Genomic DNA, 57671 nt, shown 5'->3' with positions numbered 1-57671 from the left:
TGGTCATCGTCGCGCTCGAGCGGGACTGGGGCGTGATCGACAAGCATGTCGACAGCATTCACGATCTCTTCGCCGAGGTGATCGGCGAGGGCATCGAGGCTGGCGAGTTCAGGAAGCAGGACCCGGTGACCGCATCGCGTTGCTTCGGTGCCGCCACCGTCATCCTGTGCCATCCGCAGATGGTGGCGCAGTGCCTCGCCAAGACCAATCGGGCAATGCCCGACGACCTCATCGATTACGCCATCAGAGCCTTGAAATAGCCGTCGCCAGCCGGTGCCGGTGTCGACAGTCCGTCTTCCAGTCGGGAGTACCGAAATGTTTTTGCCCAGTTCCATCCTTCGCAAGCTGCCAGCTGCCGGCCTGATCGTCGCATCGCTTGGGCTTGCCGGCTGCTCGCAGGAAAAAGCCGAGGTGAAGGACATCATCCGTCCGGTGAAGGTCGTCGAGATCGCCCAGGCGCATGACACCCGTACGCTGTCCTATTCCGGATCGGTGCGCGCCCGCACCGAGAGCACGCTGGGTTTCCGGGTCAATGGCAAGATCACCGAGCGTCTCGTCGACATCGGCCAGCACGTGGCGCCTGGCGACGTGCTCGCCCGCATCGATCCCTCCGACTATGACCTGTCGGTCAAGAGCGCGCAGGCGGCACTCGATGCCTCTGAACGGCAGGTCGAGACGGTCGAACTCGCCCGTAAGCGCGCCGAACAGCTTTTCGCCAAGAACTTCGCGCCGAAATCGCAGCTCGAACAGGCGACACTGACCTATGACCAGGCAATCGCCACGCGCGACTCCGCCCGCTCTACGCTTGCCCAGGCCAGGAACCAGGTCGGCTATACCGACCTCAAGGCCGACAGGGATGGCATCGTCACGGCGGTAAACGCCGATGTCGGCCAGGTGGTCGGCTCGGGCACGCCCGTGGTCACCGTCGCGGTCGACGGTGAAAAGGAAGTGCTGATCGCGGTTCCGGAAATGGAGATCGCCGAGTTCAAGCCGGGCAAGGACGTCAAGGCGGGCTTCTGGTCGGACGATGGGCTGAAGCTTGACGGCAAGGTCCGTGAGGTCGCCGGCAGCGCCGATCCGCAGTCGCGCACCTTTGCCGTCCGCGTCAGCCTGCCCAACGACCCGCGCGTGCTGCTCGGCATGACCGCCAATATCGAGGCGTCGGCGGCCAACGAAAAGCAGCTCGTGTCCATCCCGCTCAGTGCACTCGCCGAGAAAGACAGCCAGTCGATCGTCTGGACGGTCGATCGTGGCGCCGACACCGTGCATGCCCGTTCGGTCAAGGTCGCCGAGTTCGCCCCCGACGGCGTGCGTGTCGCGGAGGGATTGAAACCGGGCGACGTCGTGGTCGCCGCCGGTACGCAGTTCATGACCGAGAACCTGAAGGTGAAACTCCCCGGCGGCACCGCACAGCAGTCCGCCTCGGCCGAGGGCGACGAAGCCAGCCAGTTGCGCTGACGACAGACAGGTCGGCCGCGCGTTCCCGCGGCCGCAGGTTTCCGGGCGGCGTGCCCGAAGGTCGAGACGTCAAGGCCGATGTACCCCCGCATCGACCCTCGCGTCCCACCGCGATGAGTGTCTCTCCGCTTGAAGAGCAACGCCGCCCGGAAGCCGGTATCGAACGCAGATGATTTCGTTCCGCGCGCGCTTCCTCGAAGCCCCTTTTTCGAAGCACCAAGCGCCGGCAACCAAGCAAAGTGGACCACTTCCGATGACGACCCCCACTGAAGAAAAGCGTCCCTTCAACCTGTCCCGTTGGGCCATCGGCCATCCCTCCATTGCGCGCTTCCTGTTCGGGCTGATCATCATAGCCGGCGCGCTCGGCTTGATGCGCATGGGCCAGAAGGAGGATCCCGATTTCACCTTCCGCGTCATGGTCGTGCAGGCGATCTGGCCGGGCTCCTCAATCCAGGAGATGGAGGACCAGGTCGTCAACAAGATCGAGCGCAAATTGCAGGAGACGCCGCATCTCGATTTCGTGCGTTCCTTCACCCGCGCCGGCAGCGCCATCATCACCGTCCAGATCAAGGGTGACACCAACGCCGCCGAAGTGACGGATGCTTTCTATCAGGTGCGCAAGAAAGTCGGCGATATCCAGGGCGACCTGCCGCAAGGCCTGCTCGGCCCGTATTTCAACGACGAGTTCGGCGACACGTTTATCACCCTGCATTCGATCAGCGGCGACGGCTTCTCCTTTCCCGAATTGAAGAAGTTCGCCATCCAGGCGCGCGATATGCTTTTGACGACGCCCGGCGTCGAAAAGGCCGTCATCATCGGCGACCAGCCGGAAAAGCTCTATATCGACGTCTCGTCCAAGGCGCTGGCCGAACGCGGCCTGACGCTGACCGACCTGCAGAACGCGATCAAGGGCCAGAACAACGTCGACCCCGCGGGTTCCGTCGACACCGGCGTCAATTCGGTGCGCATCTCGGTCGAAGGCGACGTCGCCAAGGCGGCCGACATCCGCGAACTGCGCCTGCGCGCCGGCGGCCAGGTCACCCGGCTGGGCGACATCGCCACCGTCACTTCGGGCCTGGAGGACCCCTTCCAGCGCAAATACCGCTTCAATGGCCACGACAGCGTGCAGCTTGGCGTGGTCATGGCCAAGGGTTTTAAAGTCACCGATGTCGGCAAGGATGTCGAGGCGACCTACAAGCGCTTCGAGGAGGCGCTGCCCTATGGCGTTTCGGTCGACCAGATTTCCGACCAGCCGGGCGTCGTCACGGATGCCGTCAGCGAATTCATGCATGCGCTCGGCGAAGCGTTGCTGATCGTGCTCGTCGTCTCGTTCCTGTCGATCGGCTGGCGCTCGGGGCTGGTGATCGCCATCGCCATACCGCTGGTGCTCGCCGCCACCTTCGCCATCATGTACGAGATCGGCATCGACCTGCAGCGCATTTCGCTGGGCGCGCTGATCATCGCGCTCGGCCTGCTTGTCGACGATGCCATGATCGTCGTCGAGATGATGGAGCGCAAGCTCGAGGAGGGGCTGGTCAAGATCGAGGCGGCGAGCTTCGCCTATTCCTCGACCGCCTTCCCGATGTTGACCGGCACACTGATCACCACCGCCGGCTTCATACCGGTCGGGTTCGCTGCTTCGACGGCTGGCGAATATGTGCGCACCCTGTTCTATGTCGTCGGCATCGCGCTGATCGTGTCGTGGTTCGTGGCGGTCTATTTCACGCCGTGGCTCGGCTATATGATCCTTAAGCAGCGCAAGCATGCCGGCAGCCATCACGACGCCTTCGACACAGGCTTCTATCGTCGGCTGCGTGCCACGGTCAGCTGGGCCGTGCGCCATCGCATCATCGTTTTGGTGATGACGCTGGCGACTTTCGGCACCAGCCTTTGGGCGTTCCAGTTCATCCCGCAGAATTTCTTCCCGCAATCGTCGCGGCCCGAAATTCTCGTCGACCTCTGGCTGCCGGAAGGCACCAGCATCAAGGAGGTCGAGGCGCAGGCCAAGGCCCTGGAAGCCAAGATGATGGACGACAAGGACAAGCGTTTCATCGCCACTTATATCGGCGAGGGCGCCCCGCGCTTCTTCCTGCCGCTCGACCAGCAACTGCGCAACCCGAATTTCGCCCAGATGCTGGTCATGGCCAATGACGAGCCGGCGCGCGAGCGGCTGATCGTCAAGCTGCGCACGGTTCTGGCCGAAGACTTCCCGTCGATCCGTGCCAAGGTCGACCGCCTGTTCCTCGGACCGCCGACCGGGTGGCCCGTGCAGATGCGCGTCATGGGTCCGGACCGCCAGGAGGTGCGCCGCATCGCCGACCAGGTGAAGGCGAAGTTCCGGCAGGATCCCCTGCTCGGCGCCGTCCATGACGACTGGCTGGAGCCCGTTCCGGCGATGAAGCTGGTCATCGATCAGGATCGCGCCCGTGCGCTCGGCGTCACCTCGCAGCGCATCCGCCAGATGCTGCAGGCGACGATGTCCGGCGCGCCGCTCGACGATTTCCGCGACGGCGAGGAGACGGTGTCGATCGTCGCCCGCGAGCCGGATGCCAGCCGCAGCCTGCTGTCGTCGGTGGACTCGGTCTATATACCGACCGATTTCGGCGGCTTCGTGCCGCTGTCGCAGGTGGCCAAGGTGGTGCCTGTGCTGGAGCAAGGCATCGAGTGGCGGCGCGACCGCCTGCCGACGATCAGCGTGCGCGCCACCTTGCCAGACGGCGTGCAGTCCAACGACGTCGTCACCAAGATGTACAAGGACATGCAGGGCCTGCGTGACGGCCTGGCGCCCGGCTACAAGATCGAGATCCAGGGCGGTGCGGAGGATTCGGCCGAAAGCCAGGCTTCGATCGCCGCCAAGGCGCCGATCATGCTGGCCATCATCGTCGTGCTCCTGATGATCCAGCTGCAGAACTTCGGCAAGGCGATGCTGGTGCTGGCCACCGGCCCGCTCGGCATCATCGGCGCGGCCGCGGCTCTGCTGATCAGCGGTGCACCGTTCGGCTTCGTCGCCATCCTCGGTGTCATCGCCCTGCTCGGCATCATCATGCGCAACTCGATCATCCTGGTCGACCAGATCGACCAGGACATTGCCAAGGGCATGGAACGTTCCGAAGCGATCGTCGGCTCGGCCGTGCGCCGCTTCAGGCCGATCGTGCTGACGGCGATGACGGCGGTGCTGGCACTGATCCCGATCTCGCGCGGCGTGTTCTGGGGACCGCTCGCCTATGCCATGATGGGCGGCATTCTGGTCGCCACCGTGCTCACCATCCTGGTGCTGCCCGCGGGCTATGCGCTCTTCTTCGGCCGCGAGCCTAAGAAGGCGAAGACCGACGAGCAGGCGCCGGAGCCAGGGGAGATCGAAGGCATCGAACGGCCGCAACTGCCGTTGGCGGCGGAATGAAAAACCGGCCGGTCGATTTGCGACCGGCCGGTTTTCCTTGATGCAATGGTTTAGGCCGCGGTCAGACCATCAGATGACGAATACCCAATTGGCGATGAGCATGACCGCCACGCCTGCGACCAGCGTCAGATAGGGCAGCATGCCCGCCTTCTTGACCGAAAGGTCGGCTCCCGTCATGCCGAGATCGGCCAGCATGTGGTCGGGGAACTTTCCGCCATCCTGGATGTAGTGGCGGAAGCAGAACACCGGGATGATCAGCGCCGCCGTGATCAGTCCGGCCCACAGCGCCATCGGGTTCCACACCTTGGCGCCTGCGCCCATGAAGATGGCGTTGACGTAGGCGAAGATCGCCCCGATCCCCAAGAGCCAGCTCGGTGCTTTCCATGGCCGTGCGATATGGCCGTTGTCGATGCGGTGGATCCAGCCGGCATTGAGGTTGAGGAAGTTGAAGATGATGTAGCCGCAGTTCGACACGGCGAGGATGAAGAAGAAGCTCGTCGCGTCGGCCGAGGCGATCGCCAGCACGACCAGATTGAAGCAGAGATCGGTCCACATGGCCCGCGTCGGCGCGCCGTGCTCGTTGACGTGGCTGAGATAACGGGGCAGCCAGCCGTCGACCGAGCCCTGGTAGAGCGTGCGCGACGAGCCGGCCATCGCCGTCATGATGCACAGCACCAGCGCCAGGATCATCAGCATCACCAGCAGGCTGTGGATAAGCCTGCCGCCGCCGACCATGCCGGCCAGCGCATCGGCCACGCCGGAGCCGTCGACGATCGGTGTTGCCAGCATGCCGTTCAAGCCCAGCACGCCCTGGAAGGTGAAGGGCACCAGGATGAACAAAAGCATGCAGAGCAGGCCGGAATAGAAGATGGCCTTGAACGTATCGGTACCCGGGTTCTTGAACTCCGACGTGTAGCAGACGGCGGTTTCGAACCCGTAGGTCGACCATGCGGCGATGAACATGCCGCCGAGCGCCAATGTCCAGCCGGCGATGTTCCAGGAGCCGGGCTCAGGTGCATAGGCGGCGGCGAGCGGCACCAGCGGCGAAAAGTTCGACCAGTCGATCTGGCCGGTGAAGATCGGCACCACGCCGACGATCAGCATCGGGATAATGACCAGCAGTCCGATATATTTCTGCACGCTGGCAGTGCCCAGGATGCCGCGATGCTGGATCGAGAAGATGATCAGCATCAGCACGGCGCCGATGAAGAAGGTGGCATTGAGCGTGAAGGACACCGGGCCTAGCGTGTGGCTCCACAAAGTCCAGTTGCGGATCGCCGGCGTCGCGGCGGCGGTCACCGCGGTGATGGCGTCGGCAGGTGCCGTTCCGGCGTGCGCGGCGATGTAGGCGACGACATCGGGCGAGGCCTCGGTGAACAGCGGCACCGGCGCCAGTGCATTGAGGATATAGGCGGCGGCGATCGAGCAGCCGAGCGACAGCACCGGCGACCAGGCGAACCAGTTGCACCACACCGACAGCGGCGCGATGAACTTGGAGTAGCGCAGCCAGGCGGTGGCGCCGTAGATCGAGGCACCGCCGGACTTGTTCGGGAACAGGCCGGCGATCTCGGCATAGGTGAAGGATTGCAGAAAGCCCATGATCATGGAGACCGTCCAGATCAGGAACGCCAGCTTTCCCGTCGTGCCGGCAATGCCGCCGATCGAGAACAGGACCAGCGCCGGAACGCCACTCGCCACCCAGAAGGCGCCGCGCCAGTCGATATGCCTGAGCAGCTTGCTTTCGGCAGGCTGGTCCAGGACCGTACTTATTGTGCTCATGTGGATGAGTTCCCCTTTTTCGATGTTCCCCGCCAGTGATGCCTCGGCTACGCGAAACTTACTCCCCGGCAAATGATCGTTCCGGCCGTAGTGTTTCCACTCAGTCGTATTTTTTTCTTAGGAGTGAAGATTGATCCGGCGCGCCGTCACGTCAAGCGATTTGTGAAACCATGCACATCATGCTTGCGCGCGAACATCAAAGCAGCCGGCGGGTGCTTTGCGGGCCCAAAAAGGCAGGTCAGGAACGTGGTTTGGTCTTTTGCGGATCGTAGTGGGCAAAGGCCACGACCCGAGCCGGCAGCCGCTTGGCATGGCCGTCGAGCTTGCCGATCTCGACCTCCGTGCCGATAGCGGCATGAGTGACGTCGAGCCGCGCCAGCGCGATGTTCTTGCTCAGCACCGGCGAGCGCATGCCCGACGTGACGACGCCGATCTGGGCGCGGCCGACATGGACGCAGTCGCCATGGCCGACGGCGACATTGCTGTCGATGTCGAGGCCGACCAGCTTTGTCTGCGGATGATCCTTGCGCCGGATCAGCGCCTCGCGGCCGATGAAATCGTCGGTCTTGCTCTTCAGCGGCACGGTGAAGCCGATGCCGGCCTCGAACGGATCGGTCTGGTCGGAAAATTCGTAACCGGCGAAGATCAGTCCGGCCTCGATGCGCACCATGTCGAGCGCCTGCAGGCCCATCGGCTTCAGCCCATGCGGCTGGCCAGCCTCCCAGATTGCGTCGAAGACCTTTTGCGCGTCGCGCGGATGGCACCAGATCTCGTAGCCGAGCTCGCCGGTATAGCCGGTGCGTGAAACGACGACGGGGATGCCGTTGCCGCCGCCGATCCTGGCGACGGCGAAGCGGAACCATTCGAGTTCCTCGATCGATGGCTGCAGCGGCGAGGTCCACATCACCTCCTTCAGGATGGCGCGGCTCTTTGGCCCTTGCACGGCGATGTTGTGCATCTGGTCGGTGGACGAGCGCACCAGCACGTTGAGGCCGAGTTTTGTCGCCGTCTCGCGCAGCCATTCGCCGGACAGATCGTCGCCGCCAACCCAGCGGAAATTGTCCTTGCCGAGCCGCAGAAGCGTGCCGTCGTCGATCATGCCGCCATGCTCGTAGCACATGGCGGAGTAGACGACCTGGCCGACGCCGAGCTTCTTGACGTCACGCGTCAGCGTATATTGCAGCAGCGCTTCGGCATCCGGGCCGGTCACTTCGAACTTGCGCAGCGGCGACAGGTCCATGATCACGGCATCCTGCCGGCAGGCCCAATATTCGGCGATGGCGCCTTCCCTGGCGAACGAATTGGCCAGCCAATAGCCCCTGTACTCGACGAAGTCGCGTGTGTGTTTGGCAAAGCTCGAATGGAAAGCTGTCTCGCGGGTCATTTTCGGTTCCGAATCAGGCGTCATGCGTCTGGCGATCGCTCGCGAGAATTTGTGCTGGCCGGAATAGGTCCGCACGTGGATGTCGGTCAGGTCCCAGCCATTGGCCGGCGTCGTGTCGTCGGGGCAGGCCGAGGAGACGCAGACGATGTCGGTCAGCGCTCTGAGCAGAACATAGTCGCCGGCCCGCGACCATGGCTCGTCCGACACCATGACGCCATGGGCGTCGACCGCCGTGTTGAAGAAGAAGTTGATCGCCATCCAGCCGGCGCGGGGATTGACGCCCTTGCTGTCCAGCGCGCGATTAAAGTTCTCCGAGCAGTTGGTGTGGCCGGGATAGCCGATGTCGTCATAATATTTCGCCGCGCAGGCGAGCGCGAAGGCATCATGCCGGCCGCATGTGTCCTGCACCACCTCAACCAGCGGTTCCATGTCCTGGTCGTAATATTTCGAATGCAGGCCGGGCATCGGATAGCTCGCGCCCATCAGCGTGCGCGTCGTCGTGACGTCGAGCGGACGGTCGAGCCCCTTGTCCAGCTTGCGGGCCGAGAAACACTGGAAGTCGGTGCACTGGCGCCCGTCGACATCGATGATCTGCAGATAGTCGCCCGCCTTGACGAAATACGATTCCGCCGTCGCCGAATGAACGCGCAAATCGAGCACCGGATCGGCCAATGGATCGGCAAGCCGGGATTTCGTTTTCAGGCGGATCGTGTTGCGCCGCACGACGACCCTGAGCGGCGTCGCTGTGTCGTGCCCGTCGACCAGCATCGGACCGCCGGGTGCGGCGATCAGCATCGCGCCGTCGCGCGCGACTGTGAATGCCTGCTCGGTACCGGCTGGTGTCATGCCGCCAAACACGCGCACCGCCTCGGCCTGCCCAAGCTGAACCTGGCGGCGTTCGAGGCCGCGGCGCACCGCCGAAAGACTGTCGTCGCCCTCGGTGAGCAGCGCCTTGATGCCGGCGGCATTGCTGTTGGATTTTTCACTGAGAATGCCGGGATCGCTGGCGCCTGACCTGTCCCAAGCCAGCAGCTCGCAGGCCTGGCCTCCCTCGACGTTGCGAACCGTGATCGTATCGCCGGCCTCGACCTCGATCAGCACCGCGCCATTCCCCTGTACGGTATAGCGCTCCATGCCGGCCGGCAGCGCGATCTGGCCAGGCCGCAGGATCAGGCTTGGCCTGGGCGGTCCGGCTGTCACGGTGGGGTAGGGCGACTGGCTCATCTCAGCCTTGCGGTTCGAGAAACAAGTTTGCCTGTGCGTGAAATTATTTTAGCAGCAAGAATAGCAGCGGAGCGGAGTTTGGCAAGGCGGGGAAGAAGCGCAGTGCTACGCCAAGTCCTCCGAATGCCCGATCTCGACACGATACTCGGCAGCCGAGTCCAGCATCGTGTGCCACAGGCTTTCGGCGAAGGTCGAAAACACCAGAACGGTGAAAACAGCCTGTCCGTCCGGCGCATCATTGCCGCGCCACAGCGTGACGCTGGTGTGATCCATCGAGGTGGTTGCCGCGGCTCCGACCGGGAACGCCGCCGGATACAGATCGATCGACGACAGTTTGGCGAGCAGGGCGCGCGCCTTGGTGCCGGAAATGCTGATCAACACCCGCGCATGTGACTGGTCCGAGAGCGAAGCCGAGGTCGCGAAAACCGGGGCCAGCGACTCCACCGTGTGTCTGCCTTTCGACAGCACGAAGAACTGATCCGGTCCCGACCAGATGAGCGTGGCTTCGGCTGCTGCGGCCGTCTTCGGTGTTTCCGGCGCCGTCACGCCGAAATGCGCGTTCGCGGCGCTCGCCATCTCGGCCGTCTTGCCGCGCCGCGCCATCACCTGGACAAGGTCGAAATTGCGGATCTCGCTCAGGGTCACGCCGGCGTCGCCTCGCGCGCCGTGTGGACCGGCGACGAGTGCGCGGTGGAGAGGGCTGCGGGTTTCCCAGGAAAACTCAGCCACGCTGGCGCCCTCCATCCGGGTCATAGAAGACAGGGTTGCACAGTTCCAAATCGTAATCCTCGCCGCGTAGCGGATCGTGCGCATGCACGATCTCGCCGAACCGCTCGCGGCCGCGCTCGACAAGTGCAAGCCCGATCCATTGGTCTGATGTCGGCGAAAAGCAGACCGAGGTGACGTAGCCCTGGTCGTTGTCGGGCCCGGGTGTCTGCCCCTTCGGAATGATGTGCGCGCCGGAACGCAGGCGCCGGGCCTTGTCGGTCGGCTTGATGCCGACGACGACCTGCCGATCAGCTGCGATCAGCGCCTCGCGTCCGGCCATGACGCGGCCGATGAAATCCTTCTTGGTCGACATCATCTTGCCGAGGCCGAGATCGGCCGCGGTGGTCGTGCCGCTGAGTTCCGGACCCGCGACGTGACCCTTTTCGATGCGCATGACGCCGAGTGCCTCGGTGCCGTAAGGCGTCACGCCGAACGGCTTGCCCGCAATCATCAAATTGCGCGCCATCGCCTCGCCGTAGCGCGCCGGCACCGAAATCTCGAACGCCATTTCGCCCGAGAACGAGATGCGAAACAGTCGCGCCTTGACGCCGCCGCGCAACGCGACTTGGCGCGCGCCCATGAAGGGGAACCCTTCGTTGGAAAGGTCTTCCGAGGGATCGACGATCTCTTTCAACAGGTCGCGGGTTTTGGGTCCGGCAATGGAAAATTGCGCCCACTGGTCGGAGACCGAGGTTAACTGCACATCGAGTTCCGGAAACAGCACCTGCCGGCAGAATTCGAGATGCTGCATCACCAGCCCGGCCTTGGCCGTGGTGGTGGTGAGGAAATAGTGGTCCTCGGCCAGCCGCGACGTGGTGCCGTCATCATAGACGATGCCGTCCTCGCGCAGCATCAGCCCGTAGCGCGCTTTTCCCACCGCAAGAGTGGAGAAGGTGTTGATGTAGACGCGGTCGAGGAAGGTGCCGGCGTCCGCGCCATGCACGTCGATCTTGCCCAGCGTCGAGACATCGCAGAAGCCGACGCCTGAGCGCACCGCCTTGACCTCGCGGGTCACCGATTCCAGCCAATCCTTCTCGCCGGCGCGCGGATACCATTGCGCGCGCTTCCACAGGCCGGTGTCGACGAAGATCGCGCCCTGTTCGGCGGCCCAATGATGCGACGGCGTCAGCCGCGTGGCGTGAAAATTCTCGTCGCGATGATGGCCGGCGAAGGCGCCGATGGCGACCGGCACATAGGGAGGCCGGTAGATTGTCGTGCCGGTCTCGGGAATGGATTTGCCCGTGATCGCCGCCATGATGGCGAGGCCGGCGACGTTCGAGGTCTTGCCCTGGTCGGTCGCCATGCCGAGCGTGGTGTAGCGCTTCAGGTGCTCGACCGATTCGAACCCTTCGCGCTGCGCCAGCTCGATATCCGATGCGGTGACATCATGCTGCTGGTCGACGAAAGCCTTGCCTTTGCCGGCAACGTGCCAAAGCGGCGCCAGTGAAAAGGCTTCGTCGTCGGCCACCGGCGTGGAGCCTGAGCCATTGCCGTGTCCGGCATCACGTGCCGCGGCCGCGCCCGCCGCAAATCCTTCGCGCAAGCAGGCGCCAAGCCCGAAGGCGCCGTTGGCGGCACCAGCCGCGACCATTCCCGGAGGCGCGCCGTCGGGCACGAAGGCGGCGATATCGTCGCGCCATTTCGGCCGGCCGCGATGATAGGAGGTGAGCCCGACCGCCGGGTTCCAGCCGCCGGAAACGGCAAGCCCGTCGGCTTCCACTTCGGCACGCGCGCCGCCGGTGAGTGAGACGGAAATCTTGCGCACGCCATTCTTGCCGCCATCGATGCCGCTGACGGAGCCATGCAGAACCGCAAAGCCGCCCTTGCTGGCAAGCGAGCGGTGCTCGGAAGAGATTTCGGCGCGCGCGTCGATCACGGCGGCTACCTGCAGTCCCGCCCCGAGCGCTGCCTCGACGGTGCGCCAGCCGTCCTCGTTGTTGGTGAACAGCGCGATGCGTCTGGCCGGTGCCGCGGCATAACGTGCGATATAGCTGCGCATGGCGGACGCCATCATCACGCCCGGCATGTCGTTGCCGGCAAAGACGATTGGCCGTTCGAGCGCGCCTGCCGCGACGACGCAGCGCTTGGCCACGATCCGCCATAGCCGCTGGCGCACCTGGTGCTCCGGCGGCGAGGGCAGATGGTCGCTGACACGCTCGATCGCGCCATAGGTGCCGCCATCATAGACGCCGAACAGCGTCGTGCGCGTCATGATGCGGACATCAGGCATGGCGGCAAGCTCACTGAGCGTGCGCGCGATCCATTCGTCGGCAGGCATGCCGTCGATCATGCCGCCATCGGCAAGCAGGCGCCCGCCGGGAACAAAGTCCTCTTCGCACAGGATGACGCGGGCGCCGCTGCGGCCTGCTGCGAGGGCGGCTGCGAGGCCCGTCGGGCCGGACCCGGCGATCAGCACGTCGCAATGCGCCCACGCCTTGTCGTAATGATCCGGATCGGCAATGCCGGCTGCACGGCCGAGACCCGCGGCGCGGCGAATCGCCGGCTCATAGATCGCTTCCCAGAACTTCGCCGGCCACATGAAGGTCTTGTAGTAGAAGCCGGCGACGAAGATCGGCGCGAACAGCTGGTTGACCGACATCACGTCGAAGGCGAGCGACGGCCAGCGGTTCTGGCTGGCGGCGTCGAGCCCTTCATAGAGCTCCGCTGTCGTCGCCTTGGTGTTCGGCTCGCGCCGTGCACCGCTGCGCAGCTCCACCAGCGCGTTAGGTTCTTCCGATCCCGCGGTCAGGATGCCGCGCGGGCGATGGTACTTGAACGAGCGGCCAACCAGCTTGACGCCGTTGGCAACCAGTGCCGAGGCAAGCGTGTCGCCTTTGAAACCGGAGAAGCTCTTGCCGTCGAACCTGAAATTCAGCGGCGCCGAACGGTCGACGAGACCGCCGGATGTGAGACGATGGGGTTGAGAGGTCACGATGTCCAGCCTCTCGTCGATTCGATGTCATGGCGGAGGGCAGCACTGCCCCTCATCGCCCTGCCGGGCACTTCTCCCCGTATAGTGACGGGGAGAAGGGGGCTGGCCGCTAAGTTGGCTTCCTTCTTGCAGCGCTGGCGATCGGCGAAAGCGGGGACGGCAGCACCCCTCTCCCCGTCATTATACGGGGAGAGGATGCCGGCAGGCAGGTGAGGGGCGGCGCCGAGTTGGCAGGAAATATTCATTTCGCAACCTGCCTCGCCCCGGCACCCGCTGCCGGTTCAACCGCCGAAATCTCGTGCGTCAGCGTGTTGCGGGTGACCTTCAGCCAGGCCCGGCAGCCGCCGCCATGATACCAGTTCTCATCCATCACGCCGGCGATGTTGTCGCGCAGATAGACGTAATCGTAGACCTCATCTTCCGACGCTCCAGGCGCCGGCCGCACCGGCTTGGCGTCGCCGAGATAGGTGAACTCGCCGAGCTCGCGTTCACCGCAGAAGGGACAGACAATACGCATGTTTTTCGACTGTCCTCAGTGCAGGTTCGGTTGGGCGCCCTGGCCCTTTTCGTCGATGACAGCACCAGACCGGAACCGGTCGAGCCGGAAGCGGGCGGCCTCGGCGTGCGATTCATCGCGAGCAAGCAGATGGGCGAAGACGAAGCCTGAGCCGGGTGTCGCCTTGAAGCCGCCATAGCACCAGCCGGCATTGAGGTAGAGCCCGTCGACCGGTGTCTTGTCGATGATCGGCGAGCCGTCCATCGACATATCCATGATACCGCCCCATTGGCGCAGCAGCCGGACGCGGCCTATCATCGGCATCAGCGCCATGCCGCCTTCGCAGACATCCTCCATGACAGGCATGTTGCCGCGCTGGGCATAGGAATTGTAGCCGTCGATGTCGCCGCCGAAGACCAGCCCGCCCTTATCGGACTGGCTGACATAGAAATGGCCGGCGCCAAACGTCATGACGCCGGGAATGAGCGGCTTGATCGCCTCCGAGACGAAGGCCTGCAGCACATGGCTTTCGATCGGCAGCCGCAGGCCAGCCATCGCCGCGACGCGCGATGAGGACCCGGCCACCGCCATGCCGACCTTGCCGGCGCCGATCCTGCCGCGCGAGGTCTCGACACCAGTCACCTTGCCGTTGGCGTCCCTGACAAAGCCCGTGACTTCGCAATTCTGGATGATGTCGACGCCGAGTTCGCTGGCAGCGTGGGCGTAGCCCCAGGCCACCGCATCGTGCCGCGCCGTGCCGCCGCGCCGCTGCAGCAGCCCGCCCTGCACGGGAAAGCGCGCATTGTCGAAGTTCAGGAACGGGATCATCTTCTTGACCGCCGCCAGGTCGAGCAGTTCGGCATCGATGCCGTTGATGCGCATGGTGTTGCCGCGCCGTGCATAGGCGTCGCGCTGCGCATCGGAATGGTAGAGGTTGATGACGCCGCGCTGGCTGACCATCGCGTTGTAGTTGAGGTCCTGCTCCATCCGTTCCCAAAGCTTCATCGACAATTCGTAGAAGCCGGTATTGCCGGGCAGGCCGTAGTTGGAGCGGATAATGGTGGTGTTGCGGCCGGCATTGCCGGAGCCGATCCAGCCTTTTTCCAGCACCGCGACATTTTTGATGCCGAATTCGCTGGCCAGGAACCAGGCGGTGGCCAGCCCATGGCCGCCGCCGCCGATGATCACCACGTCGTAGCGGTCCTTCGGCGCGGCGTCGCGCCAGGTGCGTTGCCAGTTTTTGTGGCCGGAAAGAGCGGCGCGGGCGAGCGAGAAGATCGAGTATTTCATACGTTCATTCCGAGGTCGCTCGCCCCACGCAGGAACTTTCTTGACGCATCGCCTTTGCCGAAAACCGTGTCACACTTTTCGGTCCGATGCTCTAGATGTCCAGCGTGTGGTCGCGCTCCCATTGCGTGAAATGCGAAGCATAGGAATTCCATTCCTGGTGCTTCAGCTTTAGATATGCCGACGAGAATTCCTCACCCAGCGCCGCCTTGAGCGATTTGTCCTTGTCGAACTCGCGCAACGCATCGAGCAGGTTGAGCGGCAGCTTAGGCGCGCCCTTCACCGTGTGGCCATGCTGGTACATGTCGATATCGTAGCGCTTGCCCGGATCGGCCTTCGAGCGGATGCCGTCGAGGCCGGCGGCGATGATGACCGCCTGCAGCAGATAAGGGTTGGCAGCGCCATCCGGGAGGCGCAATTCGAAGCGGCCGGGGCCGGGCACGCGCACCATGTGGGTGCGGTTGTTGCCGGTCCAGGTCACCGTGTTCGGCGCCCAGGTCGCGCCCGAAATGGTGCGCGGCGCGTTGATGCGCTTATAGGAATTGACCGTCGGGTTGGTGATCGCGGCGAGCGCCGAAGCGTGCTTCATGATGCCGCCAAGGAAGTTCTTGCCCTTGGCGGAAAGACCGAGCTCCATCGAATTGTCGGCGAAGACATTGGTCTTGCCCGATTTGTCCCAGACGGAGATGTGGGCATGGCAGCCGTTGCCGGTCAGGCCCTGGAACGGTTTGGGCATGAAAGTGGCGCGCAGCCCATGCTTTTCCGCGATCGACTTGACCATGAACTTGAAGAAGGAATGCTTGTCCGCGGTCGGCAGCGCATCGTCGAACGCCCAGTTCATCTCGAATTGGCCGTTAGCGTCCTCGTGGTCGTTCTGGTAAGCGCCCCAGCCGAGCGCCAGCATGTGGTCGCAGATCTCGGCGATGACATCGTAACGGCGCATCACCGCTTGCTGGTCATAGCAAGGCTTCGATGCCGTGTCGTATTCATCGGAGATGGTCTTGCCGTCCGGCGAGATCAGGAAGAACTCGGCCTCGACGCCGGTCTTGACGTGCATGCCGTCGGCGGCTGCCTCGGCTATCAGCCGCTTCAGTGTGTTGCGCGGCGCCTGGTCGACGTCCTTGTCGTCCATGATGCAGTTGGCGGCGACCCAGGCGACTTCCGGTTTCCATGGCAACTGGATGACCGAGTCCGGATCCGGCACCGCCAGCATGTCGGGATGCGCCGGCGTGAGGTCGAGCCAGGTGGCGAACCCCGCAAAGCCGGCACCGTCCTTCTGCATGTCGGCGATGGCTTGCGCCGGTACCAGCTTGGCACGCTGGCCACTGAACAGGTCAGTGTAGGAAATCATGAAATATTTGACGTTTTTCGCCCTTGCGAACTCTGCAAGATCAACTGTCACTGAAGTTCCCCATTTCTTATCGATTGTTGGCCCTAGAGCATATGGCCTTCGGCCCTTTGTTGATCAGAAGCCGTTCTTCCCCGGTATCCAGTTGGTGCCGGCCAGCGGCACGCCGGCCATGGCGGCAGCCTCGATCGTCAATGCGACGAGGTCCTCGGGTTCGAGATTATGCAGGCTGTTCTTGCCGCAGGCGCGGGCGATGGTCTGCGCCTCCAGCGTCATCACCTTCAAATAGTTCGCCAACCGGCGCCCGGCGGCCACGGGGTCGACCCGCTTCATCAGTTCGGGGTCCTGCGTGGTGATGCCGGCAGGATCCTTGCCCTCATGCCAGTCGTCATAGGCGCCCGATGTGGTGCCGAGTTCGTTGTACTCCGCCTCCCAGCGGGGATCGTTGTCACCGAGCGCCACGAGTGCCGCGGTGCCGATCGACACGGCGTCGACGCCGAGCGCCAGCGCCTTGGCCACATCGGCGCCGTTGCGGATGCCGCCTGAGACGATGAGCTGAACCTTGCGGTGCATGCCGAGATCCTGCAGCGCCTGCACCGCCGGCCTGATGCAGGCGAGCGTCGGCTGGCCGACATTCTCGATAAACACTTCCTGCGTTGCAGCCGTTCCGCCCTGCATGCCGTCGACCACGACGACATCGGCGCCGGCCTTCACCGCAAGTGCTGTATCGTAGTAGGGCCGGGCGCCGCCAACCTTGACGTAGATCGGTTTTTCCCAGTCGGTGATTTCGCGCAGTTCGAGGATCTTGATCTCGAGATCGTCCGGTCCCGTCCAGTCGGGGTGGCGCGAGGCCGAGCGCTGGTCGATGCCTTTGGGCAGCGTGCGCATCTCGGCGACACGGTCGGAAATCTTCTGGCCGAGTAGCATCCCGCCACCGCCGGGCTTGGCGCCCTGGCCGACGACCACTTCGATCGCATCGGCGCGACGCAGGTCGCGCAGGTTCATGCCATAGCGCGATGGCAGGTACTGATAGACCAGTTGCTTGGAATGGCCGCGCTCTTCCTCTGTCATGCCGCCATCGCCGGTCGTGGTCGAGGTGCCCGACAGCGTCGCGCCGCGCCCGAGCGCTTCCTTGGCGGGACCGGACAGCGAGCCGAAGCTCATGCCGGCAATGGTGATCGGGATCTTCAGTTCGATAGGCTTCTTGGCGTGGCGCGAACCGAGCACCACGGATGTGTCGCAGCGCTCGCGGTAGCCTTCCAGCGGATAGCGCGAGATCGAGGCGCCGAGGAACAGAAGGTCATCGAAATGCGGCAGCTTGCGCTTGGCGCCGGCACCTCTGATATCGTAGATGCCGGTCGCCGCGGCGCGGCGGATTTCCGAGAGCGTGTAGTCGTCGAAGGTCGCGGATTTGCGCGGCGTCGTCGGCGGGTTGCGATAGGTCATGCTGCCTCAATACGCGTCGGCGTTGTCGATATTGAAATTGTAGAGCGTGCGCGCCGAGCCGTAGCGCTTGAACTCCGACGGCTTGACGCCGGTCACGCCGGCGCGGTCGAGCAGACCCTGCAGCAGTTCAAGATGCTCGAGCCGCATCTCCTTGGCGATACAGTCCGCACCAAGACTGTCGACCTTGCCGCGCACGAAGAGCCGCGCCTCGTAGATGGAATCGCCCAGTGCATCGCCGGCATCGCCCAGGACAACGAGGTTGCCGGATTGCGCCATGAAGGCCGACATATGGCCGATATTGCCGTGCACGACGATGTCGATGCCTTTCATCGAGATGCCGCAGCGCGACGAGGCATTGCCTTCGATGACCAGCAGCCCGCCCTTGCCGGTGGCGCCGGCATACTGGCTGGCATCGCCTTTGACGGTGATCGAGCCCGACATCATGTTCTCGCCAACGCCGGGGCCAGCCGAGCCGTGCACGGTGATGGCGCTGCCGGAGTTCATGCCGCCGCAGTAATAGCCGACGCTGCCGCGCACATCGATGCTGACAGGATGATCGACACCCACGGCGACCGAATGGCTCCCTTTCGGGTTGAGCACTTCCCACGCCGTCTCGTTCGAACCCGGAGCCAGATTGTGGAGCGCTTGATTGAGTTCGCGCAGCGACAGGACGTCGAGGTCGAAGACGCGCGCATGGCTGTCGCGCGTTGCCTTGGAGGTTGCCGGCATGAACTCAATGCTCCCAGAAATAAACGGTTGCGGGCTCCGGTTCCCAGACCCTCGCATTGTCTATGCCCGGCAGTTTGGTCAGGGCGCGATATTCCGAGCCGAAGGCGACATACTGGTCGGTCTCGGCCATCACGGCGGGCTTGCAGGCGATCGGATCGCGCACCACGCCAAAACCATTCTTGGTGCCGACGACGAAGGTGAAGAAACCGTCGAGGTCGGACAGCGTGCCTTCCAGCGCCTCGCCGAGGTTCTTGCCATGCGCCATTTGCGAGGAAAGGTAAGCGGCCGCCACTTCGGTGTCGTTCTCGGTCTCGAATTTCATGCCTTCGCGGATCAATTCGCGGCGGACATTGTTGTGGTTCGACAATGAACCATTGTGCACAAGGCACTGGTCGGCACCGGTCGAGAAAGGGTGCGCACCCATCGTCGTCACTGCCGATTCCGTCGCCATGCGGGTATGACCGATGCCATGCGTGCCGGTCATCTTGCGCACGTCGAAGCGATCGACGACGGCTTCGGGCAGGCCGACTTCCTTGTAGATTTCCACCGCTTCGCCGGCGCCCATGATGCGGATGTCGGGCCTGAGCGACTGGAGGGCCTCACGCGCCGCGTCGACCCTGTCCGGCGTGGTCCTGACCACCGCGTGGGTCGATTTCACCGCAATGCTCACCGGCGCTCCGACGGCCTTCGCGAGTTCGGCGTCCAGGCCGCGGAAATCGCGTTCCGGCTTCGGCGACTGGATGGTGATCTTGGCCTCGTTGCCGGATGTCGCGCCATAGATGGCGATGCCGGCACTGTCAGGGCCGCGATCGCTGAGCGATACCAGCATCTCCGACAGCATCGCGCCGAGCTTCGGCTCCAGCGCCTTGTCCTTCAGGAAAAGTCCAACGATTCCGCACATGTCAGCCTCCCGACGTTTGTGACTAAGATGATGTACCGAATGAAATCCCCTAATTCAATGGCATGAAAGAAATTTTCCTCTGGTTACGTATGCGGCTCAATGCCGCTCTGCGTATCGTTTCCTTCCGGCCGGGCATTGTGAGCCCATTTGGCGGTACGGATACGGGCGATCTTGTAGGCGTCGAGGATCGACAGCGCATAGATCAGGAAGCCGCCGGCGTGACGGCCGACGAAGCTGGCGTCCGGCGGCGAAATCCTGGCGGTCACCCAGGCCAGGATGACCATGAAGAAAAGAAACTGCAGTCCGCGCACCGGGATGCCCAGAATGACATGACCGCTTGCCGGCAGCACGATTGCGGCGCCCAGGACGAGATAAGGGCTCACTGGCGCCGGCGAAGTATCTGAAGTGCTCATGCGGCCTGCCGTTCGCTTCGGTTGATGGCGTCGCGCAGATCCGAGAGTGATACGAGCAACCGCTCGATCAGCGCAGAATCGATCCGTGTGTCACCGAACGCGGCTTGCCGGAAGACACCGTAGCGTGCCCGCTCGGCCTCGGCCAGCAGCCACACGATGCGCACTCCGTTCGGCGTGATCAGCAGCTCCTTGGCGCGGCCTTCTGAAAACGGTTCCATATGGCCGGCGATGATGCTCTGCGGGAACCGTGTGCCCCTGCGGTCTGTCCGCAGGACCGCCTCGGCCGGAAAACCGGGCGCCTTCGGCAGCGTATGCTGGAGATGGTCGAAATTGGAGAACGTCGTCGGCGAGCCCGGCCGCATCATCATGTCGAAAATGGCAGGTACCGAGACCTTCTCGGTGATCGAAACGCTGAGCCAGCGCGCCGGCAGTTTCCGCGTCGCCAGCGTGTCGACGATGGTGCGCACCTGCACGCGTTGGCCGTTCCATGATCCTTCCCAGGTGATGACGCCGGCGGTGCCGTCCGAGACATTGTCTGCATCCGCGACGACGGCGCGAATGCCCGCCTCATCGGCGGCCAACGCTGCCGAGGCCCTGTCGCGGCTGCGGCGCGCCTGCCACGCAAAGTGAAGGACGAGAGCCAGGACAATTGCCCCGGCAAGCAGTGCTGATGTCACGTCTGACATTTATCGTGCAAGGCCCATCCAAATCCTGGACGGGCCTACTCCCATCAATAGCCCTGCGGTTTCGGCCACGGCATGGTGAACTGGTCCCCACGCCGCACGAATTTGTAGCGATAGAAATGGAACCACAGCGAAATCAGGAAATAGAAGGCGACCATGGCGATCAACTGCGAGCCGAAGCCGAGGAAGATGGCGAAGAAGGTCACCACGCACAGGCAGAACAGGACGATTGCCGGCAGCGGATGGAACGGGTGCGTGTAGCCGCGGCGGATCGAGCCCAGCGGCCACTTCTTCCTGAACATCATGATGTTGATGCTCATGAAGGTGTATTGCAGCACGCCCGACAGGATCGAGAAGGTGATCGCCTGGTTGAGGTCGGCGATGAAGGCGAAGGCCAACGCGATCGGCAGCAGGAACAGGATCGAGCGATAGGGCGTGCGGTATTTCGGATGCACCGCCGAAAACCAGCTCGGCAGATAGCGGTCGCGTCCGAGCGAGAACCAGGCGCGCGCCGCGTCGTTGATGCAACCATTGGCGGAGGCAAGCGCGGCGAGCAGCGTCGCTATGAACAGGAGGTTCTCGAGCAGGGGGCTGCCGGTCAGTTTGCCGGCGTCCCACAGCGGATAATAGGTGATGCCGAGATATTCCCAAGGCATCAGCGAGGCGCAGACATACCAGGTCATGGCGGCGGCGATGAGCAGCGTGATCATGCCGGCCATGGTGCCGTAGGGCAGGGAGCGTGCCGGCGAGCGCACTTCCTCGGCGGCCTGGGTGGTCCCTTCGATGCCGAGATAATACCAGATGCCGAACTGGAAGGCGGCGATGACGCCGATCCAGCCATAGGGCAGCGCGTTGCCTGGAGTGACCAGTTCGTTGAGCTTCAGCACCGCGCCTTGCGTCCAGGGGCTGACCGAGAAGAACAGGACGACGATCGAGACATAGGCGATGGCCGTGATGACGAAGTTGACGTTGAGCGTCATCAGTACGCCGCGATAGTTGAGCCAGGCCAGCACCACGATGGTGGCGGCGATGAAGGAATTGTGGGTCAGCCCTTCCACACCCGCCTTGGCGACGATGGTGTCGCCGAGCAGGATGGCGTCGGACACTTCCAGCATCGTATAGGCAAAGACCAGGAACAGCGCGACGTTGAACGCCATCAACGGCCCGACAATGTGCTTGGCCTGCGCATACTGGCCGCCGGCGGCGGCCACTGTCGACGTCACCTCGGAATCGATCATGGCCACCGAGGTGTAGAGCAGCCCGACGACCCAGCACACGATCAGGGCAGCCAGCGCGCCGCCCTTGTCGGCCGAGAAATTCCAGCCGGTGAACTCGCCGACCAGAACGATGCCGACGCCGAGCGCCCAGACATGGGCCGGGCCAAGCACCCGAAGCAGCGATACCCGGTCGCCGTGAATTGTGGTGGTGGTGGTGTTTTCAAGCGCGACCGTCATCGATCAATCCCCACTCAGATCCGGTGTTTTTCGGAAGCGGCTTCAAGCTCGCCTTCACGCGACGAGGTCAAGACGTCCTCGGAGTAGTTCGTATCGACCTTGAACCAGTCGTAGAGCATCCACAGCGCGAGCACGATCGAGATGCCCCAGCATGCGTAAGAGAGTGCCACCCACATGATCGTGTCCCCAAATTCTTCGTCGCCAAACTTTACCTGTCGTCGAACTTCTCGTTGATCACATCGCGATATTCGCGGTCGGATGCCCGGAACAGGAACACGAAATAACCGATCAGGACGGCCGCCATGATGATCAGCGTCGGCCAGTCGATGATGTAGTGGAACCGGTTCTGGATAATGTCGTGCGCGGTCTCGGGCGTATAGCCGAGCTTTTCCCAGATCGACGCCATGGTCGGATTCTGCCCGAGCGCTTCCCAGGTCTTGGCATCGAGCGCGTCGATTGATTTTGCGGCACCGGCAAGACCAAGCTTCAGCGGCAGCCACAGCGCCACGAAGATGGCGACCACGACAACGGCGATGTCAAAGACTTGCCCGGCCTTGCTCTGCTCCGGCGGCGTATAGCGGGACATTGTTTCTCCCCTCAGGACTTGCGGTTGCGGGATGCGTCGGCGTTCTTGATGTCGAGCCCGTAGATGAATTCCTTGTCTTCCTTGTAGTGTTTGACCATCGCCAGGATGGCTGCCGTGTTGAAGATGAGCACGGCGGCGGCGGCAATGGCGACGACGGCCTTGATGCCGCCCTGCGGAATGTATGGCCATGTCATGAAGAGGACGAAGAGGATCGTCGCCCACAGGCAGATGATCAGGAGCGCGGATCCGCGCAAGTCGGAGCGGTACAGCGCCTCGATGCGCTGCTGCAGGTCTGCCATCGGTTTTCCCCTTCTTTGCCGACGCCCGGTTCCGAATCCACCGCCCGCCGCTCTCTTTCAAGAGAGTGAAATTTTTTTCATAAATTCAGACCGAATTCCGCAATTGTCAAGGCGAATTTACGCTGAGTTAACCGCTCAGTTCCGACGAGCGATTTTGCCTGACAATGAAATTATTTGCTTGCAGGGGATTGCGGGGCTCTCGCGTTTGCGATCAATATTCGACCAAGCTCCCGGCCTGGCGCACGGGAGCAGGGAACAGCAGCATTTTCGAATGGAGGACGAGCGGATGACGGCATCCTGGAGATTTTCGACCCTGGCGGATCGCCATCGTGCGCTGGGTTCGAAACTCGAAGACTGGAGCGGCATGGGCACCGCCTGGACCTACGACAAGGATGCCGACGAGGAATATATCGCCATCCGCACCAAGGCCGGCCTTATGGATGTTTCCGGCCTGAAGAAGGTGCACATCACAGGGCCGCACGCCTCGCATCTGATCGACCTCGCCACCACGCGTGACGTCGAAAAGATCTATCCCGGCAAGTCGGCCTATGCCTGCATGCTGAACGAGGCGGGAAAATTCACCGACGACTGCATCCTCTACCGCACGGGACCGAATTCCTGGATGGTGGTGCACGGCTCGGGCACCGGCCATGAGGAACTGCAGCGGGCGGCGACGGGACGGGACGTGTCGCTGCGCTTCGACGACAATCTGCACGATTTGTCGCTGCAGGGGCCAACAGCGGTCGACTATCTGGCCAAGCACGTGCCCGGCATCCGCGACCTCAACTACTTCCATCACATGCAGACGCAGCTGTTCGGCTTTCCCGTCATGATCTCGCGCACCGGCTATACCGGCGAACGCGGCTACGAGATCTTCTGCCGTGGCCAGGACGCCGGCACGATCTGGGACAGGATTCTCGACGAGGGCAAGAGCGCCGGCATCATTCCCTGCCGCTTCACCACGCTCGACATGCTGCGCGTCGAAAGCTACCTGCTGTTCTACCCCTACGACAATTCCCAAAAGTATCCGTTCGAGAATGAAGGCCCCGGCGATACGCTTTGGGAGCTCGGCCTCGACTTCACCGTCAGCCCCGGCAAGACCGGCTTTCGCGGTGCCGAGGAGCACTATCGCCTGAAGGGCAAGGAGCGCTTCAAGATCTATGGCGTCCTGCTCGACGGCAAGGAGCCGGCGGACGAGGGCGCTCCGGTCTATCGCGACGGCAAAAAGGTCGGCGTTGTCACCTGCGCCATGTATTCGCCGCTGGTCGAGAAATCGATGGGCATTGCCCGGCTCGACGTCGACTGCGCGGTCAAGGACACCACGCTCGAGATCCGCAACAAGAGCGGATCGATCAAGGCGACGGCGCAGCCCTTGCCGTTCGACGATCCCAAGAAGACCAAGCGCACGGCGAAGGGCTGAGGCATAATCGACAGCGAGGGGTTTCGAGGCACGAAGACTTAAATGGCAGCCAAGACCATCATCAGCCGGCCCATTTACGGAACCCTGTCTCCGCAGCCTGGCAGGCATCATCTGTTCATCGCCGACGCCGAAGGCGCGCTGGCGATTACCGATATGGCCCGAACCGCGCCACCTGGCTTTTTCGATTGTGCCGAGATCGTCTTCATTCCCGGTCCTGACGGCAAATATATTGCTGCCCTCGAAGGGTTGAAGCCGGCGCAATTTCACACCGCCCCGTCCTTCGCCAGTCTGCTGCCGCGTCTGAAGCAGACGCTTGATAACGCGCATATGGGTCTGCGCCTCTATCTCGCCGGCACCGAAGGGCTGATCGGGCAGGCCATGCAGGTGGCGCTCGAAGCCGGCATCGACCACACCTCCATGCAGACCGAGCATCGCGGCTCGCTGGCGCGGCGCATGCAGTGCGTGCACTGCAAGGGCATCACCGAGAATGTGACGACGCAGCCGGCGACCTGCTCGCATTGTGGCCTGCTGCTTCTCGTGCGCGATCACTATTCCCGGCGCCTTGCCGCGTTCCAGGGCGTCTGCATCAATGCCGAGGATCGCAGTGAAATTCCTCCGATGGAGGAGATATTTCGATGAGCACCGGCACCACCAAGCTCGACGTCGTCGTCAGCGATGTCGTCCCGGTCAATGAGCTGGTCACCCGGTTCCATTTTCGCCGGCGTGATGGCGAGCTGTTGCCGACCTTTTCCGGCGGCGCCCATGTCGTGGTCGAGATGCGCGATGGCCAGCGCACAAGGCTCAATCCCTATTCGCTGATGGGCTCGCCGCTAGACACGCGCGAATACACCATCTCGGTGCGCCGCGACGACGTCGGTCGCGGCGGCTCGCTGTTCATGCACAGGTCGGTCAAGCCGGGCCTGGAGATGGTGATCAGCTATCCGGTCAATCTTTTTTCGCTCGATCTGCGCGCCAAGAAACACCTGATGCTGGCCGGCGGCATCGGCATCACGCCGTTCATGGCCCAGACCGCGCAACTGGCGGGGGAGGGCGGCAATTTCGAACTGCACTACACCTGCCGCACCGCTTCGCTTGGCACTTATGCCGACGTGCTGCGGGAACGCTACGGGCGTCGCGTCCGGCTCTATCACGATGACCTCGAGGAGCGGATCGAACTCGACCGGTTGCTATCCTCGCAGCCGCTCGGGACGCACCTCTATGTCTGCGGCCCGGCCGGCATGATCAACTGGGTGCGCGACCGCGCAGCTAACCTCGGCTGGCCGCCGGAGACCGTCCACTACGAGCATTTCGCGGCACCGCAGCCCGGCCTGCCATTCGACGTGACGCTTGCCGTCAGCGGCAAGACCATCCGCGTCGGCGAGCAGCAGAGCCTGCTGGAAGCCATCGAAGCCGCCGGCGTCGATCCGCCCTATCTCTGCCGTGGCGGCGTCTGCGGCCAGTGCGAAACCAACGTCATCTCTTGTGACGGCAAATTCATCCACAACGACCATTGGCTGAGCGAGGAAGAGCACCGTTCGGGCAGGAAGATCATGCCGTGCGTGTCGCGCTTCGAGGGCAGGTCGCTGGTCTTGGAAAGATAGGAGGCGAGAATGGGCATCACCTTTCGCAAGGAAACGTTCCGCGACGACTTCACTTTCAAGAACAGCCCCGAGCACATCAGGCGGTTTCCGTTCCCCTTCCATGAAGACAGCTACATGTACGCCGTCAACATCGAGCCGCATGTCGTCGGGCCGAAGGGCTCGGTGCTTGAAAACCTGATCGACGTCGACGAACACTATGTCGCCGAGATGCAGGACCGCGCCTTGGTGCTCGCCGAGGATCCCCTGCGCTGCCAGTCGCTGCCGCACATGACGCTCGCCGGCTGGGATCTGCTGGAGCTTTTGATGGAGCAGCAGGCGCTGGGCTATCCCGAGCATTTCACGCTGACGCGCGACGGCGACCGCTGGCGCTGGATCAACCGGCCGCTCGGCATCGACGATACTTTCACCTTCGGCGACACCTCGACTTTGCCTTACGGGCCGATGGAATACATCACCCGTCAGAGCCAGGGCGATTTCTGCATCCTCGACCAGCGCGACGGCAATCTATGGATGGACGCCGGCATGGTCACCACCCAGGCCGACTGGTCGCTCGATTTCGACATCGGCATGAATTTCTTCGAATGGCACGCGCCTGTGCCGCTGGCACATGAGAAGGGTATTTTCACGCGCGCGCTGAAGTTCCTCACCAACATCCAGCAGTGCAAGCCGGCACGGCGCCTGAACTGGACGATGACCATCAATCCGCGGCTGGATACCAGCCCGGAGAATTATCACAAGTGGGGTCCGGACCGCGCGACGGTGACGTCGGAGAATGTCGGCGACAAGGTGCATCTGCGGGTCGAACTGCAGAGCTTCTGGCGGCTGCCGCGCTCCAATGGCATCGTCTTTCCGATCCGCTGCTACCTGATCAAGATGGACGAACTGGTGACGCAGCCGAAATGGGCACGGCGCCTGCACCGCGTCATCCGCGACTTACCCGAGGAACTCGCCAGCTACAAAGGCCTCACGCGCTTTCGCCCGACACTGGTCGAGTGGTTGTCGAAGCTGGACGATGGCAGCCCGACGAGCCCGGGGTTCGGGCCGGATTGAAAGCCCCCCTCGTCCGGCCGCTTCGCGGTCACCTCCCCGAGGGGAGAAGAGATCGCCAACGCTGGCGTCGGGCTCCTCTGCCCTAGGGGCAATCCGGGTGAGGGGCTGCGGCGGCCCGCCTACCCAGCACTGCCCTGCGGGTAGCAGATAATCGACAAATACCGCATCGGCAGTTTCGTCAGTTGCTCCGGTCCGTGCGGCGCGTCGGCGTCGAAGAACAGGCTGTCGCCGGGCTTCATCGGGTAGAGGTTGCTGCCGTGCCGGTAAACGACCTCGCCCTCGAGCATATAGAGGAACTCCATGCCCTCGTGCTGGAAGGTCGGGAATACGTCGGAATCCTCGGTCAGCGTGATCAGATAGGGCTCGACGACGACGCCGCTGGTGTTCGAACCGATATGGCCAAGCAGATTATACTGGTGGCCGGCGCGCGTGCCGCGGCGCTCGACGTCGAGGCCTTGGCCGGCCTTGACGAAGACGGCGCTGCGTTCTTCCTCGAAGCGGCGGAAGAAGGCGGTGACGGGAACGCCGAGCGCCCGCGACAGTGCCTGCAAGGTGGTCAGCGACGGAGAGGTGATGCCGTTCTCGATCTTCGACAACATGCCCAGCGAAATATCGGTGGCGACCGCGAGATCCGCCACGGTGATGCCGAGCTTCTTGCGGAAGGCCCGCACCTCGCGGCCGATCGCGACCTCCAGCACTTTTTCGCGTGTATCGCGAATGGCGTGCGGGTTTTGTGTCAGCGGCGCGCGTATGGTCCTGCCGTCCGCCGACACTTTCGGCGACGGCTTTGCCTTTGCGCTCGCGGGAGCCTTGGAATTCGAATTCGCCTTTGCCATGTCGCCCCCAATCGTCAGGATTTATTTCACTCAAGGTGAACATGTCAGGTGCCGATACAGGACCGCAACCGCAACGGCAAGCCATCTTATGTTGCGCGCGGCAGTGCGACCATCGCGGCGCCCGCGGGTTTTCCGCCAGGAATCCACTGCGCGCAAACGCCGTTCCAGCAGATGTCTGTTGACAGCACCAAGAGGCCAATTACTGTCACTGCCAGTGAAATTTGTTTCGCTGGGGAAATCAAAAAAGGAGGCCCGGAATGAACACTCGCGTTGCCGTCATCGGAGCCGGACCGTCCGGTCTGGCCCAACTCAGGGCTTTCAAGTCGGCGGCCGACAAGGGCGCCGAGATTCCCGAGATCGTCTGCTTCGAAAAGCAGTCCGACTGGGGTGGCCTGTGGAACTACACCTGGCGTACCGGCCTCGACGAACATGGCGATCCCGTACACGGCTCGATGTACCGCTATCTCTGGTCGAACGGGCCGAAGGAATGCCTGGAATTCGCCGACTACACATTCGAGGAGCATTTCGGCCGGCCGATCGGCTCCTACCCGCCACGTGCGGTGTTGTGGGACTACATCAAGGGCCGCGTCGAGAAGTCGGGCCTGCGCAAATGGGTGCGCTTCAACAGCCCGGTGCGTATGGTCACCTTCTCGGACGAGACGAAGAAATTCACCGTCACCGCGCATGACCGCACCAACGACGTGACCTATTCGGAAGAGTTCGACAATGTCGTCGTCGCTTCCGGGCATTTTTCTGTGCCCAACGTGCCCTATTTCGAGGGCTTCTCGACCTTCAACGGCCGCATCCTGCACAGCCACGATTTCCGCGACGCCATGGAGTTCAAGGGCAAGGACATCCTGATCATCGGCCGCTCCTATTCGGCCGAGGACATCGGTTCGCAGTGCTACAAATATGGCGCCAAGTCGATCACCTCCAGCTATCGTTCCAAACCGATGGGTTTCAAATGGCCCGAGAATTGGAAGGAAGTGCCGCTGCTGCAAAAGGTCGTCGGCAAGACGGCGCATTTCAAGGACGGCACGACCAAGGATGTCGACGCCATCATCCTGTGCACCGGCTATCTCCATTCCTTCCCGTTCCTGACTGACGATCTCAAGCTCAAGACCGCCAACCGCATGTGGCCGTTGGACCTCTACGAGGGCGTTGTCTGGGAGAAGAACCCGAAGCTGTCCTATATCGGCATGCAGGACCAGTTCTACACCTTCAACATGTTCGACGCGCAGGCCTGGTTCGCGCGCGACGTCATCATGGGCCGCATCAAGCTGCCGTCGGCCGAGGCGATGGCAGCGCATGGCGCCAAATGGCGCGCCCGCGAGGAGACGCTGGAGGACGCCGAGCAGATGATCTGGTTCCAGGGCGACTACACCAAGGAATTGATGGACCAGACCGACTATCCCGGCTTCGACGTCGAGGCGGTCAACCAGACCTTCATGGAGTGGGAGCACCACAAGGCCGAAGACATTATGAGCTTCCGCGATCATTCCTATCGCTCGCTGATGACCGGCACCATGGCGCCGCTGCACCATACGCCCTGGCTGCAGGCATTGGACGATTCCATGGAGAGCTATCTCGAGGTGAAAGGAGTGGCGGCCGAGTAGGCCGCCGCCGCTACCCCAGCCTTGCCCGCGCCTTGGCCGTCCAGGCATTGAACAGCCGGTCGGCGACGATGCCGATGAAGGCGATGGCGAGGCCGGCGACGATGCCGCGGCCGGAATCGGCTTTCGACAGCGCGATGAACACTTCCTGGCCGAGATCGCGCGTGCCGACCATGGCGCAGATGATGATCATTGCCAACGCCATCAGGATGGTCTGATTGACGCCGAGCATGATCTCCGGCAGCGCCAGCGGCAGTTGCACGCGGAAAAAGGTCTGGCGCGGGGTGCAGCCCGACACTTTCGCTGCCTCGATCAGTGCCGGCGGCACCTGCCTTATGCCGTGATTGGTGTAGCGGATCGCCGGCACTACGGCGAAGGCTATCGTTGCAATCATCGCCGTCACGTCGCCAACCCTGAACAGCATCACGACCGGGATGATGAAACAGAAGGACGGCAGCACCTGCAGGGTGTCGATGACGGGTGTGACGATCTTTTCGAAACGGTCGCTACGGGCTGCCATCAGGCCGATGGGAATGCCGATCAGGCAGGCGATGAAGGCGGAGATGCCGCAGAGATAGACCGTCGCCATGGTCTTTTCCCACAGGCCGGTGACCGCGCAGAAAGCGGTCAGCATTGCCACCAGGACGGCCAGCCGCGGGCCGGAAAGCTGGTAGCCGGCAAGGCCGAGCAGGAACACCGCGCCCAGCCAAGGGAAGCCCTCGCAGAAGGCGCGCAGCGGATTGAGCACATTGAGGATCAGCGCCACGCGGAAGGCTTCGATGAGATCGAAGAAGTTGATCGTCACCCAGTTCACCGCCGCTTTCCACAGTGGCGCGGTGGTGAAGGTGATCGCCTTGGGCACGGCCGCGAAGGCGGGTACGAACAGGCCGAGCAGAGTGGTGACGGCAAGGATGGCGACTGCGAGCGTCAGATTGGGATAGCGGCGCCAGAACCCCGGGCTCGCGGATCGGTGGACATTGCCCTTCGCCTGCTTGTGGGCAATGGCCTGGCTCAGCCGGTCGAGCGCGATGGCCAGCGCGACGATGGCAAGCCCGGCTTCCATCGCCTCGCCGACCTTGAGCGCGCGTAGCGCCAAAAGCACGTCGTAGCCTAGGCCGCCGGCGCCGATCATCGAAGCGATGATCACCATGTTGAGTGCCAGCATGATCACCTGGTTGACGCCGACCATCAGCGTCGGCCGCGCCGACGGCAGCAGCACGCGCCACAATTTCTGCCGCGCCGTGCAGCCTGCCATCTCGCTGAAATCGTCGATCTCGGACGGCACCCGAGACAGGCCCAGCATCGTTGCCCGCACCATCGGCGGCGTGGCGAAGATGGCGGTGGCGATCATCGCCGAGACCGGGCTGTTGCCGAACAGCAGCAGCATCGGGATGAGATAGGCGAAGGTCGGGATCGTCTGCATCAGGTCAAGTGCTGGGGAGACCACAAGCCGCTCGGCCCACGGCCTGCGCCAGGCCCAGATGCCGGCGAATAGCCCGGTGAGAATGCAGAACGGCACCGCGATCGAGATCAGCGCCAGGGTCAGCATGGCACTGGTCCATTGGCCGAACAGCGCGATGTAGAGGAAACATCCGCCAACCAGCAGGCTGAGCTTCCTGCCTCCCGCCGCGTGGCCGGCGAGGAAGGCGACGGCGCAGACGCCAACCCAGGACAAACGCGGCAGCACGAAAGCGTCGGCGCCATGGCCGAACTTGAAATTCTTGGCCAAGAGATTGAGCGCGAAGTCGAGCGGCACGCCGAGCACCGCGGTGACCGAGCGCGTCAGCCAGGACAGGTTCGACTTGATCCAGCCCATCAGCGCGCTGACCCAGTCGGCGACGGGGACGACCGCCTCGACCGGGTAGTTGACGGCCCATGGCAGCCTGTCCTGCAGCAGGAACATCACCAGCACGGCGGCAAGCGCGAGCACCCAGATCGCCAGCCACCGTTGGATCGGCGGCCTTGTCTGGCTGGCGTTTGCGGTTACCGTCATGCGCCGGCTCGCTCGATGCCGGCCAGAAGATCGATCACCGCTTGCGGCGTCACTTCGCCGATCGGCGTGCCGGTGCCGTTGATCACGGCGAAGGGTTTGCCGGCGGCAACGATGCTGGCCGAAAAACTCGATATCTTGGCCTCGGGCGCCACCGTGCCGCCGTGCTCGGCGCCATCGCAGCTACGCATCAGGCTGTGCGCCGAGATCACCTTGGCGCGGTCGACGTCGCGGGTGAACTCGGCGACATAGTCGGTCGCCGGATTGACCACCAGTTCCTCCGGCGTGCCGATCTGGATGACTTGGCCGTCCTTCATGATAGCGATGCGGTCGGCCAGCCTGATGGCCTCGTCGAAATCATGGGTGATGAAGACAATGGTCTTGTGCAGCATGGTCTGCAGCCGCATCAGCTCGTCCTGCATCTCGCGGCGGATCAGCGGATCGAGCGCCGAGAACGGCTCGTCGAGAAACCAGATCTCCGGCTTGGTGGCGAGGCTGCGGGCGATGCCGACACGCTGCTGCTGGCCGCCCGACAGTTCGCGCGGATAGAAATGCTCGCGGCCGCGCAGACCGACGAGTTCGATGACTTCCCGGGCGCGCGCCTCGCGTCTCGTCCGATCCTGTCCCTGGATACTCAGAGGAAAGGCGATGTTGTCGAGCACGTTGAGATGCGGCAACAGCGCGAAATTCTGGAACACCATGCCCATGCGATGGCGCCTGAGCTCGATCAGGGCGGCATCGGAAATCTTGAGCAGGTCCTTGCCTTCGAATTCGACCTTGCCATGTGTCGGCTCGACCAGCCGCGACATGCAGCGCACCAGCGTCGACTTGCCGGAGCCGGACAGGCCCATGATGATGAAGATCTCGCCCTGGCGGATTTCGAGGTCGACGGCGCGCACCGCCCCGACAAGGCCTGCCGCCGAAACCTCCGCCATGCTGGCCTTGCCGTCACGCTCGCGGATGAAATTGGCGGCGTTCGAGCCGAACAGTTTCCAGACGTTGCGGCAAGCAAGTTTTATCGGCCGGGCATCCGTCGCGTCGGATGCCTGTTCAATCGCTTCCGTCATTCAGTCGCCCTTCTGGAACATCAGGAATTGAGGCCCGGCCGGTCAACAGCCGGGCCTCCCTTTCCAGTCGGAGGTCACTGCGCCCAGGCCTTCCAGTCTGCCTCGTGAGCGGCGATCCAGGCGGCGGCGACGTCTTCCGGCGTCTTGCCGTCAAGATCGATCTCGCCGCTCATCTTGTTCAACTCGTCGGTGTCGATCGTGTAGGCCTTGGCCACTTTGTAGGCGACCGGCCATTTGTCTTTCATGCCGTTCCAGGAGTACTTCCAGATCTCGCCATGCGGTTTGCCGCAGTCGTATTTGGCGTCCGGGTTCACGCCCCATTTCGGGTCGGTATAGCATTCGGGCGTGTATTCGGGGAATTGCACCCATTCGCCCTTGTATTTTGCAGGCGCCCAATGCGGCGAATAGATCCACAGCATGATCGGCGCCTTGCGCTGATAGGCGGAGTCCAACTCGGCGAACATCGCGGCATCAGTGCCGGCATGGATCACGGTGAAGGGCAGCTTCAGCGCCGCGACACGCTCGTCGTCAAAGCCTTCCCAGGTCACCGGGCCGCCGAGATAGCGCCCCTTTGGCGCCGTCTCGGCGGTCGAGAACGATGCCGCGCAAGTGGCGTCGAGCAGAGCGTGCCAGTCCGGCAAGGTCGGACATTTCTCCTTCATGTATTCGGGAAACCACCACTCTTCCTTGGCCTTCGGGCCGAGCTTGCCGAGCCTTTCGGTCTGGCCCGTGGCATCGGAGGCCTTCATCGCTTCGCCGGCCGTCGTATCCCAGAATTCCAGGCCGACATCGATATCGCCATTGGTGAGGCCGGTTGTCAGGCTGGAGAGATAGTCGGCGGTCGGGTATTCGACGGTATAGCCGAGCTTTTCCAGGATGCCGCCGAGGATCTTGGCGTTGAGATTGACGCTGGTCCAGTCGAACAGCGCGATCTTGATCGGGTCGTTGGATTCCGGCGCCGCTGCCTGCGCTGTCGGCGTCAGGACACTTGCCGCGGCAAGTGCAAAAGCTCCCATTGAGGATTTCGATATCACACTGCGGAATGGCATTGCTTGGTTCTCCTTCAAGCTGTGACGGTTATTGGTCGTTCCCTTGTTGCGTCTTTTCTTGATTGTGTTGGAAAGGCAGGCTGTTGTGCAAGACCGTTCTCGCCATGTCGGGACCAAAGCCGGCACAGGCGCGATGATGCTCGATTTCGGTGAGGACGGACGCTGCCGAGACAGCCAGTCTCATGGCCGATCGATCGCCGCGATGGCGATCGTCCGCGGATCAATTGTCAGTCCTGCGGCGCCATGCAACATGCGAGCCATCAAGGTCCCATGATCCCGAGCATTTCCAGCGGAATTGCTCTCGGCTGTCGCCCTGGCAAGCCCCATTTCGCCAGCGCGGTTTCACAGGATGAAAATATATATACCAACGTTCATGCCGCGCAACGACTAACGCCGCGAAGAAGCAGAATTCCAGACCGCAGGCGAAGCCGGCCGACGACGGCGGGACACGGGTCGCACGCCCTGTTTACCAGCAGACGTAGCCGCCATCGACGATCAGGTCGAGGCCGGTGACGAAGCTCGACGCGCGGCTGGCCAGGAAAACCGTCGGCCCGACCATTTCCTCCGGCGCCGCCATGCGTCCCATCGGCGTGTCGCGTTTGAAGATCTTCACCTCTTCGGCCACCTCCGGCCGTTTATTCATCGGCGTCAGCGTGTAGCCCGGGCTGACGACGTTGACGCGCAGCCCACGATCGGCCCACTCCATGGCGAGGCTCTTCGACATGTGGATGACGGCGGCCTTCGAGGAATTGTAATGCGCCTGCGTCAGTCCGCGATTGACGATGGTGCCCGACATCGAGGCGATGTTGATGATCGAGCCCTTGCCCCGCGCCAGCATCTTGCGCGCTTCTGCCTGGCAGGACAGGAACACGCCGGCGACATTGACCTCGTGCACCTTCCGCCATGTTTCCAGCGCCAGTGTCTCCGCTGGTTCGGAGCCGGCAATGCCGGCATTGTTGACGGCGACCGTCAACGGGCCGAGTTCGGCTTCGACGCGATCGATGGCCGTGGCCAGGTCGCCCTCCGACGTCACTGTGCCCGTCAGCACCAGCGCCCTGCGGCCGAGTGCCGTGACCCGGTGAGCGGTTTCGTCCAGCCCACCCTTCGACGCATGGCCAAAACAAGCGACATCGGCGCCTGCCTCGGCCAGTCCGATCGCGATTGCCTGGCCAATGCCGCTGCCAGCCCCGGTGACCAGCGCAACGTCGCCGTCCAGTTTAAAAAGATCCATCGATAGCCCTCCTGCTCAAGGAGGGTATGCGCTGACCTATATCTCGATCAAGCCTTCAGCGGGCTGCGGCATGCCTAGAAATATCCGTCGGACGCGGCCGTGGCTTCCTTTGAGATCTCGACCCCATCGACCAGGATCTTGTCGACCAGTTCGTGGTGGAAGCAGACCAGTCCCTTGATGCGTTCTGCCTCATGCACCGGCTCCGGATAGTACCAGACCATGTTCTCGTGCCGTTTCTTGGGCGTGGTCACGTGATAATAGTTGGAAATGCCCTTGTAAGGGCAGCGTGAGATGTAACGGCTGGGCGCGAACATATCGAGCCGCGTGTCGGAGATCGGCAGATAGTGGCGCACCGGGTGGCCGGTTTCGAACAGGAACACGCCGCGCCGTGAATCGGCGACCTGCTCGCCATCGAGGATGACCTGGACGCGCCGCGACGACGGCAGGCAGTCGACGCGCCGGAACGGGTCGCGGGCGTGCACGAAGATCTCCTCGTCTTCCTCGAACCAGTGGCCCATCTTGCTCCACACGAACGACATGTAGCCCGCGATCGGCGGACAACCCTTGACCGGATCGAGATAGCGCCATGCACCGTCTTCGACCAAGGTGATGCCTGTATTGAGCGAGTAGTGCGTGGCAACGCCCTTGTACGGATCTTCCGTCGTCGTCTTTGAGGGCAGCAGGAACTCCTCGCGCACGTCCTCGATCGGGAAATAGTAGACCGGCAGATGATCGGATTCGTACAACACCAATGCCTTGGTGGTGTCGGCAACGGTCATCGAGCCGACCTGGACCCGCAGCCGCTTCAGCGACGGCATGGTGAAGGCGACATAGCCGGGCTCGAACTCGTACTGCTCGATAGTGTCGAGCACGGGGAAATGCGGTCCGCGACCGCGCAGATGAGGCTTGCGAATGGTAGTCTCCTGTTTCTGTCTGTCGTCGGCGCGTGGTTAGGACGATATGAGGCTGGGCCGACGGCCGGCGAGTGCTCCCGGACGGTGGGCGTTTGCCGGTGTCGAACCGTTGGAGCGATGGCCCCCCATCGTTCGTCGCGGGCCTGTTGCCGGATAGCCTCACGCCCGAAACACGGAGCCGTCCAATATTGCTTCTGCCTGCCGAGCATGATCTTGGCAGCATCTACCCCAGCGACACCCGATCGAGCAGCAGCCCGGCGGCGATCGGCGGCAAGCCGCTGACATTCTTGCGCACCGGCACCAGGAGATCGGGGAAGTAGCTGAAGATGATGGGTGTCTCGTCGAGCAGCAGTTTCTGGATGTCGGAGGCTGCCGCGCGCTGCGCGCCGATATCGAGCGCCTTGAGATAGCTCGTGACCATGCCGTCATAGGCAGGGCTCTTGAAATGCGCCGCGTTCCAGGGGCCGTCGCTGACCAGCGGGCTCTTGAGGAACACATTCGGCACGCTGCGATGAGCGTAGTCGGTGATGCCGAGCGGGCTGTCCAGCCAGTCCGATTGGCCGAATACGGCCTTGCCGTAATATTTGTCCTGGTCTTCTATGTTGAGCGAGATGCGGGCGCCGATCTCCTTGGCGAAATTCTGGAACAGCTGCGCGTAGCCGGGAATATCGGAGTAGCGCAACGTCGTCAGTGTGATGTCGAAACCATCGGCAAGCCCCGCCGCCTCCATGAGTTGCTTGGCCTTGGCGATATCCTGCGTGCGTTGCGGCACCGACTTGTCGGTGGCCGGGAAGGCCGGCGCGAACGGGCTGTCATTGCCGGTCGCGGCCATGCCGCGGCACAGTCCGTCGACCAGCTTGGACCGATCGATGTTAAGCGCCAGCGCCTGGCGCACGCGCTTGTCGGTGAAGGGCGCCATGTCGCAGCGCATGTGCAACTGGCGATGCGCGGTCGAGGCGACGCGCAGCACCGTGATGTCGGGGCTGTTCAGCACCACCTGGCTGACATCGAGCGGAACCGCGTCGAGAATGTCGACCTCGCCGGCCTGCAGCGCCAGGATGCGCGGCTGCACGTCGCCGTAGAACTTGAATTCGAGCCGGTCGGGCAATGCCTTCTCGCCCCAATAGTCGGGATTGCGCACGAAGGTCGCGCCGACCTTCGGCGTATAGGTCTCCATCCGGAACGGCCCGGTACCCTCAAAAGTCTTTTCGTAATCGCCTTTGTAGCTCGCCGGCAGGATGACGGCGTTGTAATTGTCGATCGACACCGAATAGGGAAAGCTGCCGTTCGGCGCATCGAGATGGAAGGCGACGGTGTGATCGTCGACCTTCCGGGTTCCACCCTTCGACAACAGGCCCTTGAACACCGACAGCGCGTTGGAGGCGCCGTTGGGATCGGCCAGCCGGTCGAACGTTGCGACGACGTCGTCGGCTTTGAATTCCTCACCATTGTGGAATTTTACGCCCTTGCGCAGCTTGAAGGTCCAGACGCTGCCGTCCGCATTGGGCGACCAGCTTTCCGCCAGAACCGGCTTCAAGGTCAGATCCGGCTGGGTGATGCAAAGGAATTCGGCGGTCTGGAAAACCAGCTGATAGCTGCCACTGTCATAGAAGGTGACGGGATCGATGGCACCGCCGGGCGTGGCCACGCCGGCGCGCACCGTGCCGCCCGACTTGCCCTCGGCGCGGGCCTTCCGCGTGCCGAAACCGGCCGCTCCCAAAATGCCGCCAAGCAACGGCAGCGACAGGCCAAGCATGCTGCCGTGGCGGAGAAAATTACGCCGGTCGAGCCTGCCTGCCAGCAACTCGTCGACAGCGGAATTTTCGATTTCCGTGAGGCTTTTGCGGGCGGCGTCGATCGTCATGAAATGCCTTGGCATGGCTGCATTCCTCGCTTGCCCTCGGGAGAATGGCCATTTAGGTCATTGTTGACCGCGACCGGAAAGCGATATTTTTTGATGAGGCCCATCGAAATTTTCGATGCTAGAGTGATGGCATGGATACCGAAAACCTGCGCAGCTTCCTGGAGGTCGCCGAGCATGGCAGTTTCACGGTCGCGGCCAGCCGGCTCAATCTCGCGCAGTCAACGGTCAGCGCCCGGATAAGGGGGCTGGAGGAGCAGTTGGGGCGCCGGCTTTTCGTAAGAGATCGCGACGGCGTCACGCTAACGCCGGCTGGCTGGCAGTTCCTCCCGCACGCCTCCTCCATCACCCGCACTTGGGAGCAATCGCGGCAGGACATCGCTGTTCCCGACGGTTACGAGTCGCTGTTGCGCTTCACCGCGCCCGCCTATCTCTGGGATCGCGTCACCTCGCCATGGATCGCGTGGATGCGGGCCCAGCGGCCGAACGTGGCGCTGCGGCTCGAAGGAAGCTTTCCCGACCTGGCGATCGACCAATTGGCCGAAGGACTGCTCGACATCTGCATTCTCTATCTGCCGCGGCCGCATCCCGGCATCGTCTACGAGACGCTGGCCGTCGATCAGGTCGTGCTTGTCCAGCATTCCGCACAGGCAGGACCGTGGACGCAGAACTACATCCTGATGGATTGGGGGCTCGAATTCCGCATCGAGCACGACCGTGCCTTCGCCGGCATGGTGCAGCCGGCAATCTCGGCCGGGCTGGTCTTCATCGGCCTGCAGCACGTGTTGTCGCAAAAAGCCGCGGCCTATCTGCCGCTCAGTGCCGTCAGCGGCTACATCGAGAACGGTGAGATGAAACGCATCGAGGATGCGCCTGTGTTTCAGCGGCCGATCTATCTCGCCTATCCCAGCAATCCCGCATCGTCGGATGTGCTCGACGTCGCGTTGACCGGATTGCGGACACTGGCAAGGGACTGGACCGGTGATCGGGGCTTTGCCGAGGGGGACCGCTCCTTCAGCATGACCGGCCAGGCGTGATGGATGCGGGCCGCTTACGCCGGCAGGGCTGCGACCGCCGCCGGTTTCTGCAGCCGCCTCAACTCGGCATAGGGAATGTGGCAACGGATCGAATGCCCCGGCTCGGCCTCGGCGAGCGGCGGCTCCTGCTGTTCGCAGATCGGCCCGATCTTGCGTGGGCAGCGCGTGTGGAAGACGCAGCCCGATGGCGGGTTGGTGGCGCTGGGGATTTCGCCATCGAGCCGGATGCGTGCCGTCTCGGTCTGACCGAGCTTGGGCACGGCCGATAGCAGCGCCTCGGTGTAGGGGTGATGCGGTCCGGAAAAAACGTCCTCCGATGGGCCGATCTCCATGATGCGGCCGAGATAGAGCACGGCGATCTTGTCGGAGAGATAACGCACCACGCCAAGGTCATGCGAAATAAAGATGTAGCTGACGTCTTCCTTGGCCTGCAGGTCGGCGAGCAGGTTGAGGATCGCCGCCTGGACGGAAACGTCGAGCGCCGAGGTCGGCTCGTCGCAGACGACGATGCGCGGGTCGCCGGCGAAGGCACGCGCAATGGCGACGCGCTGCTTCAGCCCGCCCGAAAGCTGGCGCGGCTTGACCGCCAGATGCCGGTCGGTGAGCCGCACCGAGCGGACGAGATCGTTGAGGCGCGCCTCCAGGGCTGCACCCCTCAAGCCCGCCAGCCGCTTCAGCGCACGGCCGATCAGATGGCGGATCGAATGCGAGCGGTTGAGGGCGGAGTCCGGGTTTTGGAAGACGATCTGCATCGCCTTGACCTGGTCGTCGCCGCGGTTCTCCAGCTTCGGCGCCAGCGCCTTGCCCTCGAGCTCGATGGTGCCGCCCTCATCGGGAGGCACCAGCCCGAGCAGCAGCCTGGCGAAGGTGGTCTTGCCCGAGCCGGATTCGCCGACCAGCCCGAGCGTCTCGCCGGGCCTGAGATCGAGCGAAACGTCCTTGACGGCGCGCAGTGCATGGCCGTGGCTGGCGTAGGTCTTGTTCAGCCGGGCGACGCGCAGCACCGGCGCCGTCGTGGGTTTCGGTGCGGGCACAACGTTGGCGGGCGTGGTACGTGGCAGGGCCTGCGCCTGGTCGTGGTAGTGGCAGCGCGACAGCCGCCTCCCGCGCTCGTCGGTCAGATCATAGAGCGGCGGCAATTCGGTGCGGCAGCGGTCGGTGGCCAGCGCGCAGCGGTCGGCGAAGGCGCAGCCCTTGATGTCAGCGCCGATGCCGGGCAGGAAGCCCGGGATGGTGTCGAGCCGGCCCTGGTCCTTGCGCTGGCCGCCGCGCGGCAGGCAGCGCAGCAGCGCCACCGTGTAAGGGTGGCGCGGATCGTTGAAGACGACATCGGTCGGTCCTTCCTCGACCAGCATGCCGGCATAGAGCACGCCGACCCGGTCGCACATGTTGGAGACGACGGCGAGGTTGTGGCTGATGAACAGGATCGAGGCCGACAGTTCCTGCCTGAGCTGCGCGATGAGGTCGAGCACCTCGGCCTCGACCGTCGCGTCGAGGCCGGTAGTCGGCTCGTCGAGGATCAGCATCGAGGGATCGTTGGCCAGCGCCATGGCGATCGCCACGCGCTGCTGCATGCCGCCCGACAGCTGGTGCGGATAGCGCTGCATGACGCTTGGCGGATCGGAGATGCGCACGCGGTTCAGCATGGCGATGACGCGATCGGTGGCAGCTTGGCCCGTGATGCCGCCAAGCTCGAAAATTTCGGTCAATTGCCGGCCGATGCGGATCGACGGGTTTAGCGCCTTTCCCGGGTCCTGATAGACCATGGAGACGCTTTCGGCGCGCGCGCGCCGAAGCGCCTCCGCGTCGAGCTTCATCACGTCCTGGCCGTCGAGTGAGATGGCGCCACCTGATATCGAGCCGTTGCGCGGGAGGTAGCGCACCACCGTGAGGGCTACAGTCGACTTGCCGCAGCCGGATTCGCCGACCAGCCCATAGGCCTCGCCCTGGCCGATGGTGAGGCTGAGATCGCGCAGCACCGCGCGATTGCGGCCGGCGACCCGGTAGGCGACCGACAGGTTCTTGATATCGAGCGCGTCCTTTGCCTTCCCTGTCGTTGTATTGGCGGGTTCAGTCATTGAAGGCCCCATGCACGCCGTCGGCGGCCAGGTTGACGCCGATCACCAGCGAGGCGATGGCGAGCGCGTCGAACAGCACCGTCCACCAGAAGCCGCCGCCGATCATGCCGTAATTGCTGGAAATGGAGAGCCCCCAGTCGGGTGACGGCGGCTGGATGCCAAAGCCCATGAAGGAGAGGGTAGCGACCGCGAAGATGGCGTAGCCCAACCGCACCGTGGTCTCGACCAGGATCGGCGGGATGACGTTGGGCAGGATCTCGACGAACATCGTATGCAGCGCGCTCTCATGCCTGAGCTGTGCGGCGGCGACATAGTCGAGCTCGCGCTCGGCCAGCACCGCCGAACGCACGGTGCGCGCGATGATCGGCGCGAAGCTCAGCCCGATGACGATGATGACGGTGGTCTTGGACGTGCCCAGCGCGACGATGGCAAGCAGCGCCACGATCACCACGGGGATCGCCATGAAGGCTTCAAGGATGCGGCTGACGACATCGTCGACGAGGCCGCGGAAATAGCCGGTGAGCAGGCCCAGCGCGGTGCCGGCGACCGTCGCCAGCAAGGTCGCCAGGGGCGCGACGGTGAGGATATCGCGCGAACCGACGATGACGCGCGAGAACACGTCGCGGCCGATCTGGTCGGTGCCGAACCAGTGTTCTCGCGAAGGCGGCGCCAGCGCGTTGATGATGTCGTCGGCGAGCGGATCGTAGGGGACAAAATGTTCGCCAAACAGCGCGCAGGCAACCCAGAACAGCACGATGGCGATGCCGACCAGGAACGTTCGCGAGCGCAGCAGGGAGAAGAAGACTTCGGCCACCGCGCCGCGGCGCCGCATGTCGTCCTGCGCGGGGGAGGGGGTCTGGACGGCGCTCATTGGTCTGACCCCAGGCGGACGCGCGGATTCAGCACGGAGTAGAGGAAGTCGGCGATCAATGTGGCCACCGCATAGACGATGCCGATGGTGAGGATGCCGGATTCCAGCATCGGAAAATCCTTGCCGCGCGCGGCGGTGAAGATCAGCGAGCCGATGCCCTGGTAGCGGAACAGCGTCTCGATCACGACAAGGCCGCCGATGAGATAGCCGGTCTGGGTCGCGATGACGGTGATGGTCGGCAGCAGCGCATTGCGCAGCACATGGCGCCAGATCACCGTGCGCCAGGGCAGGCCTTTGAGCACTGCGGTTCGCGTATAGTCGGAATCGAGCGCCTCGATCATGCCGGAACGCGCCATGCGCGCAATATAGCCGAACAGCACCAGGAACAGCGGCAGCGACGGGAGGATCAGGTAATAGAGCTGGGTGAAGAAGCCGGCATCCCTGGGCCACGCGGCCGAGATCGGCAGCCAGCGCAGCCACACGCCGAAGATCAGGATCAGGATGATGCCGGTGACGAATTCCGGCAGCACCGTCACCGACAGGCCGCCGAGGCTGATCATGCGGTCGAGCGGGCGGTTGAGGTTGAGTGCGGCAATGACGCCGCCGAGGATGCCGATCGGCACCACCAGCACGAAGGCGACCCCCGCCAGCTTCATCGAATTGCCAAGCGCACCGATGACGAAGGGCGCCACCGGCGAACGGAAAATGTAGGACGTGCCCATGTCGCCCTGGACGAAGTTCGAGATCCAGCTCCAGTACTGGGTGAGCAGCGGGCGATCGACGCCGAGCGTGTGATTGAGCGCGTCGACCGCGCGTTGGTCGGCGAACGGGCCGAGGATCGCGCGCCCGACATTGCCAGGCAGGACCTGGCCGCCCAGGAACACCATGATGCTGAGCAGGAACAGCGTCACCAGCGACAGGGACACACGCCGCGCAAAAAAGGAGAGAATGGCTAAGACTCCTTGAAAAGCCAGCCCCCCGGGGGAGCTGGCTGTTAGAGGACTGGCTTTCCCTTTTCGCTTACGCCTTCGATGCCTTTTCGAGGAACAGCTGCGACATGGCTGTCGGTTGCACGCCGGCCACGCCCTTTGCCGTCGCCGTCAGGTAGTCATAGAAATAGCCGAAGATGACAGGCGTTTCCTCGAGCAGAAGCTTCTGGATCTTGCCGGCGTCGGCCTTCTGCGCCTCGAGGTCGAGCGCCGCGATATAGCTGGTCGCCAGCGCGTCGTAGTCCTTGTTCTTGAAGTGCGCGGCATTCCAGGTGCCGTCGCTCTTCAGGGGAGCGGCAAGGTAGACGTTCGGCACGCCGCGGTGGCCGTAATCGGTGATGCCCATCGCCGAATCCAGCCAGTTCGACTTGCCGAACACGGCATCGCCGTAATAGGCGCCCTGGTCGAGGACGTTCAGTTCGAGCTCGATACCGATCTCCTTGACCCAGTTCTGGATGAGCTGGGCGTACTCGGGGATTTCGAGGTAGCGCTCGGTGGTCAGCGTCATCTTGAAACCCGGGCCGACGCCGGCGGCTTCCATCAGCTGCTTGGCCTGCCCGATATCCTGCTTGCGCTGTGGCACGCTGACGTCGGTCGACGGGTAGACCGAGGCGAACGGGCTGTCATTGCCCAAGGCCGAGCGTCCCTTCATCAGGCCGGCGGCGAGCTTTTCTCGGTCGAGGCAGAGGGCGATGGCGCGGCGCACGCGGGCATCCTTCGTTGGGCCTTCGTCGCAGTGCATGTGCAGTTGCTGATGCGCCGACGACTTCAGGCTGATGATGTCGAAGCCCGGATCGTTGAGCAGGGCAACGCCCGCGAGAACCGGCATCTGGTTGATGATGTCGATCTGTCCGCCCTGCAGTGCCAGGATTTGCGGCTGCATGTCAGCGAAGAAGGTGAACTCGGTGCGCTCCGGCAGCGCCTTTTCGCCCCAGTAGTCCTCGTTGCGGACGAAGGAGGCGCCCACCTTCGGCGTGTATTTTTCGATCTTGAACGGGCCGGTTCCGTCAAAGCTTTTCTCGTAGTCGCCCTTGTAGCTCGCCGGGATGATGACGGCGTTGTAATTGTCGGACGACACCATGTAGGGGAAGTTGCCGTTCGCGGCGTCGAGGTGGAATTCCACCGTGTAGTCGTCGACTTTCTTGGTGGCGCCCTTCTGCAGGATGCCGGTGAACACAGACAGCGCGTTGGACGAGTTTGCCGGGTCCGCAAGGCGGTCGATGCTGGCCACCACGTCATCGGCCTTCATCTCGCCGCCTGAGTGGAATTTGACGCCCTTGCGCAGCTTGAAGGTCCACACCGTGCCTTTGTCGTTCGGCTTCCAGCTTTCGGCCAGTGCCGGCTTCAGCACCAGGTCCGGGCCGTCGACGCAGAGGAATTCCGCAACCTGCTGCATGACCACCAGGCCGCCGGCGTCGGCGATGGTGACCGGATCGATGGCTGCCGCCGGCACGCTGCTGCCGACGCGGATGGTGGCGCCGGGTGCGCCCTGGGCGCGGGCCAGCGATGGCATGCCGCCAAGGCCGGCAGCCGTGGTGATGCCTCCAAGCAGCGGCAGCGACAGGCCAAGCAGGCTGCCATGGCGGATGAAGTCGCGGCGGCTGACACGGCCGTCGACGAGGCCGTCGATCAGGTGATTTTCGAGCGGCGAGCGATTGCGCCGGATCAGGTCGAGAATGCGGTAGTTCTTGATCATGGGTTTTAACCCTTCCCCTGTTTCTTATGGTTTGATGAATGCGTTTTTCAGTTGACGAAGTCCGTGGAGTTCTCCTGTCCCGGCCATCAACGTTGTCAGTCGACCGGACTGTAGCATGCGGTTTTCCCTGGTCCATCCGATCCTTGCGGCGCGGGGGTCAGATTTTCTTGAGGCAATGCTTCCACCCGTCCGGTCCTGCCGTCGCCATCGATCGCGGCGGCGGACTCTTGTTCTTGAAATACGTCTCCTTTCCCGTGTCGTTCTCCTAGTTCAGCGGCAAACGGCGATATGTCCCTGGCTTGGCCGGGTCATGATATTTGTTGCAAGGGCCGTTCTCGGCAAAGTCGCGATGGCAGGCCGCGAGATTTTTCCGCGACAAGGTGACACCAAGACCGGGACCTTCCGGGACACGCACCGTATTGTTCCTGGGGCAAAACGGCCCCTCCTCGGTGATATCCATAGGTTGCATACGAAACAGCGACTGGTTCGGCTCCCGGATCCAGCCCAGGGCCGCGCACAGATGCAGGTAGGCCGCGCTGCCGATGCCGCTGTCGCCGCTGTAGCACCAGAAATCGATGCCCGCGTGCTCGCAGGCGCCGACAAAGCGCAGCATCCGGCCGATGCCGCCATGCGCGGTCGGGTTGCCGACGAATGCATCCGGCACCTTGAGGTCCATGGCGCGCGCGATGTCGATATTGTGGGTCGAGAACGGGATCGAGCAATGGCGGCGCAGTTGGCGCATCTCCTCCGATGTCGCCACCGGATCCTCCCAGTTGCGCACGCCGAGCTCTTCCAGCGGCCGCGCAAGCCGCCGCGCCGTGCTGAGCGAGTAAGCCTGGTTCGAATCGATGCGGATCATCGCATCGTCGCCGAGTTTTTCGCGGATCAGCTCGACCATTCTCAGCGAGATCCTTGGGTCGTCGGTCGAGAATTTTCCTTCGAAGAAGGTCGTGCCGTGTGTCTCGTGCAGTTCCACGCAATAGTCGGCGACTTCTTCCGGCGTCGTCTCGCCCTTGACACCATCCCCATCGCCGCGCAGCGAGAAATAGTCGGTGAACGGGATGTCCTTGCGCACGGCCCCGCCGAGCAACTGATAGAGCGGCTGGTTCCAGGCCTTGCCGCGCAGGTCCCAAAGCGCCATCTCGATGGCGCCGAAGGCCATGATGCGGGTGCGGTCGTTGATCGACTGCACGCCGGTCCAAAACGGCAGGCAGACATGTTCGGCGCCGGCAATGTCGAAGGCGTCGCGGCCGACCAGCCGCTGGGCAAGAACATCATTGATGATGGCGGCCGCTGCCGGCGTCGGTGCTTCGCCCAGCCCGACAAGGCCGTCCTCGGTCTCGACTTCGACGATAACAGGCGAAAAACCGTCGAGTTCGCCGAACACCCAGGCATAGGGCGCTTCGAGGCGAAGATTGATCGGCGTGGCCTTGATGCCGCGGATCTTCATCTAGCGTCCAACTTCGAAGAAGGGCTTGCCGAGCAGGTCTGGAACGACGTCGATGCCAAGGCCCGGGCCGGCGGGAATACCCATGCGGCTGCCGGTGACCGGCGGCGCGTTCGACGCGGTGCGCACCGTCACCCATTCATGGAAGGCGATCGCGTGCAGCCGACGCTCCTCCGGCGTCGACAGCGACAGATGCGCCATGGCGGATGTGTCGATCTCGGCGCCGCCGGTATCCTCGACCGTGATCATGAAGCCGAGATCGACGGCGACGTCACGGATCAGCCGGGTCTTGGTGACGCCGCCGAGCCGCGAGATCTTCAGCGTCAGCCCGTCCGCCGCGCCGAGGCGATGGATTTCCAGCATCGCCTCCAGCGAGGTGACGGATTCGTCGAGCACCATCGGCTTGTCGAGCATGCGGCGCACCGACATGTTTTCGTCGATCGTCGTGCAGGGCTGCTCGAACGTATAGTCGATCGCCCGCGTCGCGTCAGTGAACTGCCGCGCCTGGTATGGCGTCCACCCGGCATTGGCGTCGCAGAAGATGACAGTGCCTTTCGGCACCGAGGCGGCGACCGCCATGACGCGCTCGACGTCGTCATGGACATTGCCGCCGACCTTGACCTGGAGCCGGCGGAAACCGTCCTCGACGATGCGCTTGGCAAGTGCGGCCATTTGATCGACCGTGCCATGGGTGACGACCTTGTAGAGTTCGGCAGTGTCGCTTTCCCTGCCGCCGAGCAGCGTCACCAGCGGTACGCCGGCGGCCCGCGCCGCCAGATCCCAGCAGGCCATGTCGAGCGCCGATTTGATGTAGGGATGGCCCTTGAACACCGTGTCCATCAGTCGGCCAATGCTGGTCAGCCCGCACGGGTCCTGGCCGATAAGGTGCGGTGCGATCTCCGGCACGCCGGCCCGGGTGCCGGCCGGGAAGGCGGCCGAGTAGAAATTGCCGAGCGGCGCCATCTCACCCCAGCCGGTGACGCCGCTGTCGGAGGTGATGGAGACGATCACAGCGTCGAAGCAGTCGGCCACACGCCCCTTGGACATGCGATAGGGGCCGTCCACGAAAGACTGCACGACGTGATAGGCTTTGATGGTTTCGATTTGCACGTGGAGTATCCATTATCCGCGGTGAGGGGAGGGTCAGGCGCCTTTCGACGGACGCTTTTCGAGGTCGCGCGCATAGGCAAGAAGCTCTTCGAAATCGTGGTCGATATGCTCGCGTGCGTGGCGCTGGGCGGCACGCATGTCGTCGCTCTTGAGCAGCCGCACGTAAGTCTCGTGAACGTCTTCGGCGGGCACGGCTTCGTTGCGTGCCTGCTGGTGCAAGGCGAAATACATCTGCAAACGGCTGGTCAGTCTTTGCCAGGTTTCCAAGAGCACTGAATTGTCGGCCCATTCATGGATCAGGCCATGCAGTTGCAGCGCGGTCTCGATCTGGCGCGTGGTGTCGCGGTCGCGCGTCGCCTGCTTCACCGCCTCGTGGCGCCGGTCGAGCTCATCGAAAAAGCGCTGGTCGCGCAGTTCCCACGTCCGCTCGATGGCGAATTCGTCGAGCACCTTGTTGAGCGAATAGACGTCGTCGATGTCCTTGGCGGTGACATTGATGACGAAGGTGCCTGCATAGGGAATGCTGGTCAGTATGCCTTCCTGGACCAGCTCACGCATCGCCTCGCGCAGCGGGGCGCGGCTGACCCGCATCTGTTCGGAAATCCTGAGCTCGTTGACCTTCTGGCCTGGCTCGAGCTGACCGGTCAGGATCGCGCGTCTGAGCAGCGCCACGATTTCGGCACGGCGTGTCGTGTCGGCAATCGGACTGAATTCCGTCTTCACCATCCGGCCCACTCCCGCGAGAACAGAAGCAGAGACAATCAGATTGTCGACAATCTAACAAGAGGCTCTGCTCGAATTCTTATCTTCGCTTCGGCCCGGGCCGGGGTGCGAAGGGCTGGGTCAAGCCGCACGGCCATAGAAGCCGACGCGCTCCTCCTCGCTGAACATCACGCCTGGCTTCTCATAGTAGGAGAACACCGCGATCATCCGTTCGCGTTCACCTTTGACCGTGGTGACACGATGCGCGGTGTTCTTGCCGCGAAACACGTTCAGCGTGCCTGGTTTCATGCGCAGGATCCTGGCGTCGGGGTCACGTCCTTCGAGCAGCCGGGCGACGCCCTCGTAGTTCGGGTTGTCATCCGACCTGAGATCGGTGCGGTATTCGAGGTCGCCGCCGCGTTGCGCCTGCTGCAGCAGCAAGGTGGTGGTGAATTCCGAGCGGTCGAAGTGCCAGTTCAGCGCTTCGCCGGCGCGATAGGCCATGACATTGGTGCGGGCCAGCGGATCCTCCATGACGTGCAGCTTTGCCTTGCCCATCGTCGCCGCGAGGAAACGCACCAGCGGCTCATACTCATAGATCGCCATCACCGTGCTGCCGGGAATTTGGTCGGCGCAGACCGTGTGGCTGACGGTCTCGACCTTGCGCAATGCGGGATGATCGGGCGCCAGTTCGGGAATGCTCGGCTTGAAGTAGATGTTGTGCATGCGCTTGTGGACATGGGATTGCGTGTCCATGACCGGCTTGATCTCCCGCACCGCCTGTTCGGCGACGCCGGGCTTCAAGAAACCTTCGAGATTGAACATGCCGTCGGCTTCCAGCGCCGCGATCGACTGTCCGACGAGGCGGTTCCATTCGACGCTGCCTTCACGGTCGAGCGGATAGCGGTCGAGATCGAGAATGTCTTTCATGTCATATGCTCCAACGTTAGGCACAGAAGACGGCAAAAAATTCTTTCTCTCAACACCGGAAATTATTAGGATTGGCCAAGAAAAACTTCAGGAGCCTGATTTGGACCGGCTGCCGCCGCTGAATGCGATCAAGGCCTTCGAGGTCGCGGCCCGGTCAGGCAGCTTCACCTTGGCCGCAGCCGAGCTCGGCGTGTCCTCGGCGGCGGTCAGCCAGCAGATCCGCAATCTCGAAGCCTGGTTCGGCAAGCAGCTTTTCGTGCGCACGGGCAACCGCATCGCGCTGACCGATGCCGGGCACGCCATCTATCCGCAGACGGCGCGCGCGCTCGGCGACATTGCCGCGATCGGCCAGCGCATGCTGGAAGGGGGCCTGAGGACGCGACTAGTCGTCAGCGTGCCGTTCTCGCTTGCCGAGCTGTGGCTGGCGCCGAGGCTGGCCGTACTCCTGGATGCCTTCCCGCATATGGCGATCGATGTGCGAGCCGAGGATGATCCGATCGATCTGGTGCGCCAGAATGTCGACGTGCGCATCAGCTATGGCGACTATCACTATCCCGGCCTGCGGATGGTCCGCCTGGTCCATGACGAGGTGCTGCCGGTCTGCGCGCTGGAATTCTGGCAGCGGCACGGCAATGGCGATGCGAGGCTCACCGATTTGCATGAGAGCCAGTTCATCCATACCAATTGGGGACCGAACTATGCCTCGCACCCGAGTTGGACCGACTGGTTCGCGGCATGCGGATCCAGCCGGTCGCCCGACCCGTCGCATGGCCGCCGCGTCGGCCTGTCCAGCCTGGCGATCGCCTCGGCGAGGCTCGGCCTGGGCATTGCCCTCGGCCAGCGGGTGATGGCGCAGGCCGATCTGGAGGCAGGGCGCCTGATCGCGCTGTCATCGGTCTCGGTGCGCCTTGGTCACCCCTATTGCGCCTTCATGCCGCCAGCCAAGGCCGACCGCGCCGACGTCGCCGCTTTGGTCGGCCTGCTCGTGAAAACGGCGCCCGCGACCTGAGAAAAGGTCGGGGGCGCCGCGCGGAAACCGGGCCTGCGGGGGAGTCAGGTAGCCGGTTTCTGTGGCAGGGGCGAAATCGGCATTCCGGGGCCGATCTTCTGCAGATTGCCTGTGATCACCTGGTCGCCTTCAGCGACGCCGCTGAGGATGGCGACCATGTCGCCGCTGGTCGGCCCCAGCGAAACCAGCCGCTGGTCGACCGTATTGCCCTTGCCGACGACATAGAGGTACTTGCCGAGCTGGCTTGATCCCAGTGCGACCTGCGGCACCATCAGCGCATCGGGCTGTTGTTTGACGTGCAGCCGCACGCGAACATACTGGCCAGGCAAGAGCGTGAACTTGGCGTTGCCGATTGTGGCGCGTGCGGTGATCGTGCCGGTCGAGTGATCGATCGTGTTGTCGATAAAGGTGAGCTCGCCCTTCTGGTGGGCCTCCGTCTCACCGGGAAGCAGGACCTCGACCTCGATCGGGCCGGCGGCACGCGCTTCCTCGATCTGCGCCAGGTCCGTCTCGCTCGGATTGAAGGTGACGTAGATCGGATCGAGCTGCACCAGCGTGTTGAGCACGGTGCCGGCAACGCTGACCAGCGTTCCCACGGAAGCCTGGTTGCGGCCCAGACGTCCAGCAAACGGCGCGTGGATTTCAGCGTAGCTCAAATTGAGCTCGGCCGTGCGCACAGCCGCCTGGTTCAGCGCCAGCGACGCCTGCGCCTCGCGCAAGGTGCTGGTGCGCTGGTCGAAGCTGTCCTTGTCCAGGTAGCCGCTCTTGGCGAGTTCGGTACCGCGGCCGAGATTGGAACGTGCATAATCGAGGGTCGCCGTGTCGCGCTGAACCTGTGCCTTCGCCTGGTCGAGCGAGGCCTGGAAGTCATCGGGCGAGATCCTGTAGAGTAGGTCGCCTTGCCGCACGTCGGCGCCGTCTTGCGCCGTCTGTTCTTGCAAATAGCCGGGGACGCGTGCCTGCAGCGTGATGCTGCGGATCGGCTCGGTCCGCGCGGCATAGTCGAGATAGATCGGGATCGTCTTCTTGACCACGTTCGCCACCGGCACCGGCATGACGAACGCTGCTGGAGCCGGCGCGGCTCCGGCCGTGCCGGCATTCAGGCTGAGATTGCCCATGTCCAGCAGGTGGACACTGGCCACCGAGATCGCACCCAGCGCGACAGCCGTTCCCAACGCGATTTTCCATTTACGCATGATGATTCTCCAATCTTATTCGGCCGCTTCCGCCAGAGGAGGAAAGGCGGGTTTGGCCGTTGGTTCAGTGTGTTGAGAAGCGGGCTCGTCGCCGCCGCGCCGTTCGCGCAGCTGTTCGATGACCGCGTAGAAGACCGGCACGAACACCAGCGACAGGATGGTCGCGGCGACCATGCCGCCGAACACGGTGGTGCCGATGGACTGGCGGCTGGCGGCACCCGCGCCGGTGGCGATCATCAGCGGCACCACGCCGAGGATGAAGGCAAACGCGGTCATCAGGATCGGCCGCAGTCTCAGCCGAGCGGCCTCCATCGATGCCTCGACGATGCTGAGGCCTTCCTCGCGCCGCCGTCTTGCGAACTCGACGATCAGGATCGCGTTCTTGGCCGCCAGGCCGATCAGCATGACGAAGCCGATCTGCGAATAGACGTCGATCTGCATGCCTCGTACCCAAAGTGCGGCGAACGCGCCGAACAGGGCGAGCGGCACCGCCAGCAGCACCATGAAGGGCATCGCCCAGCTCTCGTACTGCGCCGCCAGGATCAGGAAGACGAAGACGATGGCGAGGGCAAAGACCACCGACGCGATCGACCCCGCCTTGAGCTCCTGGAAAGTGATGCCGGTCCATTCGAAACCGAAATCCCTGGGCAGCGCGGTCGCCGCTGCCCGTTCCATGGCGGCGACCGCCTGGCCCGACGAATAACCGGGAGCGGCGCCGCCATTGATGGTGGCCGAGGCGTTGTTGTTGTAGTGCGGCACGGTTTCCGGGCCGACGAACGGCACCAGTTTCCCCAACGTGCTGAGCGGCACCATGCCGCCGGAGGCATTGCGCACATAGAGCCGTGAAATGTCGGCTGCACCGGCACGTGAATCCTTGTCGGCCTGGATGGTCACCCGGAAGGTGCGGCCAAACAGGTTGAAGTCGTTCACGTAGAGCGAGCCGAGATAGATCTGCAGCGTGTTGAAGACGTCGGGCAGGTTGAGGCCGAGCAGCTTCGCCTTGGCGCGGTCGAGATCGTAGTTGAACTGCGGCGTCGAGGTCGAGAACGGCGAAAACAGCTGCTGCGGATTGATTTCAGGCTGCTTGCGGGCCTCGGCGATCACCGCTTGCGTGGCGTCGTTGAGGGCCGTGCTGCCGCGGCCAGTGAGGTCCTCGACGACGAATTCGAAGCCGCCCGTGGTGCCGATGCCGGGGATGGAGGGTGGATCGAAGGAGAGCGCAAAAGCCTCCGGAATCTGCATCAGCTTGCCACGCACGTCGCCGACGAGCTTCGAGGCGCTCTGGTCGGGGCCACGCTCCTCCCACGGCTTGAGGATGGCGAACTCGACCGCCGAGTTCGACTGCGCCGCGCTGGTGAGGAAGTTCAGGCCGCTGATCGAGCCGACGATGTCGACGCCTGGCGTCGCCTGCAGGATGTCGCGCGCCTTCTGGGCCACCGCATCGGTACGCTCCAGCGAAGCGCCGTCGGGCAGCTGGATGACGACGAAGAAATAGCCCTGGTCCTCGACCGGAAGGAAGGTCGAGGGCAGCTTTTGCCAGACGAAGTAGGTGGCGACCAGGCCGGCGGCGAACAGGCCAAGCATGATCCAGCGCAGCCGGATAAGGATGCGCACGCCATGGGCATAGGCATGCGACAGCCTGTCGAAGCCCGTGTTGAACCAGCGGAACAGGAAGAATTGCGTCTCGCCTCGATGGCGCAGGAAGGCTGCACTGAGCGCCGGGCTGAGCGTCAGCGAGTTGAAGGCGGAGATGCCGACGGAGATCGCCACCGTCAGCGCGAACTGGTTGTAGAGCTTGCCGGAGACACCGGGAATGAAGGCAACCGGCACGAACACCGCCATCAGCACGGCGGTGGTCGCAATGATCGGGCCGGTGACCTCGGCCATGGCGGCCTTTGTCGCCGCCAGCGGTTTCAGTCCGGCCTCGAGCTGTCGTTCGACATTCTCGACCACGACGATGGCATCGTCGACGACAAGGCCGATCGCCAGCACCATGCCGAGCAGCGAGAGCATGTTGAGCGAAAAACCCATCATCTCCATGATGACGAGCGTCGCCACCAGCGACACCGGAATGGCGATGGTCGGAATGATGGTCGTGCGCCAGCTCTGCAGGAAGATGAAGACCACGGCGACGACGAGCACCAGGGCTTCGCCAAGCGTGATCAGCACGTCATGCATCGAGGCCGAGACGAAGCGCGTCGTATCGTAGTGCATCGCATAGTCGACGCCCTTGGGAAAACGGGCCGACAGTTCCTGCATCTTGTCCTTGACGCGCTGCTGCAGATCGAGCGCGTTGGAGCCGGGCATCTGATAGACGGCGAGCACCACGGTCGGGTCCTTGCCGAAAAAGGCCGAGGACGAATATTGCAGGGCGCCAAGCTCGATACGGGCGACGTCGCGCAGCCGCACCAGCGAGCCGGTGTCGGTGTTGGCACGCACGACGATGTCGCCGAATTCCTTCGGGTCGCTCAACCGGCCGACGGCGTTGACCTGCATCTCGAAGGCGGTGCCGGCGGGCGCCGGCGACTGGCCGATCTTGCCGGCCGCCACCTGGACGTTCTGTTCGGCGATGGCATTTTGCACATCGACCGCGGTGATGCCGAGATTGGCGAGCTTGTCCGGATCGAGCCAGACGCGCATCGAATAACGCCGTTCGCCGAAAATCTGCACGTCGCCGACACCAGGCAGCCGCTTCAGCGGATCCACCACCTGCAGATAGGCAAGGTTGGAGAGCGCCACCGGATCGACCGAATGGTCGGGCGAGGTCAGGTTGACGATGAGCACGAAGTTCGGGTTCTGCTTCTTGATCGTCACGCCGCCCTGGTTGACGATCGCCGGCAGCGACGAGGCGGCCTGCGAGACGCGGTTCTGGACGTCGACGGCGGCCGTGCTCAGGGAATAACCGACATCGAAGGTGATGGTGATGGTCGACGAGCCGTCATTGGAGCTCGTCGAGGACATGTAGGTCATGCCTTGCACGCCGTTGATCTGCTGCTCCAGCGGCGTCGTCACCGTGTCTGCCACCACTTGCGCGCTGGCGCCCGGATAGTGGGCGCTGACGACGACTTGCGGCGGTGTGATGTCCGGAAACTGCGAGACGGGCAGCAGGAAATAACAAATCGTGCCGGCGAGGACCATGATGATGGCGATCGCCGAGGCGAAGATCGGACGATGGATGAAGAAGTTTACCACGACACGCACGCCTCTCCGGCCGCTCTTGCCCGCCCGAAGGCGCTGGCCACCCTGGACAACTGCCCGCGCCCGTCCCGGGACCCTTCCCGTGAACGCAGCAACGGCACCTCGCGACGCTGCCCATCGGCAAGCGAGCGCAACATGTTCTCGAACGCGCGGGGGTCGACCCCGTCTGCCTTCATGACCAGCCGGATCATCGGATCCCGGACGGCCTCATCTATGGTAAGATCGCGGCGCTGTGGCATTGGCCGGCTCCTTGTCTGTCGATTCGCAGCCCGTGCTCGCGAACCGTTTTTCATCTCTTCACCGGCCGAGGCCGCATGATTGGCAATCTTTTCGTCCATCTCGATCTGGTAGGACCAGTTCACGACCTTGTTATTGACGACGGACGATATAGGTGTTACCAGTAAGTAACATTCTGGAAGTTACAGACCGGTAACACCCTAGTCAAGAGGTGGCCGAGAGTTTTTTGGAAACGAAAGGAGATCATGATGACAGACGGCGTCGTGGAGCGCTCTCGTCCCCGGGATCGGATTCTGGAGACGGCGCGTGACATGTTCCACAAGCACGGCATCAAGGGCGTCGGCGTCGACGCCATCACCGAGGCTGCCGGCACGAACAAGATGACGCTCTATCGTCACTTCGAATCCAAGGACGAACTGATCGTCGAATGCCTGCGCGCCAACGCACTGAAAGCTGGCGCGATGTGGGAAACGTTCGAGGCCGAGCATCCGGGTGACAAGCTCGCTCAACTTCATGCCTGGGTTCGCAAGGCCGCCGCCATGCTCAACACCGACGGCCGTGGCTGCGACATGGCCAACGCCGCCGCCGAGCTGACCGAACCCGATCATCCGGCAAGGCGCGTCATCAAGGAACTCAAGGAAGCCCAGCGCGAACGCCTGGTCGGGCTCTGCCGGGATGCCGGCATCGGCCAGGCCGAGCTTCTCGCCGATACGCTGTCGCTGCTGTTTGAAGGTGCGCGGGTCAGCGTGCAGACCGTCGGTGCCGAGGGCCCGAGCACGCAGTTCGTGCGGATGGCTGAAGGACTGATCGTTTCCTTCCGGGGCAATGCCGCCGGTTAAGTATTGCCGTGGCTGCTGGTGATTTTGCGGTCGCGTGACCGAAACGATGTCTGCTGCCCTATAGGCAGCACGCTATTTCCCGTTGACTGAACGAAAAAAGCCCGCTGCCGGGAGGAGGTGGCAGCGGGCTCGATTTCGAATGTGGCGCGGGAGGAGGTGCACCCCATTCAGCGTCGGCATCGCATCTGGGAGGAGTAGATGGCCGACAACCAGAACGTACGAGTTGCCCAATGATTCGGCAACAATGAATTGTGCATAGCTGCTGTGCAGATTTGCAGGGGCGGTCAGGTTCCCCAGGAGATGCGGGATCTCACTGCACGGGTACGTTTTCCCGGAAGATCAGTCGCGGCTCGATGAATTTGCGGGTGAGATAGGGCGCCGATGATGCGATCGAGCCGAGCAGTTGGATCACCGACTGCTCCGCGATCAGCCTGGCGTTCTGGTCGATGACGACGTCGGCGAGGTCGTCGACGAGGTAGCCGCGTGTCTCCCTGGTCAGGTCGTGGCAGATGAAGACCGGCTTGCGGTTGGGCCTGGTTTCCCGGATCGCCTTGGCAATGCCGGAGCGCCCGGCGCCGACACAATAGATGCCGAGCAGTTCCGGCTCGTTGCGCAACGCTTTCATGGTTGCGGCATAGCTGGCGTCGGGCTCGTCATTGATCTCGACGGCGCTGCTGACGGTGAGGTTGGGAAACTCCTCACCAAGCACGGAGCGGAAGCCCATCTCGCGCTCTTCATGGCCGCGGTAGGAACGCGAGCCGACGACCATCGCCAGCTGCCCCTCGCGGCCACCGAGGAAGCGTCCCATCAAAAGTGCCGCCGTCCGTCCCGCCACGCGGTTGTCGATGCCGACATAGGCCGAGCGGGGAGCGGCCGGAATATCGGACACCAGCGTCACCAGCCGGATACCGGCCTCGACCATGTCGCGCAGGATGTTGCGCGTCCTGGGATGATCGACCGCGATGACACCGACGCCGTTGGCGCGCAGCGACAGCTTTTCGACCGCGGTCTGCAAGGCATTGGGCGAGATACCGGCGAGATTGTGAATCCGGCAGGACGCCACCAGCGGCAGGCGCGAGGCGTAGTCCTCGATGTGCTTTGCCAGGTCGTGCATGAAGTCGTTCGAGCCGATCGGCAGGAAGAATTCCAGGTTTGCGGGCCTCGAGGGAAGCGTCACCTGGTCGGCGACCGGCAGATAGCCGAGCTGCTTGGCGGCCTCCATGACGCGTTGCCGGTTGGCGGCACTCGCTCCGGGCCGGTTGTTGAGCACCCTGTCGACCGTCGCGGTCGACAGCCCGCAGTTCCTGGCGATGTCGGAGACGGTAGCCTTCATGCCGCAACCCTACACGTCGCTTCGTACGTCCTCAGTGCGCCGGCTTGCCGTCGGCGAGGGCGTCGCGGATGTCCTTGTCCGACATGCCGGTGATGATGCGCTCGACTTCCGTCACGGTTGTCGTCTTCGGATCGATGTCGTCGGCCACCACCTTGCCCCTGCGCATGACGACGATGCGGTCGACCACCTGGAAGACATGGTGGATGTTGTGCGCGATGAAGATGCAGGAGTGGCCGGAATCGCGGGCGTTGCGCACAAAGCTGAGCACGCCTTGGGTCTCGGCCACGCCGAGGTTGTTGGTCGGCTCGTCGAGGATGATCAGGTCGCTGTCGAAATGCATGGCGCGCGCGATCGCGACCGCCTGCCGCTCGCCGCCGGAGAGCGAGCCGATCGGCGTCGTCGGCGGGATGTTCTTGGAGATTCCGACCTGTTTGAGCAGATCGCGGGCGACCGTGTTCATGGCGTCCTGGTCCATGCGGTTAAGGAAGCGCGGCGGCTTGATCGGTTCTCGACCCAGGAACAGGTTGCGCGCGATCGACAATTGCGTGACCAGGGCGGAGTCCTGGTAGATGGTCTCGATGCCGTGGGCGATGGCGTCGCTGGTATCGCGCAAGGTGACCTTCTTGCCGCGGATGAAGATATCGCCGCTGGTCAGCGGCACCGCGCCGGAGAGAACCTTGATCAGCGTCGATTTGCCGGCGCCATTGTCACCCAGCAGGCCGACGATCTCACGCTCGTTGACATGGAAATTGGCGTCCACCAGCGCCTGCACGCGGCCATAGGACTTGCGTATGTTGTGCATGCGGATCAATGGCTCGGCCATGGTTCAAGTCCCCGCCTGGTGCCGGCGTTCCAGCCATGAATGCAGCGCCATCATGCCAAGGATGATCGCGCCGATGAAGATGTTGTAGGCAAGGCCGGGCACGCCGATCAGCACGATGCCGTTGCGCATCACGCGCAGGATCAGGATGCCGAGCACGGTGCCGATGATGGTGCCGCGCCCGCCGGTGAGTGCGGTGCCGCCGATCACCACCATGGCGATTACCTCGAGCTCGTAGCCAGTACCGCTGTTGGGGTTGGCGGCGGATGTGCGCAGCGAGGAGATGACGCCGGCAAGCGAGGCCATGACCGACGACAGGACGAACAGGCCGACCTTGACGCGATTGACATTGACGCCGCGGGCACGCGCCGCGTTGGGATTGCCGCCCGCCGCCTGGATCCAGTTGCCGGTCCGGCTTTGCGTCAGGACATAGCCGAGCGCGATCGCCGCGGCGATGAACCAGAACAGCGACATGTAGATGCGGAACGGCCCGATGAAGAAGTCGCCGACCAGAGCCTCCGCCAGCCAGCTGCCTTCGGCACTCCAGGTGCGCTGCGGAAACCCGTCGGTGATGAAAAGCGCGCTGCCACGCACCACCAGCAGCATGCCGAGCGTCACCAGGAAAGACGGGATCTTGAGCTGCGTGACGAACCAGCCATTGACCAGGCCGATCAAGGCGGCAACCACCAGCGCGACAAGGAAGCCCATTTCCAGCGAGGTGACGCCAGCATTGAACAGCGTCCACATCAGCACCGGCGAGAAGCCGAACAGGGACCCGACGGAGAGGTCGAATTCGCCCGACGTCATTAACAGCGTCATCGCCAGCGCGATCAGGCCAAGCTCGACCGTGAAGGCCAGCGTGTTGGAGATGTTCTGCGGCGACAGGAAGTCGTGGTTGAAACCCCAGAAAACGGCGATCTCCACGATGAGCAGAATGAAAGGTCCGAATTCCGGCCGCGC

The 57671-nt window shown here is 63.4% G+C and carries 48 protein-coding genes (2 of these 48 cut by a window edge); 11 read left to right on the top strand and 37 right to left on the bottom strand.

Annotated elements, in window-relative coordinates; genetic code table 11:
• The 3 genes from FJ950_RS15305 to FJ950_RS15295 all read left to right on the top strand — a co-directional run.
• On the top strand, positions 1-260 hold the 3' end of the coding sequence (locus FJ950_RS15305; RefSeq protein ID WP_015318925.1) for a TetR family transcriptional regulator. It extends 346 nt beyond the left edge of the window; 260 of the gene's 606 nt are visible here — the last part of the coding sequence; the start codon falls outside the window, past its left edge; it ends in the stop codon at positions 258-260.
• Positions 261-315: 55 nt separating this feature from the next.
• Positions 316-1458 carry an efflux RND transporter periplasmic adaptor subunit gene (locus FJ950_RS15300; protein ID WP_140617379.1) on the top strand — a complete coding sequence of 381 codons (1143 nt, stop codon included), beginning with the start codon at positions 316-318 and terminating at the stop codon, positions 1456-1458.
• A gap of 253 nt (positions 1459-1711) precedes the next feature.
• Entirely contained in the window at positions 1712-4858 is a 3147-nt protein-coding gene (locus FJ950_RS15295; RefSeq protein WP_140617378.1) for an efflux RND transporter permease subunit, read from the top strand.
• Positions 4859-4927: 69 nt separating this feature from the next.
• Here the strand turns inward: FJ950_RS15295 and FJ950_RS15290 are convergent, their stop codons facing one another.
• The 16 genes from FJ950_RS15290 to FJ950_RS15205 form a co-directional block, all read right to left on the bottom strand.
• Positions 4928-6637: an APC family permease gene (locus tag FJ950_RS15290; protein WP_023771069.1), complete on the bottom strand. Its 1710-nt coding sequence runs from the start codon at positions 6635-6637 to the stop codon at positions 4928-4930.
• Between the two features lie 238 nt (positions 6638-6875).
• On the bottom strand, positions 6876-9245 hold the full coding sequence (locus FJ950_RS15285) for an aminomethyltransferase family protein (RefSeq protein ID WP_140617377.1): 2370 nt from the start codon (positions 9243-9245) through the stop codon (positions 6876-6878).
• A 105-nt stretch (positions 9246-9350) separates the two neighbouring features.
• Positions 9351-9974 carry a sarcosine oxidase subunit gamma family protein gene (locus tag FJ950_RS15280; protein ID WP_140617602.1) on the bottom strand — a complete coding sequence of 208 codons (624 nt, stop codon included), beginning with the start codon at positions 9972-9974 and terminating at the stop codon, positions 9351-9353.
• The gene (locus FJ950_RS15275; protein ID WP_181171254.1) at positions 9967-12945 is read right to left on the bottom strand and encodes a sarcosine oxidase subunit alpha; all 2979 of its coding nucleotides are present in this window, start codon (positions 12943-12945) and stop codon (positions 9967-9969) included. Before FJ950_RS15275 ends, FJ950_RS15280 begins: the two co-directional genes overlap by 8 nt.
• 241 nt (positions 12946-13186) lie before the next feature.
• Complete coding sequence (locus FJ950_RS15265; RefSeq protein WP_140617375.1) at positions 13187-13462, bottom strand: sarcosine oxidase subunit delta; 276 nt, start codon at positions 13460-13462, stop codon at positions 13187-13189.
• 15 nt (positions 13463-13477) lie between these two features.
• On the bottom strand, positions 13478-14731 hold the full coding sequence (locus FJ950_RS15260; protein ID WP_140617374.1) for a sarcosine oxidase subunit beta family protein: 1254 nt from the start codon (positions 14729-14731) through the stop codon (positions 13478-13480).
• A gap of 91 nt (positions 14732-14822) precedes the next feature.
• Positions 14823-16130, bottom strand: coding sequence for a type III glutamate--ammonia ligase (glnT, locus tag FJ950_RS15255; RefSeq protein WP_015318915.1), 1308 nt, complete (start codon positions 16128-16130; stop codon positions 14823-14825).
• Positions 16131-16193: 63 nt separating this feature from the next.
• Positions 16194-17522, bottom strand: a complete 1329-nt coding sequence (locus FJ950_RS15250) for an FMN-binding glutamate synthase family protein (protein ID WP_015318914.1) — start codon at positions 17520-17522, stop codon at positions 16194-16196.
• A gap of 6 nt (positions 17523-17528) precedes the next feature.
• Entirely contained in the window at positions 17529-18251 is a 723-nt protein-coding gene (locus tag FJ950_RS15245) for a GXGXG domain-containing protein (RefSeq protein ID WP_140617373.1), read from the bottom strand.
• Positions 18252-18255: 4 nt separating this feature from the next.
• Positions 18256-19152, bottom strand: a complete 897-nt coding sequence (locus FJ950_RS15240; RefSeq protein WP_140617372.1) for a glutamine amidotransferase family protein — start codon at positions 19150-19152, stop codon at positions 18256-18258.
• An 83-nt stretch (positions 19153-19235) separates the two neighbouring features.
• Entirely contained in the window at positions 19236-19565 is a 330-nt protein-coding gene (locus FJ950_RS15230; RefSeq protein ID WP_140617371.1) for a hypothetical protein, read from the bottom strand.
• Entirely contained in the window at positions 19562-20251 is a 690-nt protein-coding gene (locus FJ950_RS15225) for a hypothetical protein (RefSeq protein WP_181166354.1), read from the bottom strand. Before FJ950_RS15225 ends, FJ950_RS15230 begins: the two co-directional genes overlap by 4 nt.
• A gap of 44 nt (positions 20252-20295) precedes the next feature.
• Complete coding sequence (locus FJ950_RS15220) at positions 20296-21702, bottom strand: APC family permease (protein WP_140507951.1); 1407 nt, start codon at positions 21700-21702, stop codon at positions 20296-20298.
• Positions 21703-21716: 14 nt separating this feature from the next.
• Positions 21717-21878: a hypothetical protein gene (locus FJ950_RS15215; protein WP_015318908.1), complete on the bottom strand. Its 162-nt coding sequence runs from the start codon at positions 21876-21878 to the stop codon at positions 21717-21719.
• A gap of 32 nt (positions 21879-21910) precedes the next feature.
• Positions 21911-22288: a hypothetical protein gene (locus tag FJ950_RS15210; RefSeq protein ID WP_015318907.1), complete on the bottom strand. Its 378-nt coding sequence runs from the start codon at positions 22286-22288 to the stop codon at positions 21911-21913.
• An 11-nt stretch (positions 22289-22299) separates the two neighbouring features.
• Positions 22300-22587 carry a hypothetical protein gene (locus FJ950_RS15205; protein ID WP_140617370.1) on the bottom strand — a complete coding sequence of 96 codons (288 nt, stop codon included), beginning with the start codon at positions 22585-22587 and terminating at the stop codon, positions 22300-22302.
• 286 nt (positions 22588-22873) lie between these two features.
• Between FJ950_RS15205 and FJ950_RS15200 the strand changes: the two genes are divergently transcribed.
• The 4 genes from FJ950_RS15200 to FJ950_RS15185 are packed head-to-tail and all read left to right on the top strand — an operon-like array spanning position 22874 to position 26658.
• Positions 22874-24007, top strand: coding sequence for an aminomethyltransferase family protein (locus FJ950_RS15200; protein WP_140617369.1), 1134 nt, complete (start codon positions 22874-22876; stop codon positions 24005-24007).
• 42 nt (positions 24008-24049) lie between these two features.
• A complete protein-coding gene (locus FJ950_RS15195) occupies positions 24050-24646 on the top strand; it encodes a dimethylamine monooxygenase subunit DmmA family protein (RefSeq protein ID WP_140617368.1) in 597 nt (198 codons plus the stop codon).
• Positions 24643-25608, top strand: a complete 966-nt coding sequence (locus FJ950_RS15190) for a PDR/VanB family oxidoreductase (protein WP_140617367.1) — start codon at positions 24643-24645, stop codon at positions 25606-25608. Before FJ950_RS15195 ends, FJ950_RS15190 begins: the two co-directional genes overlap by 4 nt.
• Before the next feature lie 9 nt (positions 25609-25617).
• A complete protein-coding gene (locus FJ950_RS15185) occupies positions 25618-26658 on the top strand; it encodes a DUF3445 domain-containing protein (protein WP_140617366.1) in 1041 nt (346 codons plus the stop codon).
• A gap of 119 nt (positions 26659-26777) precedes the next feature.
• Here FJ950_RS15185 and FJ950_RS15180 read toward each other — a convergent pair whose 3' ends face one another.
• Positions 26778-27494, bottom strand: a complete 717-nt coding sequence (locus FJ950_RS15180; protein WP_140617365.1) for an XRE family transcriptional regulator — start codon at positions 27492-27494, stop codon at positions 26778-26780.
• Positions 27495-27751: 257 nt separating this feature from the next.
• On the opposite strand from FJ950_RS15180, the gene FJ950_RS15175 reads away from it, so the two are divergent.
• The gene (locus FJ950_RS15175) at positions 27752-29110 is read left to right on the top strand and encodes an NAD(P)/FAD-dependent oxidoreductase (protein ID WP_140617364.1); all 1359 of its coding nucleotides are present in this window, start codon (positions 27752-27754) and stop codon (positions 29108-29110) included.
• A 10-nt stretch (positions 29111-29120) separates the two neighbouring features.
• Here the strand turns inward: FJ950_RS15175 and FJ950_RS15170 are convergent, their stop codons facing one another.
• The 6 genes from FJ950_RS15170 to FJ950_RS15145 form a co-directional block, all read right to left on the bottom strand.
• Entirely contained in the window at positions 29121-31100 is a 1980-nt protein-coding gene (locus FJ950_RS15170) for an ABC transporter permease subunit (RefSeq protein WP_140617363.1), read from the bottom strand.
• Complete coding sequence (locus tag FJ950_RS15165) at positions 31097-32164, bottom strand: glycine betaine/L-proline ABC transporter ATP-binding protein (RefSeq protein ID WP_140617362.1); 1068 nt, start codon at positions 32162-32164, stop codon at positions 31097-31099. Before FJ950_RS15165 ends, FJ950_RS15170 begins: the two co-directional genes overlap by 4 nt.
• Before the next feature lie 74 nt (positions 32165-32238).
• On the bottom strand, positions 32239-33213 hold the full coding sequence (locus FJ950_RS15160; protein ID WP_140617361.1) for an ABC transporter substrate-binding protein: 975 nt from the start codon (positions 33211-33213) through the stop codon (positions 32239-32241).
• Positions 33214-33679: 466 nt separating this feature from the next.
• Positions 33680-34444: an SDR family oxidoreductase gene (locus FJ950_RS15155; protein ID WP_140617360.1), complete on the bottom strand. Its 765-nt coding sequence runs from the start codon at positions 34442-34444 to the stop codon at positions 33680-33682.
• 74 nt (positions 34445-34518) lie between these two features.
• Positions 34519-35316, bottom strand: a complete 798-nt coding sequence (locus FJ950_RS15150) for a DUF427 domain-containing protein (RefSeq protein WP_015318895.1) — start codon at positions 35314-35316, stop codon at positions 34519-34521.
• A gap of 265 nt (positions 35317-35581) precedes the next feature.
• On the bottom strand, positions 35582-37237 hold the full coding sequence (locus tag FJ950_RS15145; protein WP_140617359.1) for an ABC transporter substrate-binding protein: 1656 nt from the start codon (positions 37235-37237) through the stop codon (positions 35582-35584).
• Between the two features lie 116 nt (positions 37238-37353).
• Here FJ950_RS15145 and FJ950_RS15140 point away from each other — a divergent pair, with 116 nt between their 5' ends.
• Positions 37354-38256 (top strand): LysR family transcriptional regulator, encoded by a 903-nt coding sequence (locus FJ950_RS15140; protein WP_140617358.1) that lies wholly within the window; start codon positions 37354-37356, stop codon positions 38254-38256.
• Positions 38257-38270: 14 nt separating this feature from the next.
• On the opposite strand, the gene FJ950_RS15135 is transcribed toward FJ950_RS15140, so the two are convergent.
• The 8 genes from FJ950_RS15135 to FJ950_RS15100 form a co-directional block, all read right to left on the bottom strand.
• Complete coding sequence (locus tag FJ950_RS15135; protein WP_140617357.1) at positions 38271-40334, bottom strand: ABC transporter ATP-binding protein; 2064 nt, start codon at positions 40332-40334, stop codon at positions 38271-38273.
• The gene (locus FJ950_RS15130; protein WP_140617356.1) at positions 40327-41205 is read right to left on the bottom strand and encodes an ABC transporter permease; all 879 of its coding nucleotides are present in this window, start codon (positions 41203-41205) and stop codon (positions 40327-40329) included. Before FJ950_RS15130 ends, FJ950_RS15135 begins: the two co-directional genes overlap by 8 nt.
• Positions 41202-42155 carry an ABC transporter permease gene (locus tag FJ950_RS15125; RefSeq protein WP_140617355.1) on the bottom strand — a complete coding sequence of 318 codons (954 nt, stop codon included), beginning with the start codon at positions 42153-42155 and terminating at the stop codon, positions 41202-41204. Before FJ950_RS15125 ends, FJ950_RS15130 begins: the two co-directional genes overlap by 4 nt.
• Before the next feature lie 70 nt (positions 42156-42225).
• A complete protein-coding gene (locus FJ950_RS15120; protein WP_140617354.1) occupies positions 42226-43890 on the bottom strand; it encodes an ABC transporter substrate-binding protein in 1665 nt (554 codons plus the stop codon).
• Between the two features lie 265 nt (positions 43891-44155).
• A complete protein-coding gene (locus FJ950_RS15115) occupies positions 44156-45340 on the bottom strand; it encodes a mandelate racemase/muconate lactonizing enzyme family protein (protein WP_140617353.1) in 1185 nt (394 codons plus the stop codon).
• A complete protein-coding gene (locus FJ950_RS15110) occupies positions 45341-46447 on the bottom strand; it encodes a mandelate racemase/muconate lactonizing enzyme family protein (protein WP_140617352.1) in 1107 nt (368 codons plus the stop codon).
• Between the two features lie 33 nt (positions 46448-46480).
• Positions 46481-47173, bottom strand: a complete 693-nt coding sequence (locus FJ950_RS15105) for a GntR family transcriptional regulator (protein ID WP_140617351.1) — start codon at positions 47171-47173, stop codon at positions 46481-46483.
• A gap of 117 nt (positions 47174-47290) precedes the next feature.
• Positions 47291-48079, bottom strand: coding sequence for a 2OG-Fe(II) oxygenase (locus tag FJ950_RS15100; RefSeq protein WP_140617350.1), 789 nt, complete (start codon positions 48077-48079; stop codon positions 47291-47293).
• Positions 48080-48179: 100 nt separating this feature from the next.
• Between FJ950_RS15100 and FJ950_RS15095 the strand changes: the two genes are divergently transcribed.
• Positions 48180-49088 carry a LysR substrate-binding domain-containing protein gene (locus FJ950_RS15095; RefSeq protein ID WP_140617349.1) on the top strand — a complete coding sequence of 303 codons (909 nt, stop codon included), beginning with the start codon at positions 48180-48182 and terminating at the stop codon, positions 49086-49088.
• Between the two features lie 44 nt (positions 49089-49132).
• On the opposite strand, the gene FJ950_RS15090 is transcribed toward FJ950_RS15095, so the two are convergent.
• From FJ950_RS15090 to FJ950_RS15080, 3 genes are read right to left on the bottom strand one after another with little or no spacing between them, the layout of a single operon-like run.
• Positions 49133-50284: an efflux RND transporter periplasmic adaptor subunit gene (locus tag FJ950_RS15090; RefSeq protein ID WP_015318882.1), complete on the bottom strand. Its 1152-nt coding sequence runs from the start codon at positions 50282-50284 to the stop codon at positions 49133-49135.
• Between the two features lie 15 nt (positions 50285-50299).
• The gene (locus FJ950_RS15085) at positions 50300-53476 is read right to left on the bottom strand and encodes a multidrug efflux RND transporter permease subunit (RefSeq protein WP_140617599.1); all 3177 of its coding nucleotides are present in this window, start codon (positions 53474-53476) and stop codon (positions 50300-50302) included.
• On the bottom strand, positions 53470-53844 hold the full coding sequence (locus tag FJ950_RS15080; RefSeq protein WP_246681063.1) for a hypothetical protein: 375 nt from the start codon (positions 53842-53844) through the stop codon (positions 53470-53472). The genes FJ950_RS15085 and FJ950_RS15080 overlap by 7 nt, the downstream gene beginning before the upstream one ends.
• Before the next feature lie 123 nt (positions 53845-53967).
• On the opposite strand from FJ950_RS15080, the gene FJ950_RS15075 reads away from it, so the two are divergent.
• Positions 53968-54558: a TetR/AcrR family transcriptional regulator gene (locus FJ950_RS15075; protein WP_140617348.1), complete on the top strand. Its 591-nt coding sequence runs from the start codon at positions 53968-53970 to the stop codon at positions 54556-54558.
• Between the two features lie 310 nt (positions 54559-54868).
• Here the strand turns inward: FJ950_RS15075 and FJ950_RS15065 are convergent, their stop codons facing one another.
• The 3 genes in view from FJ950_RS15065 to FJ950_RS15055 are tightly spaced (at most 31 nt apart) and all read right to left on the bottom strand, a layout consistent with a single transcriptional unit that may run on beyond the window.
• Positions 54869-55891 carry a LacI family DNA-binding transcriptional regulator gene (locus FJ950_RS15065; RefSeq protein WP_015318878.1) on the bottom strand — a complete coding sequence of 341 codons (1023 nt, stop codon included), beginning with the start codon at positions 55889-55891 and terminating at the stop codon, positions 54869-54871.
• A gap of 31 nt (positions 55892-55922) precedes the next feature.
• Positions 55923-56714 carry an ATP-binding cassette domain-containing protein gene (locus tag FJ950_RS15060; protein ID WP_015318877.1) on the bottom strand — a complete coding sequence of 264 codons (792 nt, stop codon included), beginning with the start codon at positions 56712-56714 and terminating at the stop codon, positions 55923-55925.
• 3 nt (positions 56715-56717) lie between these two features.
• Positions 56718-57671, bottom strand: partial view of an ABC transporter permease gene (locus FJ950_RS15055; RefSeq protein WP_015318876.1) — the 3' portion only. It continues 33 nt past the right edge of the window; 954 of the gene's 987 nt are visible here — the last part of the coding sequence; its start codon lies off the right edge, out of view; its stop codon occupies positions 56718-56720.

It is taken from the genome of Mesorhizobium sp. B2-3-14, from assembly GCF_006442175.1.
GTDB lineage: Bacteria > Pseudomonadota > Alphaproteobacteria > Rhizobiales > Rhizobiaceae > Mesorhizobium > Mesorhizobium australicum.
This window is presented reverse-complemented; position numbering and strand designations above follow the sequence as displayed.

Bases quoted from the DNA above. Each gene is read 5' to 3' on its own strand.
- FJ950_RS15130 (WP_140617356.1), bottom strand. From the start codon at position 41,205: ATGAGCGCCGTCCAGACCCCCTCCCCCGCGCAGGACGACATGCGGCGC.
- FJ950_RS15160 (WP_140617361.1), bottom strand. From the start codon at position 33,213: ATGCCATTCCGCAGTGTGATATCGAAATCCTCAATGGGAGCTTTTGCA.
- FJ950_RS15140 (WP_140617358.1), top strand. From the start codon at position 37,354: ATGGATACCGAAAACCTGCGCAGCTTCCTGGAGGTCGCCGAGCATGGC.
- FJ950_RS15065 (WP_015318878.1), bottom strand. From the start codon at position 55,891: ATGAAGGCTACCGTCTCCGACATCGCCAGGAACTGCGGGCTGTCGACC.
- FJ950_RS15200 (WP_140617369.1), top strand. From the start codon at position 22,874: ATGACGGCATCCTGGAGATTTTCGACCCTGGCGGATCGCCATCGTGCG.
- FJ950_RS15240 (WP_140617372.1), bottom strand. From the start codon at position 19,152: ATGTGCGGAATCGTTGGACTTTTCCTGAAGGACAAGGCGCTGGAGCCG.
- FJ950_RS15245 (WP_140617373.1), bottom strand. From the start codon at position 18,251: ATGCCGGCAACCTCCAAGGCAACGCGCGACAGCCATGCGCGCGTCTTC.
- FJ950_RS15210 (WP_015318907.1), bottom strand. From the start codon at position 22,288: ATGTCCCGCTATACGCCGCCGGAGCAGAGCAAGGCCGGGCAAGTCTTT.
- FJ950_RS15060 (WP_015318877.1), bottom strand. From the start codon at position 56,714: ATGGCCGAGCCATTGATCCGCATGCACAACATACGCAAGTCCTATGGC.
- FJ950_RS15215 (WP_015318908.1), bottom strand. From the start codon at position 21,878: ATGTGGGTGGCACTCTCTTACGCATGCTGGGGCATCTCGATCGTGCTC.
- FJ950_RS15170 (WP_140617363.1), bottom strand. From the start codon at position 31,100: ATGACGGTAACCGCAAACGCCAGCCAGACAAGGCCGCCGATCCAACGG.
- FJ950_RS15075 (WP_140617348.1), top strand. From the start codon at position 53,968: ATGACAGACGGCGTCGTGGAGCGCTCTCGTCCCCGGGATCGGATTCTG.
- FJ950_RS15185 (WP_140617366.1), top strand. From the start codon at position 25,618: ATGGGCATCACCTTTCGCAAGGAAACGTTCCGCGACGACTTCACTTTC.
- FJ950_RS15300 (WP_140617379.1), top strand. From the start codon at position 316: ATGTTTTTGCCCAGTTCCATCCTTCGCAAGCTGCCAGCTGCCGGCCTG.
- FJ950_RS15190 (WP_140617367.1), top strand. From the start codon at position 24,643: ATGAGCACCGGCACCACCAAGCTCGACGTCGTCGTCAGCGATGTCGTC.
- FJ950_RS15230 (WP_140617371.1), bottom strand. From the start codon at position 19,565: ATGAGCACTTCAGATACTTCGCCGGCGCCAGTGAGCCCTTATCTCGTC.
- FJ950_RS15285 (WP_140617377.1), bottom strand. From the start codon at position 9,245: ATGAGCCAGTCGCCCTACCCCACCGTGACAGCCGGACCGCCCAGGCCA.
- FJ950_RS15105 (WP_140617351.1), bottom strand. From the start codon at position 47,173: ATGGTGAAGACGGAATTCAGTCCGATTGCCGACACGACACGCCGTGCC.
- FJ950_RS15225 (WP_181166354.1), bottom strand. From the start codon at position 20,251: ATGTCAGACGTGACATCAGCACTGCTTGCCGGGGCAATTGTCCTGGCT.
- FJ950_RS15120 (WP_140617354.1), bottom strand. From the start codon at position 43,890: ATGATCAAGAACTACCGCATTCTCGACCTGATCCGGCGCAATCGCTCG.
- FJ950_RS15135 (WP_140617357.1), bottom strand. From the start codon at position 40,334: ATGACTGAACCCGCCAATACAACGACAGGGAAGGCAAAGGACGCGCTC.
- FJ950_RS15115 (WP_140617353.1), bottom strand. From the start codon at position 45,340: ATGAAGATCCGCGGCATCAAGGCCACGCCGATCAATCTTCGCCTCGAA.
- FJ950_RS15265 (WP_140617375.1), bottom strand. From the start codon at position 13,462: ATGCGTATTGTCTGTCCCTTCTGCGGTGAACGCGAGCTCGGCGAGTTC.
- FJ950_RS15295 (WP_140617378.1), top strand. From the start codon at position 1,712: ATGACGACCCCCACTGAAGAAAAGCGTCCCTTCAACCTGTCCCGTTGG.
- FJ950_RS15180 (WP_140617365.1), bottom strand. From the start codon at position 27,494: ATGGCAAAGGCGAATTCGAATTCCAAGGCTCCCGCGAGCGCAAAGGCA.
- FJ950_RS15145 (WP_140617359.1), bottom strand. From the start codon at position 37,237: ATGCCAAGGCATTTCATGACGATCGACGCCGCCCGCAAAAGCCTCACG.
- FJ950_RS15090 (WP_015318882.1), bottom strand. From the start codon at position 50,284: ATGCGTAAATGGAAAATCGCGTTGGGAACGGCTGTCGCGCTGGGTGCG.
- FJ950_RS15100 (WP_140617350.1), bottom strand. From the start codon at position 48,079: ATGAAAGACATTCTCGATCTCGACCGCTATCCGCTCGACCGTGAAGGC.
- FJ950_RS15165 (WP_140617362.1), bottom strand. From the start codon at position 32,164: ATGACGGAAGCGATTGAACAGGCATCCGACGCGACGGATGCCCGGCCG.
- FJ950_RS15175 (WP_140617364.1), top strand. From the start codon at position 27,752: ATGAACACTCGCGTTGCCGTCATCGGAGCCGGACCGTCCGGTCTGGCC.
- FJ950_RS15220 (WP_140507951.1), bottom strand. From the start codon at position 21,702: ATGACGGTCGCGCTTGAAAACACCACCACCACCACAATTCACGGCGAC.
- FJ950_RS15250 (WP_015318914.1), bottom strand. From the start codon at position 17,522: ATGACCTATCGCAACCCGCCGACGACGCCGCGCAAATCCGCGACCTTC.
- FJ950_RS15290 (WP_023771069.1), bottom strand. From the start codon at position 6,637: ATGAGCACAATAAGTACGGTCCTGGACCAGCCTGCCGAAAGCAAGCTG.
- FJ950_RS15195 (WP_140617368.1), top strand. From the start codon at position 24,050: ATGGCAGCCAAGACCATCATCAGCCGGCCCATTTACGGAACCCTGTCT.
- FJ950_RS15260 (WP_140617374.1), bottom strand. From the start codon at position 14,731: ATGAAATACTCGATCTTCTCGCTCGCCCGCGCCGCTCTTTCCGGCCAC.
- FJ950_RS15155 (WP_140617360.1), bottom strand. From the start codon at position 34,444: ATGGATCTTTTTAAACTGGACGGCGACGTTGCGCTGGTCACCGGGGCT.
- FJ950_RS15205 (WP_140617370.1), bottom strand. From the start codon at position 22,587: ATGGCAGACCTGCAGCAGCGCATCGAGGCGCTGTACCGCTCCGACTTG.